General features: G+C 41.1%; 41 protein-coding genes and 3 pseudogenes. 38 read left to right on the forward strand and 6 right to left on the reverse strand.

The features are described from left to right. Positions 1–293: 293 nt before the first annotated feature. Entirely contained in the window at positions 294–716 is a 423-nt protein-coding gene (locus tag THINI_RS22700) for a hypothetical protein (protein ID WP_002710825.1), read from the reverse strand. A 207-nt stretch (positions 717–923) separates the two neighbouring features. Between THINI_RS22700 and THINI_RS22705 the strand changes: the two genes are divergently transcribed. The 8 genes from THINI_RS22705 (at position 924) to THINI_RS22735 (ending at position 5915) form a co-directional block, all read left to right on the forward strand. Beyond that, the gene (locus THINI_RS22705; protein WP_002710826.1) at positions 924–1526 is read left to right on the forward strand and encodes a hypothetical protein; all 603 of its coding nucleotides are present in this window, start codon (positions 924–926) and stop codon (positions 1524–1526) included. Positions 1527–1669: 143 nt separating this feature from the next. Then, positions 1670–2584 carry a hypothetical protein gene (locus THINI_RS22710; RefSeq protein ID WP_040839750.1) on the forward strand — a complete coding sequence of 305 codons (915 nt, stop codon included), beginning with the start codon at positions 1670–1672 and terminating at the stop codon, positions 2582–2584. Then, entirely contained in the window at positions 2565–3038 is a 474-nt protein-coding gene (locus tag THINI_RS22715) for a hypothetical protein (RefSeq protein ID WP_002710828.1), read from the forward strand. Before THINI_RS22710 ends, THINI_RS22715 begins: the two co-directional genes overlap by 20 nt. 65 nt (positions 3039–3103) lie before the next feature. Then, the gene (locus THINI_RS22720; RefSeq protein WP_002710829.1) at positions 3104–3802 is read left to right on the forward strand and encodes a hypothetical protein; all 699 of its coding nucleotides are present in this window, start codon (positions 3104–3106) and stop codon (positions 3800–3802) included. Positions 3803–3847: 45 nt separating this feature from the next. Next, positions 3848–4021, forward strand: coding sequence for a hypothetical protein (locus THINI_RS25470; RefSeq protein WP_154724490.1), 174 nt, complete (start codon positions 3848–3850; stop codon positions 4019–4021). Between the two features lie 107 nt (positions 4022–4128). Continuing rightward, positions 4129–4911, forward strand: a complete 783-nt coding sequence (locus tag THINI_RS22725) for a hypothetical protein (RefSeq protein ID WP_002710830.1) — start codon at positions 4129–4131, stop codon at positions 4909–4911. 136 nt (positions 4912–5047) lie between these two features. Further along, entirely contained in the window at positions 5048–5497 is a 450-nt protein-coding gene (locus THINI_RS22730) for a hypothetical protein (RefSeq protein ID WP_040839752.1), read from the forward strand. A 22-nt stretch (positions 5498–5519) separates the two neighbouring features. Continuing rightward, entirely contained in the window at positions 5520–5915 is a 396-nt protein-coding gene (locus tag THINI_RS22735; RefSeq protein ID WP_002710831.1) for a hypothetical protein, read from the forward strand. Positions 5916–6393: 478 nt separating this feature from the next. On the opposite strand, the gene THINI_RS22740 is transcribed toward THINI_RS22735, so the two are convergent. Continuing rightward, on the reverse strand, positions 6394–7425 hold the full coding sequence (locus tag THINI_RS22740; protein ID WP_002706572.1) for an IS110 family RNA-guided transposase: 1032 nt from the start codon (positions 7423–7425) through the stop codon (positions 6394–6396). Between the two features lie 359 nt (positions 7426–7784). Continuing rightward, a complete protein-coding gene (locus THINI_RS22745) occupies positions 7785–8132 on the reverse strand; it encodes a hypothetical protein (RefSeq protein ID WP_040839755.1) in 348 nt (115 codons plus the stop codon). A gap of 1339 nt (positions 8133–9471) precedes the next feature. Here THINI_RS22745 and THINI_RS24665 point away from each other — a divergent pair. The 4 genes from THINI_RS24665 to THINI_RS22760 all read left to right on the forward strand — a co-directional run bounded on the left by THINI_RS24665 (position 9472) and on the right by THINI_RS22760 (position 13300). Further along, the gene (locus THINI_RS24665) at positions 9472–10197 is read left to right on the forward strand and encodes a macro domain-containing protein (protein ID WP_002710832.1); all 726 of its coding nucleotides are present in this window, start codon (positions 9472–9474) and stop codon (positions 10195–10197) included. An 11-nt stretch (positions 10198–10208) separates the two neighbouring features. Further along, the gene (locus tag THINI_RS24670) at positions 10209–10850 is read left to right on the forward strand and encodes a DUF4433 domain-containing protein (RefSeq protein ID WP_002710833.1); all 642 of its coding nucleotides are present in this window, start codon (positions 10209–10211) and stop codon (positions 10848–10850) included. Between the two features lie 121 nt (positions 10851–10971). Further along, positions 10972–11688, forward strand: coding sequence for a hypothetical protein (locus THINI_RS22755; protein ID WP_002710834.1), 717 nt, complete (start codon positions 10972–10974; stop codon positions 11686–11688). A gap of 778 nt (positions 11689–12466) precedes the next feature. Continuing rightward, on the forward strand, positions 12467–13300 hold the full coding sequence (locus THINI_RS22760) for a hypothetical protein (protein WP_002710835.1): 834 nt from the start codon (positions 12467–12469) through the stop codon (positions 13298–13300). A 477-nt stretch (positions 13301–13777) separates the two neighbouring features. Here the strand turns inward: THINI_RS22760 and THINI_RS22765 are convergent, their stop codons facing one another. Further along, a complete protein-coding gene (locus THINI_RS22765) occupies positions 13778–14809 on the reverse strand; it encodes an IS110 family RNA-guided transposase (RefSeq protein WP_002706572.1) in 1032 nt (343 codons plus the stop codon). A 241-nt stretch (positions 14810–15050) separates the two neighbouring features. Here THINI_RS22765 and THINI_RS22770 point away from each other — a divergent pair, with 241 nt between their 5' ends. The 11 genes from THINI_RS22770 to THINI_RS24675 all read left to right on the forward strand — a co-directional run bounded on the left by THINI_RS22770 (position 15051) and on the right by THINI_RS24675 (position 24475). Continuing rightward, positions 15051–15461: a hypothetical protein gene (locus THINI_RS22770; protein ID WP_002710836.1), complete on the forward strand. Its 411-nt coding sequence runs from the start codon at positions 15051–15053 to the stop codon at positions 15459–15461. A gap of 1422 nt (positions 15462–16883) precedes the next feature. Further along, on the forward strand, positions 16884–17192 hold the full coding sequence (locus THINI_RS22775; protein WP_002710837.1) for a hypothetical protein: 309 nt from the start codon (positions 16884–16886) through the stop codon (positions 17190–17192). Positions 17193–17196: 4 nt separating this feature from the next. Continuing rightward, a complete protein-coding gene (locus THINI_RS25475; RefSeq protein ID WP_154724491.1) occupies positions 17197–17712 on the forward strand; it encodes a hypothetical protein in 516 nt (171 codons plus the stop codon). A gap of 241 nt (positions 17713–17953) precedes the next feature. Continuing rightward, positions 17954–18343 carry a zinc ribbon domain-containing protein gene (locus THINI_RS25480; RefSeq protein WP_002710838.1) on the forward strand — a complete coding sequence of 130 codons (390 nt, stop codon included), beginning with the start codon at positions 17954–17956 and terminating at the stop codon, positions 18341–18343. 88 nt (positions 18344–18431) lie between these two features. Beyond that, a complete protein-coding gene (locus THINI_RS22785) occupies positions 18432–19061 on the forward strand; it encodes a hypothetical protein (RefSeq protein ID WP_154724492.1) in 630 nt (209 codons plus the stop codon). A 30-nt stretch (positions 19062–19091) separates the two neighbouring features. Continuing rightward, positions 19092–20132, forward strand: a complete 1041-nt coding sequence (locus tag THINI_RS22790) for an IS5 family transposase (RefSeq protein ID WP_002710256.1) — start codon at positions 19092–19094, stop codon at positions 20130–20132. Between the two features lie 298 nt (positions 20133–20430). After that, on the forward strand, positions 20431–21801 hold the full coding sequence (locus THINI_RS23910) for a toll/interleukin-1 receptor domain-containing protein (RefSeq protein ID WP_002710840.1): 1371 nt from the start codon (positions 20431–20433) through the stop codon (positions 21799–21801). Beyond that, positions 21794–22519 carry a class I SAM-dependent methyltransferase gene (locus tag THINI_RS22800; protein WP_002710841.1) on the forward strand — a complete coding sequence of 242 codons (726 nt, stop codon included), beginning with the start codon at positions 21794–21796 and terminating at the stop codon, positions 22517–22519. Before THINI_RS23910 ends, THINI_RS22800 begins: the two co-directional genes overlap by 8 nt. Positions 22520–22534: 15 nt before the next feature. After that, on the forward strand, positions 22535–23641 hold the full coding sequence (locus tag THINI_RS22805) for a Fe(II)-2OG oxygenase family protein (protein WP_002710842.1): 1107 nt from the start codon (positions 22535–22537) through the stop codon (positions 23639–23641). A gap of 14 nt (positions 23642–23655) precedes the next feature. Further along, entirely contained in the window at positions 23656–24066 is a 411-nt protein-coding gene (locus tag THINI_RS22810) for a hypothetical protein (RefSeq protein ID WP_002710843.1), read from the forward strand. Beyond that, entirely contained in the window at positions 24041–24475 is a 435-nt protein-coding gene (locus THINI_RS24675; RefSeq protein WP_081485936.1) for a pyridoxamine 5'-phosphate oxidase family protein, read from the forward strand. The genes THINI_RS22810 and THINI_RS24675 overlap by 26 nt, the downstream gene beginning before the upstream one ends. A gap of 122 nt (positions 24476–24597) precedes the next feature. Here THINI_RS24675 and THINI_RS22815 read toward each other — a convergent pair whose 3' ends face one another. Then, positions 24598–24831, reverse strand: coding sequence for a hypothetical protein (locus THINI_RS22815; RefSeq protein WP_002710844.1), 234 nt, complete (start codon positions 24829–24831; stop codon positions 24598–24600). Between the two features lie 1869 nt (positions 24832–26700). Between THINI_RS22815 and THINI_RS26890 the strand changes: the two are divergent. After that, positions 26701–27515 (forward strand): annotated as a pseudogene (locus THINI_RS26890) (ISAzo13-like element transposase-related protein). Positions 27516–27581: 66 nt separating this feature from the next. Here the strand turns inward: THINI_RS26890 and THINI_RS27450 are convergent. Further along, positions 27582–28518, reverse strand: a pseudogene (locus THINI_RS27450) (IS1595 family transposase). A 24-nt stretch (positions 28519–28542) separates the two neighbouring features. Here THINI_RS27450 and THINI_RS22840 point away from each other — a divergent pair. The 14 genes and pseudogenes from THINI_RS22840 to THINI_RS25860 form a co-directional block, all read left to right on the forward strand. Then, complete coding sequence (locus THINI_RS22840) at positions 28543–29289, forward strand: putative phage abortive infection protein (RefSeq protein WP_002710845.1); 747 nt, start codon at positions 28543–28545, stop codon at positions 29287–29289. Between the two features lie 63 nt (positions 29290–29352). Then, positions 29353–30459, forward strand: a complete 1107-nt coding sequence (locus THINI_RS22845) for a DUF262 domain-containing protein (RefSeq protein WP_002710846.1) — start codon at positions 29353–29355, stop codon at positions 30457–30459. A gap of 3 nt (positions 30460–30462) precedes the next feature. Beyond that, positions 30463–30948 (forward strand): MAE_28990/MAE_18760 family HEPN-like nuclease, encoded by a 486-nt coding sequence (locus THINI_RS24690; protein ID WP_002710847.1) that lies wholly within the window; start codon positions 30463–30465, stop codon positions 30946–30948. Positions 30949–31470: 522 nt separating this feature from the next. After that, positions 31471–31671 carry a DUF4258 domain-containing protein gene (locus THINI_RS24695; RefSeq protein WP_002710849.1) on the forward strand — a complete coding sequence of 67 codons (201 nt, stop codon included), beginning with the start codon at positions 31471–31473 and terminating at the stop codon, positions 31669–31671. 50 nt (positions 31672–31721) lie between these two features. Beyond that, complete coding sequence (locus THINI_RS22850) at positions 31722–31916, forward strand: DUF2283 domain-containing protein (protein ID WP_002710819.1); 195 nt, start codon at positions 31722–31724, stop codon at positions 31914–31916. Between the two features lie 963 nt (positions 31917–32879). Beyond that, positions 32880–33785 carry a hypothetical protein gene (locus THINI_RS22855; RefSeq protein ID WP_002710850.1) on the forward strand — a complete coding sequence of 302 codons (906 nt, stop codon included), beginning with the start codon at positions 32880–32882 and terminating at the stop codon, positions 33783–33785. Positions 33786–33893: 108 nt separating this feature from the next. Beyond that, entirely contained in the window at positions 33894–34433 is a 540-nt protein-coding gene (locus tag THINI_RS22860) for a hypothetical protein (protein WP_002710852.1), read from the forward strand. A 121-nt stretch (positions 34434–34554) separates the two neighbouring features. Then, the gene (locus THINI_RS22865) at positions 34555–35991 is read left to right on the forward strand and encodes a hypothetical protein (protein WP_002710853.1); all 1437 of its coding nucleotides are present in this window, start codon (positions 34555–34557) and stop codon (positions 35989–35991) included. Between the two features lie 106 nt (positions 35992–36097). Continuing rightward, entirely contained in the window at positions 36098–36604 is a 507-nt protein-coding gene (locus THINI_RS22870) for a hypothetical protein (protein WP_002710854.1), read from the forward strand. Positions 36605–37108: 504 nt separating this feature from the next. Further along, positions 37109–38890, forward strand: coding sequence for an ATP-dependent nuclease (locus THINI_RS22875; protein ID WP_040839759.1), 1782 nt, complete (start codon positions 37109–37111; stop codon positions 38888–38890). A 103-nt stretch (positions 38891–38993) separates the two neighbouring features. After that, a complete protein-coding gene (locus THINI_RS22880) occupies positions 38994–39800 on the forward strand; it encodes an Abi-alpha family protein (RefSeq protein ID WP_002710856.1) in 807 nt (268 codons plus the stop codon). Between the two features lie 358 nt (positions 39801–40158). Continuing rightward, a complete protein-coding gene (locus THINI_RS26905; protein WP_154724495.1) occupies positions 40159–40377 on the forward strand; it encodes a hypothetical protein in 219 nt (72 codons plus the stop codon). A gap of 124 nt (positions 40378–40501) precedes the next feature. Continuing rightward, the gene (locus THINI_RS26910; RefSeq protein WP_050988109.1) at positions 40502–40696 is read left to right on the forward strand and encodes a transposase; all 195 of its coding nucleotides are present in this window, start codon (positions 40502–40504) and stop codon (positions 40694–40696) included. Between the two features lie 100 nt (positions 40697–40796). Next, positions 40797–41062: pseudogene (locus tag THINI_RS25860) on the forward strand (IS1595 family transposase); the annotation flags it as partial.

Below are 41062 nucleotides of genomic sequence, written 5' to 3' on the forward strand. Positions count from 1 at the left end.
CAACTCGAAAACAGAAGTGGCAAGGTCGATGGTGATAATGGTATTTTTCATGCTTGGTCTCCATGGTTTTCAGCGTTTAACAGTGGCACTATGATGCCGTGCTGGGGCTGTGGAGACCATTCCATCAATCGACGACGGACGCGGTGACAGCCCGCGACTTCGCACAGTTTACCCCCAGCCGCGCCCGTCATGCATGACGTTGGCCTCGCTATAAACCGATAAGTTTTACCAAACTGAGGGCGTGAAAGAAGATGGGTTTGTCATGCGCTAACGCGGGAAATAGTGTGCCAGGTTCAAAAGCCGAAAAGATTGGTTTCGGTGGCCGCTCTGATGAGCGGGAAAGGCTGTGCATGATTCATCCGTGCCAATTCAAAGCTTATCGGGTTCGCTATGCTCAAAACCAGAGTGCCAACGTCAAAGCCTGCAAATAAAGAATGGGTGCGCCGCGTTGATACGCGGGTAACTGCCGTGCCGGGTTCATCCTTGCCATCCCAAGTTTCATCGAGTTCGCTGATGCTCAAAAGCAGAACGCCAGCGTTAAAGCCTGACAATGAAGAATGGGTGTGCCGCGTTGATACGCGGGTAACTGCTGTGCCGGGTTCATTCGTGCCATCCCAAGTTTCATCGAGTTCGCTGATGCTCAAAAGCAGAGTGCCAACGTCAAAGCCTGACAATAAAGAACTGGGTGCGCCGCGCTGATGCGCGGGAACTGCCATGCCAATCCCGTGAATTGAAGATATTGAGGCTATCCCGTTAACAAAAAGCCGTTGATCCGTCAAAGTCTCCAAATAAATGGCCAACAAGGCTCTCGACGACGGACGCGGTGACAGCCCGCGACTCCGAACGATTTACTCCCAGCCGCGCCCGTCAGCTATGACGTTAGCTTCTTAACCACTCTCCACTCAAATCAATAAAGGCACAAAATGATCAGTTTCGATTTAAAATATAGAGACTATTCAAATGCTTATGATCTCGCGGCTATTGGCTTTCTTTTATATTTCTTATATATGTACTTCACGGGTGATTATCGAGTTAATGTCATCAACTACTATTTAAATCAGGTTTTCAATATCCAATTATCATTTGAGACACAAAAGACAGTATATATGACCTCTTCAATGATATTATTAGCATATCTCGTTAATAGTAGAACTTTTTGGGTTTTGATGCTAGCCGTGATTGATTTATATATTTTAACGCGACATAATGTTGACATAAATAATTATTTCTCCTCACTAAGTGATAATTACATCAAAATACTTCAGTCATTTATACCATTATTAGTGGCTTCCCCTTTTGCTTTTATTATTTGGATGTTCAGAAATAATGATAAAACAAAAGAACTTCAACAAAAAGAGAGAGAATACCACGCCAAACTACAAGAATTAGATCTAAGAAAAGAAGAACTAAAAAATAAAGTGAAGAGTTTAAATCAAGATTACAACCTTAAGTCAATAGATCAAGAACTCAAAGAAAGGGAGATTTCCCTTAAAGAGAGAGAGCTTGAATTAAAAAATAATTATTAAAAAGCTAACAACTCATTCGACGACGGACGGCGTGACAGCCCGCGATTCTTACTTTCTACTCCCCGCGCCGCCCGTCAATTCAGACGTTAGGTTCAAAAACTAGCACCGCATTCTTAACTAAATAAATTATTTAGACATATCATATGGTAAAAAATCACTCTTTATGCCTTAAGGTTGACTTTGAGAAAAGGTCTAAAAATCCAGAAAGAGTTTTCAAAGCCATGACTCGACTAATAGAGAGTATAGAGGAAATTCAAGATAAGTTAACCTTTAGCTTATCAGTCGATATAAGAACTGAATTATTACTAGAAGAAATAAAAACAGGCTCTTTATTAACTTGGCTTAGTGCCGAAACCACATACCCAGAAAATAAACCAGAAATCAAGATAGATAAAAACAATAATAAAAAAATCAATAACTATCTTCAAAGAGGAATAGAAAAGATAGTCGACTTTACATCACGAAGAGATAAAATAAATTCAATCAAAGAGATTAACGACTTACAAGATGATCTCTATAATATGGCATCAGATACAGACATAAAAAACATCCCAGCCTATTCGAAAATAGCAGAAAAAGATATAATGGAGTTTCTATTAAAGACAAACGAGGCATCTAAAACTCTATCAAAAGATGATGAGATATTTTTCATTTTTGATAATGGCGCTAAGAAATACAATAAAGAGTTCTCGATCACAAAAGAGAGCATTGAGGAGTTATTAATTCAGAGTCAAAAAGAAGACCTAGAGTTCTTGGAATTAAAAATAAAGAAGCCAGATTATATTGGCGACTCAAAATGGGAGTTTATGTATGATGATAAAATCATTGATGTTAAAGTGGACGACCACAACTGGCTTAAGAAATTCAGAAATCAAGAATTTGCATTAAGACCAGGAGATTCCCTTCTTGCACTTGTGATGGTTAAGAAGTTTTATAATCATAACTCAGAACTAATAAAAACCACATATCGCCTAGATGAGGTCAGAAAAATAATTAGACAACCGTCTCCACTTAAAAACATGGAATTAAACTTAAATAATGAGCAGGAAAGATATTAATACATTCTCGCTTCTTTTATCTGAAGTTTTATTTACAATGTTCCCATTCATTGTTATTGCCATAACCATATTTTACAAACAAGGAACTACCACAAGTATTTTTCAATATCCTGATTGGGCTGTTGCAGCTTCTGTTCTAAATGGTCAGTCTGTTATCAAACTTATATCAGGAGCGATAGCATCAGATATAAAGACCCATTGGCAACGAGTTGCATTAATAGTCACATTACTTATTGTAGTATGCTTTGCACCATCACTTATCATACTGACATTATTGCTGATTTCAGATAAACCTAGCGACTTTCTTATATCTGCACAATTAATATTGTTTCTACTATCTTTCATCGGTTTTTTCTGGATAGGCAAAACTGGCCATGATCTTGCAGAACATATAGAGACAAAAAAACCTAACGATTATGTCGACGACGGACGCGGTGACAGCCCGCGACTTTGACCAACTTACTCCCCGCCGCGCCCGTCACATGAGACGTTGGCGTAGATATAAAAAGAGTCACCAATATGAATGATGATCAATTAAGCATTTTTGATGAAAGACTGTGGAAAATAAAAATATATGATACATATAATGCCTACAAGTCAATTGAGACTTTTCTTGCGCTTCACTCAGATAGTGAAGCATTAGAAGAAGAAGTTGAATCACTGGAAAAATTATTTGATTTACAATCAAATCAAATGGTTGTTCTTTTCTGTACATACACAGAAGTGATGATAAAAGATTTTTTATACACTATTTACCATGAAAACCCCAACGAAATAGAAAAGCACTTATCAGATGAGTTTTTACATGAATTCAAAGAAGCACGATCAAAAAAATCATTAGATCAAGAATTAATTGAGAAGTTTGCAAATATTGCGGCAAAAAAATCATTTAAATCTTCGAACATAGAAAAAACATTTAATATAATTTGCAATCTAGTCTACAAAAAAGACCCCATGACATGTAAAAAAGATTTTGAGAAAACAAAAGAAAACTTAATAAAAATATTCAAAATCAGAAATCTTTTAGTCCACCAAGATAAAGAATCAAAGACGAGTGCAAAAAATATTATAGATATTTTATATTTAAAAATCGCTCTTAATTTTATAGATAAATTAAATGAGTTCTGTGATGTCTTGAACCTCAATTCTGTTAAAGAGACTAAGCAAAAAAGACAAGAAGAAGCCGAACGACTTTTAACTAATATTTTTTTATTATAAATAATTAATACACTTATTTGTATTTTCAAAAATTGAGGCATATGTATGAATCGTGAGGCAATGTTAATTATTTGGGGGATGGCAATTCTTGTTGGGGTTTCTTATCTTATACGAACAAATATTAATGGAGAAGTTATAAATCTTGCAGTCGTGCAGGTTGTTTTGGGAGTACTCGGACTTTGGAGAGAATCAACTATTCAAAAAGGGAAAAATTCATAAGCCAACAAGATTCTCGACGACGGACGCGGTGACAGCCCGCGACTCCGAACCGTTCTACTCCCCGCCGCGCCCGTCAGATTTGACGTTATGCACCCAAAAGGTAAACGATGACACCAACCATAAATTCAGTATGGAATGCAGTCAGTGCAATTCTTAAAGATCACTTTAGTTTTTATGATATTAAACAAGTCATTGGCTTAGCTGGATTTGACCTAGAAAGCATTGCAGATTTAGAACAAGAAAGAGGTGTATCCAAGGGAAAGTTAATAACTGGAATAACACAGGGATACTCAAATTTTTCTGAACATGATAAAAAACACTTTATTAATATAATTGTTGAAGAGATATTAGATCAAAGACCTCACCTTTTTGAAAAATTAGAAAAATACTTATCCCGACTAGGTTGGGAGTTTAGCAATGGCTCTGTTATCCCAATAGAAATATTTGATATTTCAGATCTGCCAGAGCTTCATGAAAAATCAAAAGAAGATTTAATAAAAGCTTCATTAAGATTTAGGGATGGTGATCTTAGCGGAGCAATATCGTCTGCGTGCGCAGCAGTAGATAATGTTACTGCTCACATATATAGTAAGTATAATTTGGGTGATGTAGGAAAAGCATCATTCCAAGAAAAATGTAAAGTGGCAATAAAAAATATTAAACTATTTGAAGAAGTAGATAATCAACTAAAATCTATTGGATGGACAGACAGTTCAACATCTCCATTTAATAAAAACTTTGAAGGTTCTTTAAATCAAGCCGCTTACGTAATGCAAACATTAAGAGCTAATATGTCAGACGTTCATGGCACAAAACCTGTATTAAGACCTTTGGTTTTTGACAGCATTAAATGGGCAGAGATATTAGTCAGAGTATTGAGTGACAAATAAAAGCATAACGAGTGCTTCGACGACGGACGCGGTGACAGCCCGCGACTCCGATTTATCTACTCCCCGCCGCGCCCGTCAAGCGGGACGTTAGCAATTTACTACCCACATCGTTTCAAACTTTAAAAAGGTTAATTGAGTGGATATACAAATAGATCCTATAGCTGCCCTGATTAGTTCAATGGCTGCAATTATATCAGTAATATTTTATTTAAAATCAAAAGCATTAACATTGGAACTTAAAGAAAGTGAAGAAAGACTTAATAAGTCTATTTTTTATTTTGAGAGAAATAATTCTTTTGAAGGAAGAATAGATGATTGTCCTGAATGTTTAAGATTTTATGGTATAGATTTGGAGGAAATAAAGAAAGATGGGATTTCACATAAAGAAATTTCTTATTTGGTTCAGGGGTTAAATTTAACAAAATCTGTTTGTAATAGTGAAAACATTAGCGCCGAAGATTTTTTCAAAGATAATGAGTATTGGCAAAACCTTCTTGCTCAACCCAAAACAAAAATAGTTTGGAAGTATGCAAAGAAATTAATGACTGGAGATATAAAAATAGCATTAGATAAGATATTGGGCTAGATAAATTAAAAAGGCATAACTTATGAGCTTAGGACAAAACCAAAACAGTGATCTGTTAATTAAACAATATGAGCAGGCTTGGCAACAAGTCAGACATCTTGACTCTAGCTATATACAGATCACACTTTTATATATGGCTTTAATTGGTGCTTATATAGGTAGCTTTGACAAGTTAACTACAAATTTAACAATAGTATCCATTGGCATTAGTGCGGTAAGTCTATGTATTACAGGAATTATATTTCGTACTCGATATTTAATTGATAAGCAAATGGAAATAATACTGAAAATTGAAGAGTCATTAGAAATGATGCCTTCATATTCTGTTTCGGGATTAAAGAATATAAGGACATCATCCTATTTAATTCTCGCTATTATTTTCATGACCACTATCGCCATAATCTTAGGTTTAAAATAAGATGCTAACAAACATATATGGTCTCCACAGTCAACCCTTTCCAGCAAAGATCCAATAAAAACCCTCAAGGCGCAGTTCCTGTGCCTTTTGGTGCAACAGCCCATGCTGGCTTCTTTGCCTGAAACGCCGGTATTGTCAAGGAGGAGTCCCGCAGGGAAGCTCCTTGACAATGCCGGTGTGTAAGGCATCCTGTTGGCGGGCTGTTGTCTTCGTCATGTGTGTTTTCCCCCTGTGTTGCGGGTGACGGTTTTGCTCAAGGACAGGCATTGGACAGACCAAACTGCATTCGTATATCCGGCTTCTTTACGCGGGGCGCATTGCCCCTGAGCCATCATGGAAACCGCGTAGCAGGTGCCTATCGTTCGACCGGGCTTGGATTGCGCCACTCTCGTTACCGGCTTTTCCTGCTACTGGTTTAACCTGTCAAACCATGAACGTACTGTCGTCTACGCAAGGTCAGGGAGGGGAAAACGGGGTATCAGGCTGGGCAGTACCCCGCTTGGTAAGGTTTGCCGCTTTTCCAGCACGCCCACACGGTCCGCGCCAGTTTGTTGGCAAGGGCGACAGCGGCTTTGTTATGCCCGCTGCGCTGTTCCAGCTTCACCGCCCATTCCTGCAAGCGGGCAAGGGGTTTGCCGGATTTCGCCTGCCGCTTGGCAGCCACCAAAGCCGACCGCGCCCCGTGGACCAGCAAGGTACGCAAGTAGGTGTTGCCTTGTTTGGTGATGCTGCCCAGGAAACGGCGGTTGCCACTGCTGCTTTCGCGTGGGGTGATCCCCAGCCATGAGGCAAATTGGCGGGCGGACTGGAACTGTTCGGCTTTGCCGACCGCCGCGACCAGGGCAGTGCTGGTCAGCAACCCAATGCCGGGGATGGTTTGCAGGTTGGCAACCGTTTCATTCTGGCGGGTGGCATGGATGAGCTGCTGTTCCAGTCCTGCCATATGGGTTTCCAGCGTTTCCAGTTCCTGCATCAACGGGCGCAGCATGTACAAGGTGAGTGAGGACAACTGCCCCACATGAAGGTTGGCTTCCCGCAAGGCTTCGCGGTCACTGGCAGGCAACGGGATGCCCTGTTCGCGGAACACGCCGCGCAGGAAATTCATCCGTGCCACCTTGGTGCGTTTCCATTGTTCACGCAAGCGGTGCATCTGTTGCAGTTCCTGCTGCCCGATGCTTTTGATGGCCACCGGCTTGATCCCTTCACAGCGGTACGCTTCCAGCAGGGCTTCGCAATCGGTACGGTCGGTCTTGTTGCGGCGGCGGTAGGGGCGGACATATTGTGCGGGCAGCAACAGGGCTTCGTGTCCCCATTCACGGAATAACCTGCCCCAATGGTGGGCGCTGCCGCAGGCTTCCATCACCAGCAGGGCTGGCTCTTGTTCATGGATAAACTGACGGAAAGCGTCGCGGTCAAGCCGCCGCCGCTGGGTGATGCGGTATTGTGGGGTGGCAATCGCCAACTCGAAAACAGAAGTGGCAAGGTCGATGGTGATAATGGTATTTTTCATGCTTGGTCTCCATGGTTTTCAGCGTTTAACAGTGGCACTATGATGCCGTGCTGGGGCTGTGGAGACCATTCCATCATTCGACGACGGACGCGGTGACAGCCCGCGACTCCGATTCACTGACTCCCCGCCGCGCCCGTCATGCTGGACGTTGGCGGGGGTTATTACCAAAACACATCGCCAGATTGAGAGAGCGGCAAAAAGTTGGTTTTTCCCTTGATGACAAAGTGCGGTGGTTACGTTCATTTACCGTGATTGGTTGTTGCCCAGCTTTCACAGTGCGCTGATGCGTGATAAACAACACAAAACTGAACCACCGAAAATAAAGCGATTGCCCTTCGCTACAACAAAAGTGCTTCGATTCATGCCAAGGGTGCCAGATCAAAGACAACACCGCGCTGATGCGTGACAGGCCAAACCAAACTGAACCACCGAAAATAGAACGCTTGTCCTTCGCCACAACAAAAGTACTTCGGTTCATGCCAAGGGCACCAGATCAAAGACAACACCGCGCTGATGCGTGGCAGGCCAAACCAGCCTGAACCACCGCAAAAGAACGATTGCCCTTTGCTGACAAAAAAGTGCTTCGGTTCAGTTGCCGGGTGCCAACCCAAAGACAACTCCGCGCTGATGCGGGCGAGATAGTACAAAACTGAACCACTGAAAATAGAACGCTTATCCTTCGCTACAACAAAAGTGCTTCGGTTCATGCCAGGGGTGCCAAATCAAAGACAACACCGCGCTGATGCGTGACAGGTCAAACCAAACTGAACCACCGAAAATAGAACAATTGCCCTCCGCTACAACAAAAGTGCTCATGTTCATCTGCCAAAAACGGGGACTTGCCCTACTTTCACGGTGCGCTGATGCGTGACAGATTACGCCAGATTGATGCCTCGTTTTTTTGGTCGTGCTTCACTCAAAAGCCGTGCCACAAAGTATTCACTGATAATAAATCGCCAACAAGCCATTCGACGACGGACGCGGGGACAGCCCGCGACTTCGCCCAGCTTACTCCCAGCCGCGCCCGTCAATTACGACGTTGGCAGCAGGTAAAGCGGTGGTTAACCACAAATCAAAGAGAAGAGATTTTTCCCGTGCGATAAAGTGCGGTGGCCATGTTCATTTACCTGAATAGGTGGTTGCCCAAAGTTCACGGTGCGCTATCGCGTGACAGATTACGCCAGATTGAACGACCGAAAATAGGGTGCTTGTTTGTTGCTGATAAAATACGGTGGCCATGCCAATTTTTCATGATTGGTGGCTACCCAAAGTTCACAGTGCGCTATCGCGAGAGAGACAACACCCACTTGAACGACGAAGAACAGGGGTTCGTCCGTTGCTGATAAAATACGGTGGCCGTGCCGATTTTTCATGATGGGTGGCTGCCCAATTGTTCACGGTGCGCTATCGCGGGAAAGACAACGCCAACTTGAACGACAAAGAATAGGGTGCTTGTCCGTTGCTGATAAAATGCGGTGGCTGTGCCGATCTTTCATGATGGGTGCCTGACCAATTGTTCACGGTGCGCTATCGCGAGCGAGACAACACCAACCTGAACCACCGAAAATAGGGTGCTTTCCGTTGCCGATCAATACGGTGCTTCTGTTCATTTACCGAGATTGGCGGTTGCCCAAAGTTCACAGTGCGCTGATGCGTGAGCTAGTGTGTCAACTGATCCAGTTTTAATGCAGTGAGAGAGAGATTTATCAATGACAGGTTGTCGGTTATTTGAGGTTCATCCAAGTGCCAACAAGAGTGTCGACGACGGACGCGGTGACAGCCCGCGAGTCCCAACAATTTACTCCCCGCCGCGCCCGTCACACATGACGTTGGCTTTATAAAAATGGCATCACAAAATTAATTACCTTAAAGCATTGCAATAGTTTTACAGATTCTTTAAGTAAACAAAACTTTTAGCTACATACAAACCTTCCTTTATTTTCAATTGAAAAATTTCATTAAATATGTTAGCTTTATCAAATCACAATCAACTATGCAATAAAAATCAATAGGTTAACGTTTGATTTTGCTTTGAGAGCTTAGAACATGGCGAAAATTGTAGAAATACGTGGTAATATTTTTGACTCATCATGTCAAACCATTGTTAATACAGTTAACTGCGTAGGAGTTATGGGAAAAGGAATAGCATTTGAATATAGACACCGTTTTCCTGAAATGTTTAAATCATACGCAAGATTATGTGAAAATAAGCAGTTACATCCTGGATTATTACAGCTTTGGACAAAAAGTACACCTTGGATTCTAAATTTTCCTACCAAAAATCATTGGAAATACCCCTCTAAAATTCAATATATAGAGTCAGGGTTGTCTAAGTTTGCTGAGACTTACTATGCTAGAGGAATTACATCTATTGCTTTTCCTGAACTTGGAACCAGTTCTGGTGGGCTTAAGTGGGCAGAAGTTAGTAACTTAATGTATAAATACCTAGAACCTCTAAATAATTTAGACATAGAAATATACCATTTCGACCCGAATGCAAAAGATACTTTTTTTGATACTCTTTTTCAAAAAGTACATAGATTTGACCTTTCTGACTATAAAAACTATTTAAACATCCCATCACAACAAAGTCGGATAATTAGAGATGCAATTGAATCTAATAAAATTAATACCATGCTTGAACTTCAAAATCTTCCTGGCGTAGGGGATAAAACATTTGATAAAATATATACATTTGTGAATGCAGAAAAAGTTAGTCAGAGCAATCGTTTAGTAACAAATTCCGAAAGACAACCAAGTTTAAATTTTTAGGAAAATAAAACATGTCTCTATCAGAGTGGAGAAAACAAAAACTATCAAGCCACCCTCTTCAATCATTATATTACTTCTCAAAGATAAATAATTTAAGCTCAATCTTAAAAAATGGTATTTTACCAAAAAATACAGTAACCAACTCTGTATTTTCTTCTGAATCATTTGCCGAAGAATCAGTACAAGAAAAGAGACACCGAAAAATTATAGAGCTATCTAATAATTCTGAAATACCATTACATGATCTTGTGCCACTATATATGACACCGAAGACTCCTACTTTATCAGCAAGAAGAAATATACAATCGGAAATATTTTTTGTTGAAGTATCCTTATCTGTAATTTGGGATGGGTCTAAAGAGTTTGCATTTACTGATGGCAATGCTGGTGCAAATGAAACAAGATTTTTCCATAGTCTCTATAAATTAGCTGAAATTCCTTGGAACGTTATCGCTGCTCCATATTGGAATGAGCATGAAGATGGTAGAAGAAAACGCTGTTCGGAATTTTTAATTTATCCATCTATTGAGCCATCATATTTCAAACGTTTGGTAGTGGTAAATGACATCGCTAGAAACAATTGCGAGTCTATAGCAAAACGGGCTGGATTTAAGATAGCTATTGATACTGTCCCACAGTTTTTCTTCACTTAAAAGCCAACAAGTTGCTCGACGACGGACGCGGTGACAGCCCGCGACTCCGACCATTCTACTCCCAGCCGCGCCCGTCAACCGAGACGTTAGCAACATAACCAGCCCAAGGGTATTTTTTAAAATGTCAGAGAATTTTAATAAAAGTGATATTAGTACCATTATCGCAAAAGGGACTTTAGGCGTTATACCTATAGTAGGCCCAATAATTGCCGAAATAGTTGGAGCAACCATTCCCAACCAAAGGATTGATAGAATTGAGTCGCTTTTAAAAAAATTAGAATTAAAATTAAATGGTTTTGATAAAGATAAAATTGAAAACAAAATCAAAGAACCTGAAAGTATAGATTTGATCGAAGATAGTTTTATTCAGGCATCCAGAGCTTTATCAGAAGAAAGAAAAGAATATATAGCAGCATTATTAAAAAATAGTCTTACTAACGATGACTTAAACCACATAGAATATAAACGATTATTTTCCTTGCTTGGTGAGATGAATGATATTGAGATTTTAATATTAATATCGCATAGATTCACATTATATCGCGATGATCCCGAAGCTCAATTATTCTGGGAGAAGCACAGAGAAATATTAGAAGAACCACTTCTTTTTTCTGGCGCATCACAAGAAGAAGTTGACAAATACACACTATATCAAACGCATAGAACACATTTGGTTAGTTTAGGCTTATTCAAGCCAAGATTTAAAAAACCTAAAAATGGCGAGTTACCCGAATTTGATGATAAAACCGGAATGATTAAAGCATCTGGATATGATTCCACAAGTTTAGGTCGTTTACTGTTAAGAATGATTGATCAACAGGGTAAAGAAGATTTCTAGATAAATCACATGCTAACAATTATGTCGACGACGGACGCGGTGACAGCCCGCGATTCTTACTTTCTACTCCCTGCCGCGCCCGTCACACATGACGTTGGCGGGGGTTATTACCAAAACACATCGCCAGATTGAGAGAGTGGCAAAAAGTTGGTTTTTCCTTTGGTGACAAAGTGCGGTGTCTATGTTTATTTGCCGCAATTGGTGCTTTCCCAGCCTTCACAGTGCGCTGATGCGTGACAGACAACACCAAATTGAACCACCGAAAATAGAACGGTCGACCTTCGCTACAACAAAAGTGCTTCGATTCATGCCAAGGGTGCCAGATCAAAGACAACACCGCGCTGATGCGGGCGAGACAATACAAAACTGAACCACCGAAAATAGAACGTTCGTCCTTCGCTACAACAAAAGTGCTTCGGTTCATGCCAAGGGTGCTGAGTCAAAGACAACACCGCGCTGATGCGTGACAGGCCAAACCAAACTGAACCACCGCAAAAAGAACGATTCCCCTTTGCTGATAAAAAAGTGCTTCGGTTCATCTGCCAAAAACTGGTGCCAAACCCACTTTCACAATGCGCTGATGCGTGACAGTTTGTGCCAGGTTGATGGTTTGCATTTTTGGCCGTGCTTCAATCAAAGGCCGTGCCACAGTTCATTTGTTGATAATATAGCGCCAACAAACCATTCGACGACGGACGCGGGGACAGCCCGCGACTTCGCCCAGCTTACTCCCAGCCGCGCCCGTCAATTACGACGTTAGATCATAAATGGAGATATAGTGCTAGCTGATATAATTCAAAATCAATTTGTGCAACTTATTTTAGCTATCTCGACAATTCTGGGTGGTATCGTTGCATATAAGGAATTATTTTCAAAGAATAACAAGATTATTGATAAAAGAGTTTCATACAATGTTACAAGAACCAGCACACGAAACAACAATAACTCAGACTCAGATAAAAAACCTCCTTATAAAGGTAAAATAGTTAGCGATATTACAAATGGTGACTTAGGAGAATATTCTATTGCTTTTGATTTCTTTCAAAAACATAAGAATGCAGAGATAATTAATCGAGACATTATCAGAGAAAAACTTTGCCCAATCTTAAACAACACCGCTGTAGGAAAAGATGAATTTGAAAAAGAAAAAGTAAGAAAAAATATAATTAAAATAATACAAGACATTAAAACAAACAAATATATAGCCGAATCAAAGACATACTTAACGATTAGTGAATATGATTTCTCAAAAAAAGGTTTTTTTATTATTTTTCGTTGTGATGATTTTAACAACCAAGGTTTAACTTTCGATGTCGACACTAAAAAAAGCACCTTGATTGATAGATTTTTCATAAAAATTGAAGATCAAGATAAAGCAAAAAAATGGCGTGATGATTTTTATCATTTAAATGATAATTTATTACTAAGAGGATTTCAAACATATGCGCCTGGCGGAATGGATTCAAAAAAAATTCAAGATATTTGCCAGCTCCTTATAAGCATAAAGAATTGTAGATTTGACAGTGGGCCTTGGGATGCAACTACAATGCTAGATGTTACTATTTTTGGTATGTCTCTTAAATATACAAGATTTCCAGAAATACCAGAATAAAATCTAACGATTGTATATGGTCTCCACAGTCAACCCTTTCCAGCAAAGATCCAATAAAAACCCTCAAGGCGCAGTTCCTGTGCCTTTTGGTGCAACAGCCCATGCTGGCTTCTTTGCCTGAAACGCCGGTATTGTCAAGGAGGAGTCCCGCAGGGAAGCTCCTTGACAATGCCGGTGTGTAAGGCATCCTGTTGGCGGGCTGTTGTCTTCGTCATGTGTGTTTTCCCCCTGTGTTGCGGGTGACGGTTTTGCTCAAGGACAGGCATTGGACAGACCAAACTGCATTCGTATATCCGGCTTCTTTACGCGGGGCGCATTGCCCCTGAGCCATCATGGAAACCGCGTAGCAGGTGCCTATCGTTCGACCGGGCTTGGATTGCGCCACTCTCGTTACCGGCTTTTCCTGCTACTGGTTTAACCTGTCAAACCATGAACGTACTGTCGTCTACGCAAGGTCAGGGAGGGGAAAACGGGGTATCAGGCTGGGCAGTACCCCGCTTGGTAAGGTTTGCCGCTTTTCCAGCACGCCCACACGGTCCGCGCCAGTTTGTTGGCAAGGGCGACAGCGGCTTTGTTATGCCCGCTGCGCTGTTCCAGCTTCACCGCCCATTCCTGCAAGCGGGCAAGGGGTTTGCCGGATTTCGCCTGCCGCTTGGCAGCCACCAAAGCCGACCGCGCCCCGTGGACCAGCAAGGTACGCAAGTAGGTGTTGCCTTGTTTGGTGATGCTGCCCAGGAAACGGCGGTTGCCACTGCTGCTTTCGCGTGGGGTGATCCCCAGCCATGAGGCAAATTGGCGGGCGGACTGGAACTGTTCGGCTTTGCCGACCGCCGCGACCAGGGCAGTGCTGGTCAGCAACCCAATGCCGGGGATGGTTTGCAGGTTGGCAACCGTTTCATTCTGGCGGGTGGCATGGATGAGCTGCTGTTCCAGTCCTGCCATATGGGTTTCCAGCGTTTCCAGTTCCTGCATCAACGGGCGCAGCATGTACAAGGTGAGTGAGGACAACTGCCCCACATGAAGGTTGGCTTCCCGCAAGGCTTCGCGGTCACTGGCAGGCAACGGGATGCCCTGTTCGCGGAACACGCCGCGCAGGAAATTCATCCGTGCCACCTTGGTGCGTTTCCATTGTTCACGCAAGCGGTGCATCTGTTGCAGTTCCTGCTGCCCGATGCTTTTGATGGCCACCGGCTTGATCCCTTCACAGCGGTACGCTTCCAGCAGGGCTTCGCAATCGGTACGGTCGGTCTTGTTGCGGCGGCGGTAGGGGCGGACATATTGTGCGGGCAGCAACAGGGCTTCGTGCCCCCATTCACGGAATAACCTGCCCCAATGGTGGGCACTGCCGCAGGCTTCCATCACCAGCAGGGCTGGCTCTTGTTCATGGATAAACTGACGGAAAGCGTCGCGGTCAAGCCGCCGCCGCTGGGTGATGCGGTATTGTGGGGTGGCAATCGCCAACTCGAAAACAGAAGTGGCAAGGTCGATGGTGATAATGGTATTTTTCATGCTTGGTCTCCATGGTTTTCAGCGTTTAACAGTGGCACTATGATGCCGTGCTGGGGCTGTGGAGACCATTCCATCATTCGACGACGGACGCGGTGACAGCCCGCGACTCCGTTTTGATTACTCCCCGCCGCGCCCGTCAACCGAGACGTTGGCGGCAGAGAGTTTGGTGATTTTTGCCAAGTTGGGTAAATAAAGACATTAGGTTTTCCCTTGCTGAAAAATTACGGTGGTTATATTCATCATGAATAAGAGTTTTTATATCGCTTTTTCTATTTTTGCATTGCTCCTGTCAAGTGCAACATTTGCTGAATCATTACAAGATGAGCTATTCGCCAAAGTCATCGCTGGGGCTAACTGCAAACAAAGTATAAATAATGGCTTGATTTGTGATTATAAAGTTGGCGACCAACTAAGTTTCTCCATCAAAGATGCGGGAGATTCAGATACCGTTATTGGGTTCAATCAATCTGATATTGATAATGAGTTTTATGCTGTGTTTTATGCCAATTGTATTGTCGTAGTTCCCGGGCACGCACATCCACGGAATTATGATAAAGACTATGGGATATATGTTTCACCCAATAATGGGCAGGTTTATCAAACAAAAACTGAATGTCAAGCAGCCAACAAAAGCATTGGTACGCCGCGCTGATGCGTGACAGACAACACTAATTTGAACGACCGAAAATAGAGAGATTACCCGTTGCTGATAAAATACAGTGGTTACGTTCATCTACTCAGATTGGTGGTTGCCCGATCGTTCACGGTGCGCTGATGCGTGACAGACAACGCCAACTTGAACGACCGAAAACAGAGAGATTATCCGTTGCCGACAAAGTGTGGTGGTTACGTTCATCTACTCAGATTGGTGGTTGCCCGATCGTTCACGGTACGCTGATGCATGAGAGACAACACCAGCTTGAGCGAGCAAAACAGAAAGATTATCCGTTGCCGACAAAGCACGGTGGTTACGTTCATTTACCGAGATTGGTGGTTGTCCAGCGTTCACAGTGCGCTGATGCGTGTGATACCGTGCCAACTTGAGCCGTTTTTATAGTGTGGGTTAGCTTCATTAATAAAGAGAGTTCATCTTGTTATTGAGATCAATCCAAGTGCCAACGAGTGGTTCGACGACGGACGCGGTGACAGCCCGCGACTCCGACCAGCCTACTCCCCGCCGCGCCCGTCAACCGAGACGTTGGCAGCAGATAAAGCGGTGGTTAACGGCAAATTAAAGAGAAGAGGGTGTTTTTCAGTGCGATAAAGTGCGGCGGCCATGTTCATTTGCCTGAACAGGTGGTTGCCCAAAGTTCACGGTGCGCTATCGCGTGACAGATTACGCTAACTTGAGCGCCCGGAAACAGGACACTCACCCGTTGCTGAGAAAATGCGGTAATTCTGCTGATTTTTCATGATGGGTGGTTTCCCAAAGTTCACGGTGCGCTATCGCGTGAGAGACAACGCCAACCTGGACCACGAAGAACAGGGCTTTATCCGTTGCTGACAAAATACGATGGCTATGCCGATTTTCCGTGATTGGTGGCTGACCAATTGTTCACGGTGCGCTAACGCGGGAAAAGACAACACAAACCTGAACGACTGAAAATAGGGTGCTTTCCGTTTTCGATAAGGTGCGGTGGTCATGTCAATCTTTCATGATTGGTGGTTGGCCAATTGTTCACGGCGCGCTATCGCGTGAGAGACAACACAGACCTGAACGACTGAAAATAGGGTGCTTCCGGTTGTTGATAAAGTGTGATGGTCATGCCAATCTTTCATGATGGGTGGCTGCCGAACGTTCACAGTGCGCTGAAGCGGGAAGCTGTGTGCCAACTGATCCAGTTTTAATACGGTGAGTGAGAGATTTATCAAAGACAGCTTGTCGGCTATTTGAGGTTAATCCAAGTGCCAACAAGAGTGTCGACGACGGACGCGGTGACAGCCCGCGACTTCGCACAATTGACTCCCTGCCGCGCCCGTCACACATGACGTTGGGCGAGTTAAAAAAAAGTGCATCGCCAGATTCAAAGACCGAATAAAAATGTTTTCATCATGTGCTAACGCGGGAAATACCGTGCCAAATTCAAAAGCCGAAAATACTGATTCCGGTGGCCGCGCTGATGCGCGGGAAAGTTTGTACCCTGTCCCATTCGTGCCAGCCCAAAAAAATCGTGCGCTGATGCGTGACAGACAGTGCCAACCTGACCGCCTGAAAATAGAGCGTTCATCCTTCGCCGACAAGAAAGGTGCTTACGTTCATTTGCCCAAAATGGTGCCAAACCAACAAAACCCTGCGCTGATGCGTGATAGACCGTGCCAACCTAACGACTTGAAAAAAGAACGCTTGTCCTTCGCTGATAACAAAAGTACTTCGGTTCATTAGTACAGTGAAGAAAATATTTTTCCATCTTTACGGCTCCATTCCGGTTTCCTTTCATTCGCCGCTATCCATTGATGAGGCTGTCTCCAGGTTGCGATCAACAACGACTCGTTCAGTTTTTCAGAGTATCACCTATGAATCTGCCTGTGGTTTTGTCTTTTCTCGATACGTTTCTCTTCGAAGAACTGCGCCATTTGTCACCAACGCTTTCAGTTTGCAACTTCGTGGCAGATTTAAAAATATAGATAACGCTACAGTTTTTCAGGGTTCATTTTCAGTGGCATGGTTCCCTAAAATTTTTATATCAGTAGTGATTGTCTTCCTTTCCATACTGACAGTTAACTCTCTTATACAAGTTCTTAACAACCAGATTGATATGTGGTTCGCTCCTATAGTCCCTCTTTTCATGATGGGCTTTGCTATATTCATGGTACAGTTTGGAGCGTGGTCTTCTGAATATGATCAAGCGTTTATTTCAAAAATTGTCAGAGAAGCACTCAAAAATGATAGTGCTACATCATGAGCCAATATATTTAAAGGCTACACTAATAAAGCCCAACAAGTGTGTCGACGACGGACGCGGTGACAGCCCGCGATTTTTAACGGCTTACTCCCCGCCGCGCCCGTCACACGAGACGTTAGCCGCCTATCTCCAACAGTGGCGTGATATACATCGCATGGTGTAAACTTCCCGAAGTGATAGTAGCGAGACATCATAAAAGAATAAGCTATTAATTTTAAGGTTTTTAATAAGGAAAAGAAAAATGGCCTTGACTAAATGTAAAAAATGCGGCACTGAAATCAGCACAAAAGCAAAAGAATGTCCTAAATGTGCTGCTCCTCAAGGACCTAAACAATACAATGTAGCAATATTAATTTTCCCGCTTATTATTGGCTGGTTACTTTATTCGTTTTTTACTACGGATCATACATCATCAAGTACCAATTCATCAGGATTTAGAGGTGCCGAGTTTAGCACTTTAGAGCAATGTATGACTGGACTACAAAAAGAGCTTGGCGCAAAACTCAGGGTAATAATAGATGAACCTGAAGAAGTAACAGGTTCGCAAGCAGATGGTACATTTTGGGCGTGCGAAAAGAAATCAACAGGAACCAAAGGAATATATTGGGAGGGATATTATAAAGCAAAATAAATTTACACTAATTTTCCTTCTAAAAATTAAAAAGGATAATCGCTTGATATATTGTTCAATAAAAGATAATTGGATAAGAGTGAGAATAATGCATTCTGTTGCCCACAGTTATTATGAATTGGCTCACAGTTCAGGCTTCAGACAGAAGATGATGAGTAATGATGATTTTTTTCCATTTGACTTAGCACAATATGATCTAATTGAAAAAGAATCATCTATTATTGGTATGGTTATGGCGTGGAGTGTTATTACATTGGAGTCCATAATTAATCAAGCCTTGGCAGAATCACTAAATGATAGATCAGTCGTTATAGAAGCGATTGAGCATCCCAATAGTGTCATCAAAAAATTTAGAATAGATACATCCGTAAAATCCGATCTAGCTAAAAAGATAATAATCCTGAATGATCAGAAAGAGAATATTGGTGAGTATATTGATGCGGCAACTAGTCTTAGCCATATTCGCAATTTAATTGTTCATGACAAGCCATTTAATCTTATTTATCATGGAGATGGTGATGTCAAAATTGAGCATTTTAGATCGCGTGGTGAAGCTTTTAATAAACAATTAAGATACGAATATCTTCGTGATTTTTACGCTAAATGTGACAAAGTATTGAACTTCATCTTACCTAAAATAAGTCCAAGCATAATTAATACTCATGAAATAAGGGAACCTCTAAAAACCCCCGTTCCCGCGCCGACTATGCGAAAATAGCCACTTGACCGACAAACAGCCCCGATCACGATGAGTAAGAAAAGCGCCATCAAAACCAGTCTATTTGCCGCTGAAGAGCGGGAACAGAAACTCGACCGTAAGGGGGACCTGTTGTCCACGCTGGAAAAACACGTCAAATTTTCCGATCTGGCTGCTGAAATCGACCGGATTGCCCCGCGCCCCAACCGAAAACAGGGAGGCCGTCCGCCCTACCCGACCGAACTGATGGTGCGGGTGTTGGTACTGCAGCATCTGTATAACCTGTCGGACGAAGCGCTGGAATACCAACTGCTTGACCGGCTGTCCTTCCAGCGCTTCTGCGGTCTGCGGCATTCCAGCAGCATCCCGGATGCCAACACCCTGTGGGTCTTCCGTGAACGGATCAGCGCGGCAGGAGGTGCTGATGCCTTATTTGATGCCGTGCAGCGTCAGTTGCAGCAACACGGGTTCATTGCCCGTGGCGGGCAAATCGTTGACGCCACGCTGGTGGAGGCTCCCCGGCAACATTTCCGCAAAGCGGAGAAAGAAAAGCTGGTACAGGGTGAAACACCACCGGAGTGGACGGACGCGCAACGCCGCCAGAAAGACACCGAAGCCAGTTGGACAAAGAAGCATGGCAAAAGCCACCACGGTTACAAGCTCAGCATCAGTGCCGACCGGAAATATAAACTGATCCGCAAACGCCACGTCAGCACCGCCAAAGAACACGACACCAACCACTTTGAAGACGTACTTGATCCCGCTAACACCAGCCGTGACGTGTGGGCGGACAAGGGGTATGAGGACAGGGCGCGAGAACAACGCCTCCAGCAAAACGGTTGGCGGTTGCACATCCAGCACAAAGCCAAACGTGGCAAGCCGCCATCCGAATGCCAGAAACGCCGCAATACCCGTATCGCCAAACCACGTGCACGGGTCGAGCATGTGTTTGGGGCGATGTTGGCGATGGGCGGAAAACGGATCCGCAGCATTGGGTTGGCGCGAGCAGAATTTGGCCTAAGCATCAAGGCGGCTGTTTACAACCTGCGGCGGCTTTGTTCGCTCAAAGAAAGCGGAGTTGCGCCCATTTGAGGGGAAATCCCCCCAGAATCCGCAAGAAGGCGGGAAAATAGGCATAAAGTAGGCTTGATACACCCCAAAAATGGGTTGGCTTGATTATTTTTAACAAAATACCGGAAGGGTAAAGCTAAGTGCTGCGCTACTCCGGCTTTTTAGAGGTTCCCATAAGTTTTAGTTCGTTATTAAAAGGCTAACAAGATTCTCGACGACGGACGCGGTGACAGCCCGCGAGTTCCAACAATTTACTCCCTGCCGCGCCCGTCAGATTTGACGTTGGGCACAATAAAACCGCTATCCTTGGAAACTAACTATGAAAAAACATGAATTTGATGTTGCACTTTCATTTGCGGGGGAAGATAGAGAATATGTTTCTTCTGTAGCAGAAATCCTAGCAAAAAATGGATTAAAGGTTTTTTACGACAAATTTGAAGAAGTAGAATTGTGGGGTAAAAATCTATATGAATATTTAAATGAAATTTATGAGAAAAAATCAGCATATACCGTAATTTTTATATCAAAGCATTATAAAGAAAAATTATGGACAAATCATGAGCGGCAATCAATGCAGGCTAGAGCATTTGAAGAAAATAAAGAATATATTCTTCCTGCTAGATTCGATGACACTGAAATACTAGGAATACTAAAAACAACAGCATACATTTCACTAAAAGATAAATCTCCACAAGAATTTAGCGAGCTATTATTTAAAAAAATAAAAAAAGAAAATAACATAGAGTTTCATAAGCAAGCAGAACAACAGGAAACAATATTTTTACATCAGGCAGATCATGAAATGCTTGATTCATCAGGAACTTTCCAGAAGTTTTCTTTGAGAAGAATTCATAAGGAACTTAACTATGAAATGAGAATATTGTTCTTGACATTAAATATAGATGGAAGAATAGTAATCCCGCAGTCATATTTTTTTGAATTCCCTACAATAAGAAATATACTTAATAGACACTCTTGTCTACTGGAACTAGGTTACTTTCAATTCATATCTGATTATGCAGATCCATGGGATTTTATTGAATATAAAAAATACACTTATGAAAAAGCCATTTGGGTTCCAAAATATAACGATGCTTACTTCAAAAATAATTTATATGGATTTGACAAACTTCCCACACAGATAGCTTGCCAAGCTGGAAATATAGGAGGAAAAATGATTACTCCATGGACAAAGATAATAGAAAACGAAGCAAAAGAAATAGGCTATCCTACAGATCGGATTAAAGAGCTCTCCAAAAGAGTCAATGAAACTGAAAGCAAAGCTTTTTTATATGATAATTTATTAGAACATATAATAGCCGCCAACATCACTAAAAGTGAAGCTAAAATTTTAAAGATAAGAAGTCACTATAATGGAGAATATCTAAGAACATATAGGGAAAAAGGAATGGAAATACCAACAAATTCCAGTTTAGTTTCCAATGCTTTATTACCAAACAGCAATAATAATAAGTACAATATAAATCTATGGAAAAGAATCTTCACCTTGACGAAATTTAACAATTATGTTAATAACGCCAGTTGCAAACAAATACTTGAACTAAAATTAAATGCAAGCTTTTCCATAATAATAGAGAAAATAAAAAATAAAAGTTTTTTATCTGTAAATCCAAGTTTTTCGCCAGAAATAAAAGAATTGGAAACATTAAAACTAAACTCTTATGAATAACATTATATGTAACAATTATTCAGCATTATCAAAATATTATGATGCTATAACAAACACTAAGAGAAGAAAGTTTTTAGCGAAAGAAATTAATCTAATTGCAAGTTCCATTGATTCATCAAACAAAAATATTCTTGATATTGCTTGCGGCACTGGAAATTTATCAATAGAACTTTCTAAATACAGTTATAATATTATAGCTTTCGATAACTCTGATTCCATGATAAGTATATTTAAAGAAAAAGCCATCAATATTCCAAATATTACCATAACTAACATGGCAATGGAAAAATTCCATTCAGATGTTAAAATAAAGCTAGCTGTATGCACATCCTTTTCGCTAACATATTTAAAAAATCCAGAAAAAGAAAAATTCTTACGCTCATTATATAACTCCCTAATTGATGGAGGAGTATTTGTCATGGATATGCTTCACCCAACAGCTATATTCAGATATTTCTCAAATCAAAAAACAAGAATTATAGAAAAATCAAGTATCGAAACAAAATTGGAAAGTTACAATGAAAATTCAGGGGTTTATTCTGTAAGTTATATCGTGAGAAAAAATAACGACAGCTTTACTGAAACTCATGATGGTTTCGTTATTAGCTCTCAAGAAGCAATTAATTTATTAAAAAGCATTGGATTTAGAAAAATCGCTTACAGGGAAAGAGAGTCAAACTCAGACTCTAGTGCTTACGAACTTTTTTGCTACAAATAAATTATGAGGCTAATTATGAAAAGCGAGAATAAATATCAAGACTTTGCAAAGGAAACTTCAGAAAAGTTCCTTGAAAAAATAATAGAGGAAAGAGGCAGTGAGATAGTAAACAGCAATTTTGACAACATGGATAATACAACGCCATTAAAGCCTGTATTAATTAACAATCATGAAAATCTTTCTTTATCTGAAAAAAATAAAATTCTTGATAGTTACTCTAAAAATGGAGCAGCATATATTATCTCATTAACCCCTCCAGAACATAAAGAAAGTCATCCAATTTTCAAATTAACTGAGCAACTCAAGGACGAGTTAAATTTACACTATCCATTAAGGCATCCATTAGAAGGACATCCTGAAGCCGTAAAAAGATTTGGTGAAAATGATGGAACATTTAAAATTTATGATCTTCCAGATAACTATACTAAAAACTCTTATAGAGAAGTGGCTGAAACTCATGAAGCATTTCACGTACACCAAGATGGATTAGGAAGTGGCGGTACTGTTCAAACAGCCATTTTATACGCAGACTCAATTCCTATTTTCGGTGGATATACTTTTCTATATGACTTATTTAGTATTGCATTTGCAGTTTACAATAAAGACCCAAAGGCTTTTCAAAGTCTTTTTTTACCAAATGCGATAACAGCAATAAGACCTCGTGGAAAAGGAGCAATAAAAGTAACAAGTCCTGTATTCTATATTGACTACTTCAATTTGCCTCATGCTTTTTACAGAAAAGATAGTGGTGAATATAAAATGCTTTGGGAGGATAGCGCAGACTTAATGAGAGCAAAAGAATTAATGAGTCAGTATACTGAGCCTTTCTGTCCACTCTCAAAATTTGTATCATATACCCCAAATAGTTTTCTGATAATTAGGAATAGAGATATGGCTCATGGAAGAACTGCATTTATTGATGGAATTGATAATTGCAATAAGCGACTATTATCAAGAAAGTGGTATATGATTAGCAAAGATCACCAAAAATACAAACACATACCGGGTACAATTGCGGCCAAAAAATATGCAGATTCTATTGGTGGTTTATTTCTAGACAAATACCATTATGGAGAATGGTTATATGATATAGAAAAAGATGTAAACAACAGAATCAAGTAAGAGGAAATTATTTTATGCTTACTATTTGTGGTTCGCTATCTTTTTTTGAAGAAATTAGAGAGCTTAAAAAAAAGTTAACTACTCTTGGTATAAGTTCAGAAATACCCGATAACTACGATGAGGGAAATGATAAAGTCGATGGCGAAGTAATGATTGAATCCATCTTGTACAATAGATTTATTAATTCACATTTGGAAAAAATAAGCAATACAAATGGAATTCTTATTGCTAACTATAAAAAAAATGGAATAGATGGTTATGTTGGTCCAAACACACTCGTTGAAGCTGCATTTGCTTATGCTCTGAATAAAAAAATATTTATTCTAAACAATCTAGGCAAACAGGGTTCGCGTGACGTTTTGCTTGGTATGCTACCAACTTTATTGAAGGGTGACATTAATGCAATTAAAAACCATAGAACATGATGTTTTTAAGTTAGCTAAAAATTTATTAGAAAGAAATAGATTAGGCGTTTTATCAACCATAGCTAAAGATTTAAGTGTTCAATCAGCAGTGGTAGGCTACGCAGAATGCTCAGATTTTTCAATTATATTTGGTAGTGATATATCATCAAGAAAATACAATAATCTTACAAAAGTGCCACGAGTGTCATTTGTTATTTGGGAAGGAAATGAAACATTACAATATGAAGGAAATGCGTCAATAATTGATAGGGAAACAGATGAGGTTAATATACATGCTCAAAAACATATCTCGTTCGAGAAATATAAGCATATTAAGACAAACATTTATTATAAAATAACACCCTTATGGATGAGATATTCTGATTTTTCCACTAAACCAGAACTTGTTCTATCTTATTCTTTTAAATAAGCCCAACAAGTGTGTCGACGACGGACGCGGTGACAGCCCGCGATTCTTAACGGCTTACTCCCCGCCGCGCCCGTCACACGAGACGTTAGCGGCAGACCGTGCCATCGTCAGCTTGTGCAAACCTACATAAATTTCCTGAATCTAAATGGTGGGTTTGCTGGTTTATGGTATTTAACCTCAATTTCTAATTTTTCAATCAATTTAAAAATAGCAGGATGTGTCATTTCAATGTCTGTATTATAGCGCATTTCGTTAACCAGCGCTTTCATCAGCTCGTGCAAATTACCGTCCTCGTTTTGCTCTAAGCACTCATAATCAACGGACATCACATTGTCTTTATGCGTTAACTTTCTCATGTCAATAATCTATCCAAAAACAATTAAGAAAATATTAGGCTAACAAATCGGCTCGACGACGGACGCGGCGTTCATTCGCCGATCTCCGTCCAGTTGCCGTGCCGCCGCGACCGTCAGCCGCGAGGTTGGCAGCAGATAAAGCGGTGGTTAACGGCAAATTAAAGAGAAGAGGGTGTTTTTCAGTGCGATAAAGTGCGGCGGCCATATTCACTTGCCTGAACGGGTAGTTTCCCAAACTTCACGGTGCGCTATCGCGTGAGAGACAACGCCAACTTGGACCACTAAGAACAGGGCTTTATCCGTTGCTGACAAAATACGGTGGCTATGCCGATTTTCCGTGATTGGTGGCTGACCAATTGTTCACGGTGCGCTAACGCGGGAAAGACAACGCCAACTTGAACCACGAAGAACAGGGTTTTATCCGTTGCTGACAAAATACGGTGGCTGGGCTGATTTTCCGTGATTGGTGGCTGCCCAATTGTTCACAGTGCGCTATCGCGTGAGAGACAACACAGACCTGAACGACTGAAAATAGGGTGCTTCCGGTTGTTGATAAAGTGTGATGGTCATGCCAATCTTTCATGATGGGTGGCTGCCGAACGTTCACAGTGCGCTGAAGCGGGAAGCTGTGTGCCAACTGATCCAGTTTTAATACGGTGAGTGAGAGATTTATCAAAGACAGCTTGTCGGCTATTTGAGGTTAATCCAAGTGCCAACAAGAGTGTCGACGACGGACGCGGTGACAGCCCGCGAGTCCCAACAATTGACTCCCCGCCGCGCCCGTCACACATGACGATAGCGCAGAACCGCTCGCGCGGTCCTGCACTATCGCGTCGGAGTTGAGCTTCGCTCGCCCGGTTTGATAACCGCCGCGCTCCGCGCTCTGGCTATCAACCCGTTCGAGTGGACGCATTTGCGCCCGCGAGCGACTCCCCCCGGGAGTCACTTCGCAGCCACAAACGCGCCACTCAACTCCGACGCGTTATGCCCACAAGTAAATGACTTACCCTTACCAAATGTATATCAACAAAACATCAAAAATTCTTAACAAACTACTCATTAAGGTTTATAGGAGATACTTAAAAACGTTAGGGTACTCAAAGTATTTATCCAAATATTTATTTCGCTTCAGTTCGGGATTTATATATCTTTATGTTTAATATTAATAGATATAATAGGTCTTTTTCTAGGACAAACCGACAACCTAGGGCCTTTTGGAGATTTTCTTGGCGGGACTCTAAATCCAATTTTCACTTTTCTAATGCTGATAGGTCTTGTCATTACGATAGTCCTACAAAAAATAGAATTATCGTTGGCTAGAAAAGAATTTCAAAGATCATCTAATGCATTAGAATCCCAAGGGGATTTCCCTGAAAGATTCCCCCGCAATGGCTACACTTGTCTTATCGACAAGCGGAGTCCCTATCCCCATGCCCCCCGAACCCCAAACAGCTAACCCGATCCTGAGTGAATCCCAGATAGCCGACCTGAAACTGGCGGCCTCGAAAATGTCTGGCAGCACCCGCCGTGCGTTCCAGGCGGACATGAGCCGGAAATATTGTGCAGGCAACGCCCGCCAGACTGAAAGGTGTTTTGGCTGGGGTCGGGAGGGGGTGCAGTTGGGTTTGGAGGAACAGCGCAGCGGCATGGTTTGCGTGGGTGCGCAGGCGGCGTATTGTGGCCAGAAGCGCTGGGAGGAAACCCAGCCGGAAGCGGCAGCCGCCTTGCTGGCGCTGGCGGAAGCACATAGCCAGCAAGACCCGACATTCCGCAGCAGCATCGCCTACACCCGCCTGACGGCGGCGGAAGCCATCCGGCAGTTACAGGCCATGGGTTTCAGCGGTGGACAAGTGCCCGCCCCCCAGCACCATGGCGCGGATACTCAACCGGAATGGCTACCGCCTGCGCAAGGTGGAGAAAAGCCAAGCCGCAAAAAAAATTCCAGAAACCGACGCCATCTTCGCCAATATCCAGGCCAACGATGGGCAGTTTGCCGATGGGGCGGTCAAACGCCTGAGCATGGACTGCAAGGCGACCGTCAACATCGGTGACTACTCACGGGGCGGGAAAACACGGGGTGACAATAAAGCCGCTGACCATGAGATGGGCTGCAAAGAGAAATACATCCCTTTTGGCGTACTGGATGAGGACAGTGGGCAGGTTTACCTGACCTTCGGCAGTTCCAGCAAAACCAGTGACTTCATCGTGGATTCCCTGTGCCGGGTATGGGAACAGATGCCTTCTGCTGACAAGGACGCCTGCCAGTGCATCCAGATCAAAGCGGACAATGGCCCGGAAAGCAGCGGGATCAGGACGCAATTCCTCAAGCGCATGGTGGAATTCGCAACCATACCGGTAAGACAGTCCACCTGCTGTACTACCCGCCTTACCACAGCAAGTACAACCCGATTGAACGCTGCTGGGGGATTCTGGAACAACACTGGAACGGCACCCAGCTCAAGGATGCCGAAACCCTGCTGGAATGGGCAAAAACCATGACCTGGAAAGGCATCAACCCCATGGTCGAATTCAGTCGCAAGGTTTATGAGAAGGGTGTGACCCTCAGCAAAAAAGCTATGGAGGCTGTTGAGGCGAGGCTGGAAAGAAATGCTGCTTTACCAAAATGGGACATTCTGATTCGCCCTGTTTTGGGTAATGTCTTTGAGGTAAATCACCCAAGGTAAAAACCTAGAGTATCAGAGGTTTGAAAATACTTTTTTTAAACTTGGCTCAATATGCGTTTCAGGGTCTTATCCCAACAGCAGCGAAAGCAAGGACTGTAAGGCAGCTTGCCCCCGTTTCCTGATGTTGTGAAGAGACTCGAAGAATGCAAGGTAACACGGTAGCTTTTCTTGTGAGATCCCCCGATGAGGTCGTAACCATGAGCGTAACAGTGACCAAAAACCTTCCATCGTATTGACGTGGACTTCATGGAAACCGTCACCATCTTCGTCACGGGCATATTCGCCTGCGCCATGGTTGACGGTTTTGTGGGCATAGCCCCATTCTTCCAATCGGCTGTAAATGTTGTACTCATCGGTGTAGACCAGCGTGCCTGCTGCCACCGTTTCCACAATCAACGGCTTGATCGTCGTCTGTTTCACATTCGCCAGCATACGGATCACGACCTCCCCGGAACGCTGGATCATGCCGAAAATGGGTGGTTTGTCCTTTTTCCAGTGTCCCACGCCCCGGCGCACCTTTCAGGGCGCGGCGGCGACCTTCACGCCCAGCATCCGCGACGGCTTCGGGGTTTCCCTGTGTCCAGCCTTGACATAAACCTCATCAAATTCAACATTCCCAAACAGGTTTACTGGCGTTTTTTTTCTCGACACCACGCCGTAACTGTTCCGTCATCGCCTGAACATCATCCTTGTTCAACCCCAATTCGCGGGCGATTTGTTGGTTGGACAGGTTCAACGACATCAGGTACAGGCACAACACCCACACCTTCAGCGGCTGGTGGTGGCCTTCAAACACCGTTCCCGTCAGGTCATCAAAACGCTTTTGGCAATCCTTACACTGGTAACGCTGGCGTTCCTGCTGGGTGTCATCCTTGCCTCGACGGATAGTGTCCTGTGAACCGCAGTGCGGACAAATCACCCCATTAGGCCAACGCACGGAACGGACTTGCTCGAAACAGGCGGCATCACTGGTCAGGCTGGAAATACTGATGAGCGAGGTCATAAAGCCTCTCCTTGGCTATCGGAAATGACTAACTTTACCGCTATCCATCACGTTTGCAATGCCGGGGAAAACAAGACCCTGAAACGCATATTGAGCCTTAAACTTTTAGAGCTTCTTGAGGCATCTCGTAATGACGTATATTATGTACGTCGTATTTCATCAGACGAATACTCAGGCAGAGATGCAATACATAAAATCTACAAACAATTTACTCAAGATTTCTTACATGACACTCAACTTTTGAACATGCCTGAGCCTTATGCTACAGTTCTTGGAGATGGTAAAAAATATTTTAGAGACGACTGTAAAAAAGTCGCAGGAATAAAGAAGAGATATGGCAATTTTTATTTGGGCAAGAATGGAGAAGACTTAGGTCAATATTTCAGGACACTATACAATATATTAAAATTTATTGACAATAATAAAGAGATCGACAATAAAAAACTATACACAAACCTTCTTAGAGCACAATTATCTAGATATGAACTTGCTTTACTTTTTTATAATTGTTTAAGTGACTTTGGCGAGCAAAAAATGGCTCCATTAGTCAAAAAATACGAAATACTTAAACATTTAGAAGAAAGAACAATACCCCCTGAAAATATAGGTATTTGGCGTGAGTTTATGCATAACGAGTGTGTCGACGACGGACGCGGTGACAGCCCGCGACTTTTAACAGCTTACTCCCCGCCGCGCCCGTCACACGAGACGTTATGCAACCAATACACCCCCAATATCTACATAAAATCCATGTATTTTAAAAAGAGATAACTACAATTACACAGTAATCGAGTATTATGTCCCTAGGGCATAGCTTAACCTTTAAGGATAGTCATGAAAAATATAGATGAACTTAAAAGAATCATTGAACAAGAAGAAAACATTGAAGACGAATCTGAAAATGAAGATGGAGAAGAATACTCTCGTTATGACATAACGAGTTATGGTATAGACTTTGATGTTGACGGTCTGGTAAGAAGATTAAAGAAAAACGATATATTTATACCAGAATTTCAAAGAAATTATGTCTGGAAGCTTACTGAAGCATCAAGATTTATAGAGTCTTTACTTCTGGGTCTTCCGGTACCAGGAATTTTTCTGGCACAAGATCAAGCAACTGGTCGCATGTTGGTCATAGATGGTCAGCAACGTCTTTTATCATTGAAGTATTTTTTCTTAGGTGAATTTAATCCGATTTCAGGAGCTAAAAGTAAAAGAGTATTTCGTCTTACTAAAGTTAAGAGAGATTTTGAAGGAAAGACTTACGAAGAACTAGACTCCAGAGATAGAATAAATCTAGAAAATGCAGTTATACATGCAACTGTAGTTAAACAAGAGTCACCATCTAATGATGATACTAGCATTTATCATATATTCGAAAGATTAAATAGCGGCGGAAGAAAACTAACAGCTCAAGAAATTAGAGTTGCTGTTTATCATGGTAAATTCATTGATCTATTAAAAGAAATAAATACCTTTGAACCTTGGAGGAATATTTTTGGCCCTGTCAATGATCGAATGAAAGATTTAGAATTGATACTTCGATTCCTGGCCATGAATGAAAAATATAATGATTACACAAAACCCATGACCGAGTTTTTAACAAAGTTTTGCTCTCAAAATAGAGACTTATCAGGTGAAAAGTATGAATATTATAAAGAGATTTTCAAACAAACTATAGAAAAATTCAGCACTTCAATTGATGATAAATTATTTAGACCATCAAGAGCATTGAACGTCGCATTATTTGAGTCATGTATGGTTGGTCTAGCAAAATGTCTAACTAGCAAAAGAAACATTACGAATGATGAAATCAAAAATTCATACAACTCATTGCTAGAGTCAATTGAGTTTCAGGAACTAATTTCTCAATCTACTTCTGATGTTAAAAATTTAAAGCGCCGGATGGAATTAGCAATCAATGCTTTCGCTGGGGAATAGCAGGTGAAAAGTAGACAGCTGAACAGCCAATATCAAAAAATAACTCAATTAATCAAAAATACTGGAATATCATGTGGTGACAATATTGAACTACAAGGCCATTGGGGTAAATATATTTGTATATTAGCAGCAGGCTTTTTAGAAAATGCAATAAGTGAGGTCTACATACCGTTAGTTAATTCATCATCTTCGCCGACTGTTTCTAATTTCACACAAAAAATTCTTGAGAAAATACAAAACCCAAAATCTTCAAAATTTATTGAGATTGCTCAATCGTTTAAAAAAGAATGGGGAGAAGAATTAGAATTATTTCTCTCAGATGAAAACAATAGAAAAGATGCCATAGACTCAATAATGCGAAACAGACATCTTATTGCTCATGGTAAAAACACATCTATTTCCGTAGTACAAGTTAAAGAGTTTCTTGATAAATCTGTAGAAGTGATTGATTATATTGAAACTCAATGCGGATATAACAATTCAAGTTAAAAACTTAGAGTTAAAATAGCATAACAAGCACATCGACGACGGACGCGGTGACAGCCCGCGACTCTTAACTACTGACTCCCCGCCGCGCCCGTCATGCATGACGTTGGCGTCATCAAAAACAAACCAATAAGTATCGCCAGATTGAGAAAGCGACAAAAGTTGGTTTTCCCTTAGCGGCAAAGTTCGGTGGTTACATTCATTTACCGTGATTGGTGGTTTCTCAATCTTCACAGTGCGCTGATGCGTGACAGACAACTCTAATCTGAACCACCGGAAAAGAACGTTTTCCCTTCGCTGACAACAAAAGTGCTTCTGTTCATCTGCCAAAATGGGAGCTGTTGTGGGTTTATCGTGCCGCGTAGACACGCGGTGAACCAAAACCACCAGCTTAACCACCGAAAAATAAGAATCAGTTTTAACTGAACAAAAATCCCGCCGCGCTGATGCGCGGGAAAGTTTGATCTTGACCATCGCTACTTGTCAGGGGGACACTAAACAGGTAACAAAACAGAAGTTTCCTACATGATCAGTAAGCGTTTTAACAAACCTGTCGTACTCACCTATCATGCAGCAGAGCAAATGGCAGAACGACAAATAGATGAAGAGACGCTTGCTGACCTAATAGAATCGGGTGATGTTAAATATAAAGACGAGCAGCATCTATGGATTTACAAATCATACCCCTGTCCGTCAAGACAACATGATATGCGCAGCCGCGATTGAGCGTAACAACCTGATTATTAAGACAGTTATGATCAACTGGGAGTTGAGCGATGAACATTAAGTACTACGAAGATGATGACATCCTGGTTCAACGGTTCAGTGATAACCAGATTGTCCGCGAGGTTTCACAGGGCTGGAACATCAACGTCAGCTACGACAAAGACGGCAATATCGTTCAAATTGTCATACTCGAAGCTAAAGAGAAGGGACTGTATCCTGTCATTCCTATGAAGATGGCTGCTTGATTTTTATGACGACCAATAGCTTGCACAAAAGTCATTGATTTATATAATTTAAATTCAAGAGCCAACAATTCTGTCGACGACGGACGCGGTGACAGCCCGCGATTCTTAACGACTTACTCCCCGCCGCGCCCGTCACACAAGACGTTGGCAGCAGATAAAGCGGTGGTTAACGGCAAATTAAAGAGAAGAGGGTGTTTTTCAATGCGATAAAGTGCGGCGGCCATATTCACTTGCCTGAACAGGTGGTTGCCCAAACTTCACGGTTTGCTATCGCGTGACAGATTACGCCAAATTGAACGACCGGAAACAGGACGCCCGCCCGTTGCTGAGAAAATGCAGTAATTCTGCTGATTTTTCATGGTTGGTGGTTTCCCAAAGTTCACGGTGCGCTATCGCGTGAGAGACAACGCCAACTTGAACCACGAAGAACAGGGTTTTATCTGTTGCTGACAAAATACGGTGGCTATGCCGATTTTCCGTGATTGGTGGCTGCCCAATTGTTCACGGTGCGCTCTCGCGTGAGGGACAACGCCAACTTGAACCACGAAGAACAGGGTTTTATCCGTTGCTGAGAAAATGCGGTGGCTGTGCCGATTTTTCATGATGGGTGGCTGCCCAATTGTTCACGGTGTGCTATCGCGTGAGAGACAACACTAACCTGGACGACCTTTCTGTCGCTGATAAAATGCGGTGGTCATGTCAACCTTTCATGATGGGTGGTTGTCGAACGTTCACAGTGCGCTGTAGCGGGAAGCTGTGTGCCAACTGATCCGGTTTTAATACGGTGAGCATTTATTAAAGGACAGCTTGTCGGCTATTTGAGGTTAATCCAAGTGCCAACAAGAGTGTCGACGACGGACGCGGTGACAGCCCGCGACTTCGCCCATTCTACTCCCCGCCGCGCCCGTCACACATGACGTTAGGCTAAAAAGCACAGAACAATAACCCTCAAAGTAACAACAAATGTCAAAAGATTTAAATCTAAAAAATATTCTTTTAACGAAACTTAATAATCTGCTGAATCCAAATCTACACAAAAAGATAATTTGGGGGTTATTTAGCACTGGAGCTTTATTGGTAGCAACGCCAATACTAAAATCCCTTTTTGCCAAAGTTGATTATACAGATACCGACCGCTCTGTAACTTTTGAAATAGCTCAATCAGATAATGAATTTTGGATTTGGATTGGGGTATTTTTTATTATCATGGCAGTTGCCTTATTTATAAAAGATAAATATTTTAGTAAAGAGCAGCCTTCGGAGTTTTTGGGAATAAGTTACTATATATGTAAAAATTACGAGCTTTTACTAGAAATATCAAAAAACGATTTATCGAAATTCCCCATAGATGATCCAATATTTTTTGAAACTACTGTTTTCGACTCTCTAAAAGAAATAATTAATCAACATCCTTATCCATATAGACGGTGCGGGGTCGACGGCGATAAATTTCCAAGCGTGGAAGAGTATATTAAAGCTCATAGCGATGCGCTCCCACCAAATAAAAATGATGGGCAATATTCTTACTTTGAGATAGTAAGAAAGCCTAAAATAAACGAGTTAGAAAAAATTAAGCATGAAGATGGTGTTCTACAGTTGATGTTAAATGGGTTAAATACAGATTTAGATGGAATTTCCTTGGTCGGCTGTTATCAAGATGGTTGCGGTGGAGAAGATGGTTTATACGAAGAGTATATTTTTAGAGAATTATGGTGTGTATTTTTGGCTATAGAAAACACGCATGATAAGCCCTTGAAATTAAATAACATAACATCAGAAATCATACAAAATCCTAGTTTTTCCTCATTTAAAAATAATGGAAAAGAAAATAATTTAATTTTGCCAGAAGCAATAATTAAACCTGGATGAACCATAATAATTCCTTTATCATTAATATTTCCACCATTATATGCATTAAAAACAGAATCATTATCAAAACAAGAAAAAAGCTGGGGACATGAGGTACAAACAGTTACTATGGAAAACATTATTTCTAAAAATCTTGATGACTTCTTTACATATAAAACTCAAATAATTCCAAAAGACATTAAATATTCGATTCAAGGTGTTAATTACTATCAAAGCATACATAAATTCAACTTAAATAATATATATGCTATTGATAGATTCTGGGCAATTGGTTCTTGTCCGCATTTATTCTTTCAGGTTGATGATAAGTTACATTATAAGAAAGAAATACTTGCACACTGCGAAAATAAAACTGGAAGAGAAATATTCCACATAGCCAAAAATGTTACATCATTTATTATTGCCGAAATAGAAGATGAAATAACCGAGATTGAACATATACTTATAAATGATAAAATTTATCAAGAACACATTGTGATAAAAAAGTCAGAACTTATTAGAGTGTCGGTATCCGAGGGGGATACAATTGAAATTAAAGGTCGATACGTTCCGCACTATAGCACATCGGCTCTGAAAGTATCGGCTAATAAAAGAAACCAATTGGTCGGAAATTTTTTACAAACAACGAATGCCAATTTATCTTTATAATATGAATAGCCTAACAATTATGTCGACGACGGACGCGGTGACAGCCCGCGACTTCGCCCAATTTACTCCCCGCCGCGCCCGTCACACGAGACGTTAGATTTACAAACAAATAGAGGCACTTATGGATTTATCTAAAATAATAGAAGATAAAGTCAGATACTTTAAAGGGGCAACAAGTGAGAGTGCCTTAAAAAATATCATACTGCATATAAAAATTGCAGAAAAACATTATGCAAATGCAAAAGAAGAACCAGACCATATATATTTATATACAGATGCAATCTATAGAACAAATCAAGCATTTGAAGGGGCTTTGAAAGAAGCATATAAAATCATTTCAAAAAAAGATGGAGAAAAACTAAAAGCTCATCAGTTAGAAGAATATTTTTTAACGAATGATATTGTGACAAAAAGAATTTCTAAACTATTAAAGAATTATCGTGAAGAATGGAGAAACTTATCAACTCACGATTATAACTTGTCTTTTGCCGAAGAAGAAGCATTTTTAGCCATAGTTAATATTTCTGCTTTTTTTGCAATTCTCCTTGATAAGATGATAAAAGATACTGCATATGAAGAAGAAAAGAAAACATTAGATTCTCTAGAAAATGTTGAAATAATAGATATTGAAAATGGACTTTTAGAAGCAATTGAAGAAAAAATTGGCTTATTCTTTGATTTGTACTGTGACAAATTCGAGCATCACAATTCTAATTATTTTGCAAGTGAATTGGCAGGTATTTTCCTAGCAAATATTGAAGACAACACTAAATTTGAAGTTTCAAGTGAAGTCAATCTTTCTTCTGATACTAATTGCAATGTTGACTTCCTTGTTACCGATAAAAATAACGAAGAAGATAAACTTATCATTGAAATAAAAATCTCTAAAAGTATTGTTGATGATGATATTGATAGTTGGCGAGAAAAGATACTGAATTGCTTAACTGACAACAACATAAAAAGTGGCATAATATTTATACCGCCACATAATAAAGATTCAGTCATGGAAGTAAAAAAATATGAGCACAATATAAAAGATGAACACTATAACATATCCATCATTTATCCAAGCACAAAATCAAATACAAATAACCTCACACTCCAACAGAGTGGCATTTACAAATCAAACTATTATTGGCTGAACTCTAATAAAACATTTGCAGTTGATGATTCTTGGCAAAAAATGATTGATAATAAAATTGGATGCACATATGGGCCGTTGTCCTATGGACAAAAACTCTATCATATCAGTAAAGGTGATAGAGTCTTTTTGTATGTTAACTCTCGTGGAATAGTTGCCAGTGGAGAAGTAACCTCACTATTTTCAGGTGAAGAAAACAATCCTCCATTAACTATTCCAGAAGATTTAGAAATGTCAGAATATTCAATTGGTGTTAATTGGGATGTCAAGTTAAATATAAACAACGCATTGACACCACCTGAGATTAGAGAAGTGGGACATCATATGTTTAGACCTACATTTTTCAAATTGAATTCTGATACAGGAAAATCAATACAAGAAATGTTAGTTAAACGAATTGATGGTGATAAAATCTAACGAGCGTGTCGACGACGGACGCGGTGACAACCCGCGACTCCGCCCAATCGACTCCCCGCCGCGCCCGTCACACATGACGTTGGCAATATACAGAGAGGCATAGACAATGAAACAAAAAACAAGAAAATATGGAAAGAAGAAAGGAGGTATCTCCCCTTCTGAGAAAAAATATGCCTTAAAAAACTCAACGGTACGCTGCCCTTTTTGCAATATAACATACCCTGCTTTATTAATTAGAGATCACATCAGTAAAGATCATCCTAACGAAAATATATCCAAGGTAGACATCAGGCCAAAAACAATCATTACCGCCTCTTATTTCAAAACTAGCAAAATAGACACTCAAGAAGTAAAAATTAAAGGCAAAAACATTAAAAAAGCAGTTGATAAAATCTCTGAAAACCCAATAAAAATACTACACAAAGAAAAACCAATACAGCAAACAAAAGAGCCAATCATTCAAAATAAAGAAATTCTCGACTACCTAGAAAAAAATCCAACTAAAGAAGGAATTGGAAAATTTGGAGTTCCTCAAGATAAATATAGATATGATTTTTACGGAAGCAATTCAATGGAATATGATATTTGGAGAAAAGGAGATAAAGACAAATAGCTGTCATACCGATCTTTTATAATTGGTGTCTAACCAATTGTTCACAGTGCGCTATCGCGAGAGAGACAACGCCAACTTGAACGACCAAAGAACAGAGAGTCCGTCCGTTGCTGACAAAATCCGGTGGCCATGTTCATCTTTCATGATTGGTGCCTGACCAACTGTTCACAGTGCGCTATCGCGAGCGAGACAACACCAACTTGAACGACCGAAAATAGGGCGTTTTCCCATTGCTGATAAAATCCGGTGGCCATTTTCATCTTTCATGATTGGCGGTTGCCCAACGCTCACAGTGTGCTGATGCGTGAGCCAATGTGCCAACTGACTCAGTTTTAATGCAGTGAGAGAAATTTTATAAATGATAGGTTGTCGGCTATTTGAGGCCAATCCAAGCGCCAACGAGAGTGTCGACGACGGACGCGGTGACAGCCCGCGAGTCCCAACAATTTACTCCCAGCCGCGCCCGTCACACATGACGTTATGATATTATAGACAGGTGATACCTTGAAAATAATTGACATATCAATAAAAAACTTCATGGGAGTAGAGAGCTTAGAAAAACTCAAGCTCGGCGACATGAATATATTTGTCGGGAAGAACGACAATGGCAAATCAACGATACTTAAAGCCTTAAATGCCTTCTTTAACGACAAGTTTATATTTCATGATGTCTATAAAAACACTCCAGATGGAGAGGTTACAGAAATAACAGTTAGATTCAAAAGCGACAATAATATAAATAGCCTTGCACTAGATAATGAAGGATATATTTGCCTTACCAAAAAATTCTCCATAAATAATACGGGAAAATTAAAAAAAGATAAATTCTATACTTGCTTAGATTTTGAATATGAAACAATAAGAAATTCTTGGGGCGTTAAAGAAGCCGATCTTAATAATATTTTGACATCTTTGTCTATTGAATTTTCTCGGTCAGGTCGTGGTGTTACTAACCTTTCAAAAATTGAAAAATTACAAGAACATACTGGCGAATATCCTAAGCTCCTAGTTCAACATATAGATGATGAATACAGCAAAAACCTAGCAAAACAATATCCCGGCTTAACATTCCCTGGATATTATTTATTTGATGCCGAGCAAAATCTAAATATTGGCGCTACAGAGTTCCAGAACCAATTTAAACCAATAGTCACCAACTCATTACAATCAAACACAGAGCTAACAAGTCAAATTGAAGCAAATGTTCAAAATGATTTAGAACTAGAATTTGATATTATTGCCAATCTAATGAAAAAGAACGTCCCAAATTTAGAAAAAATAAAACCGGATATTAGTTACAAATGGGATGGACTGGTTAAATTTGGATTAAATCTAAAGTTCAGCGGAGAAGATCATGAGATACCAATCACTCATAAGGGAACTGGTTTTAAACGTCTTTTGATGGTTGCATACTTTGAGTATTTATCTCAAAAAGAAACAGCCGGACTACAAATATTTGGCATAGAAGAACCGGAAACATATTTACACCCTGAATTACAATATGAGTTGTTAAACTCAATATTAGAAATATCAGATTATTCTCAGTTTTTGGTCACAACACATTCCCCCGTATTTGCTGGCGCAACACAGAAAAACAACATAGTCGTCGTCAAAAAAGAAGAAGGAAAATCAACATATAATACATATAACAATAACAACGACATCTTAGACGAAGTGATCAATGAATTAGGCATTAGGCCGAATTTCAACTTAATAAATGAAAATTATAGAAAAATAATATTTGTAGAAGGCAAGGGAGATTGCCTTTTTTGGGAGTGTGCGATTAGCAAATTAACAGATTATGTAAATAATGATATATTGTTTATCCCCTGCGGGGGGGAGCAAGTAGAGTTTTTTGTTAATGCGAGTTTATGTCAAAAACTACATCGTCGTTTTATATTCATATTGGATAGTGATAAAGGTGCTGTTGATTTTGCAGCAAAACTTGAAAATAAAAGAGAACTCAAAACAAAAATTGAAGATATGGGTGGGGAATTCGAGATTTTGCGCAAACGCGAGATAGAGAATTATTACCATCGAGACGCGATTATAAGAATAATAGGAGAGTCAATAACTATTCCCGACGATTTCATAATCGAGGATTATAGTGACATAAAAGAAGAAATAAAGTCAAAAATCTTATCTCAGAATCGAACTAACTTTAAGGCCAAAAATAACATGAGTATATTTAATGAAATGACAAGAGAGGAATGGTGCAGCGTTGGTTTCCAATTAGAAGATGGTGATACAGATTTGATTAGTATCGTTAATAATATAATCTCATAACGAGTGTGTCGACGACGGACGCGGTGACAGCCCGCGACTCCGACCATTCGACTCCCCGCCGCGCCCGTCACACGAGACGTTATGCAACCAAACTGGATTAAACATGAGCGATGATAAAAAGATTGATGTCTCATCCACAACAATAGAAAAAGGAATAGATGTCGCAAAAAGTTTTGTTGACAAATTAGTTTCCCCCTCAATTGAAGAGCTTGGTCTTTTAGTGAAAGATCAAATTTCCCTTTGGAGATTCAATAATCAAATTAAAATATTAAACAAAGCAAAATCAATATGCGAGAAGAATCAAATAAATGTAACAGCAATACCAGCAAAATTACTTTGTCCATATTTAGAAAATGCTTCATTAGAAGATGATAACGAGCTTCAGGATAAATGGGCCATTTTATTGGTAAATATGGTTGACTCCAAGCAAAATATTCAAAATCATGTTTTTCCATATATTTTAAGTCAGTTATCTAAAGATGAATTTAATTTATTAGAGTCCGTACTAATTGAGAAAAAGCGAAGAACCTCAGAACTTGAAAAAGAATTAGCCAGTTTTTGTAAAGATAAAGAAAATATTGAAAATAATCTTAAGTCTGAACTGCTCGACTTAGAAAAAAATCTAAAAGAATTATCGCCTAATGGAAAATATGCATATTCAAAAGAATCTATGGAATTAAGATCTTCAATACGTTCAATTTCAGGAGAACTTCAATCCATAAAATTTAAAGAGTCTAGGCTAAAAAGAAAAATAGCTACTCCCGAAGTTATACCGGAACAAAATCTAAAAGAATTTGAAATGGCTAATATTATACGTTTGGGTCTAGCCAAAGTTGTTTATGAATCTAATGCAGGTACACATAGCATAGATATACCTGCTGGTGATCGTGATTCATATACATCTGTATAGTCTTTTCATTTTAGTCAGCTACAATAGAACGGATGATCAACTTCCCCATCCTTCATCATGCCGACTTACTACTCTAAGGATCTCCGTGAACGTGTTGTTGCTGCCTATGACAAGAGCAAACATAAATCCCACGTTTGTGGGACGTTTTCCATAGCCCGCAGCACCCTGGACAAATGGTTGGCCCTGAGGGAAGAAACCGGCAGCCTCCAACCCCGGACACATCCCCGCCCTGGGCACAGCCATAAGGTGAAAGACGTTGAAGCTTTTCGGCAATGGGTGGAGAGCGAAACCCCGTTTGAACGCATCGAGGATTTGCTGCCACGCTTTGAAGCGCATTATGGCAAGGCCATTTCTTATCGTGGCCTGCATAAATGGCTGCAACGGATCGGTTGGAGCCATAAAAAAACGTTCTTTCTACCAGCAAGCCAAACCGCTAGACCGCTGGGTTTTCCTGTGGCTACTTGGGCATCTGGAGAAAAAATACGGTCAGGATCATATCCTGTTTGCGGACGAGGCAGGATTCTACAGTACCGAACGCTATGAGTGGGGCTGGGGCAAAAAAAGGGGAGCCTTGTGACATCCCCCGCCCTGGAGGCCGGGGACATAAACGCAACTGGATCAGCGCTATCCGCGCCTCTGATCAAAAGCTGGCAAATGCCGTGGGTAGTGACCGGCAACATTAACCGGATGATTGTTGAACAATGGTTGGAAGCCTTGGGAAAATCGTTGCAGCAAGGTCAGGAAAACCCAAACCTTATGTGCTTGTCTGGGACAACGCGAGCTTCCATTTAGGCGGTGACCTGGAGGCGATTGCCATGAAATACCAGATTCGTATCATTCAGTTACCCGCTTATTCGCCTGATCTCAACCCCATCGGCAATGCTGGGCAACCTTGAAACATTATGCGCGTCTGGCCATGGGAAAAGGTAGCACCCTGGACGACGCGATTGATTACGCATTCAACAGACAAAAGTGTAGCCGACTAAAATGAAAAGACTATACCTGATGTCGTTGAACCTGTCCAACCAACAAATCGCCCGCGAATTGGGGTTGAACAAGGATGATGTTCAGGCGATGACGGAACAGTTACGGCGTGGTGTCGAGAAAAAAACGCCAGTAAACCTGTTTGGGAATGTTGAATTTGATGAGGTTTATGTCAAGGCTGGACACAAGGGAAACCCCGAAGCCGTCGCGGATGCTGGGCGTGAAGGTCGCCGCCGCGCCCTGAAAGGTGCGCCGGGGCGTGGGACACTGGAAAGGAC

Origin of the sequence: Thiothrix nivea DSM 5205 (assembly GCF_000260135.1) — a bacterium.
GTDB lineage: Bacteria > Pseudomonadota > Gammaproteobacteria > Thiotrichales > Thiotrichaceae > Thiothrix > Thiothrix nivea.

Coding starts and splice junctions, on each gene's coding strand:
- THINI_RS25480 (WP_002710838.1), top strand. CDS start 17,954: ATGGCCTTGACTAAATGTAAAAAATGCGGCACTGAAATCAGCACAAAA.
- THINI_RS22855 (WP_002710850.1), top strand. CDS start 32,880: ATGTCAAAAGATTTAAATCTAAAAAATATTCTTTTAACGAAACTTAAT.
- THINI_RS22845 (WP_002710846.1), top strand. CDS start 29,353: ATGAAAAATATAGATGAACTTAAAAGAATCATTGAACAAGAAGAAAAC.
- THINI_RS22805 (WP_002710842.1), top strand. CDS start 22,535: ATGAAAAGCGAGAATAAATATCAAGACTTTGCAAAGGAAACTTCAGAA.
- THINI_RS22710 (WP_040839750.1), top strand. CDS start 1,670: ATGGTAAAAAATCACTCTTTATGCCTTAAGGTTGACTTTGAGAAAAGG.
- THINI_RS22770 (WP_002710836.1), top strand. CDS start 15,051: ATGAATAAGAGTTTTTATATCGCTTTTTCTATTTTTGCATTGCTCCTG.
- THINI_RS22725 (WP_002710830.1), top strand. CDS start 4,129: ATGACACCAACCATAAATTCAGTATGGAATGCAGTCAGTGCAATTCTT.
- THINI_RS22810 (WP_002710843.1), top strand. CDS start 23,656: ATGCTTACTATTTGTGGTTCGCTATCTTTTTTTGAAGAAATTAGAGAG.
- THINI_RS22720 (WP_002710829.1), top strand. CDS start 3,104: ATGAATGATGATCAATTAAGCATTTTTGATGAAAGACTGTGGAAAATA.
- THINI_RS22790 (WP_002710256.1), top strand. CDS start 19,092: ATGAGTAAGAAAAGCGCCATCAAAACCAGTCTATTTGCCGCTGAAGAG.
- THINI_RS22870 (WP_002710854.1), top strand. CDS start 36,098: ATGAAACAAAAAACAAGAAAATATGGAAAGAAGAAAGGAGGTATCTCC.
- THINI_RS22715 (WP_002710828.1), top strand. CDS start 2,565: ATGAGCAGGAAAGATATTAATACATTCTCGCTTCTTTTATCTGAAGTT.
- THINI_RS22800 (WP_002710841.1), top strand. CDS start 21,794: ATGAATAACATTATATGTAACAATTATTCAGCATTATCAAAATATTAT.
- THINI_RS22755 (WP_002710834.1), top strand. CDS start 10,972: ATGTCAGAGAATTTTAATAAAAGTGATATTAGTACCATTATCGCAAAA.
- THINI_RS22765 (WP_002706572.1), bottom strand. CDS start 14,809: ATGAAAAATACCATTATCACCATCGACCTTGCCACTTCTGTTTTCGAG.
- THINI_RS22860 (WP_002710852.1), top strand. CDS start 33,894: ATGGAAAACATTATTTCTAAAAATCTTGATGACTTCTTTACATATAAA.
- THINI_RS24695 (WP_002710849.1), top strand. CDS start 31,471: ATGATCAGTAAGCGTTTTAACAAACCTGTCGTACTCACCTATCATGCA.
- THINI_RS22840 (WP_002710845.1), top strand. CDS start 28,543: ATGACTAACTTTACCGCTATCCATCACGTTTGCAATGCCGGGGAAAAC.
- THINI_RS24675 (WP_081485936.1), top strand. CDS start 24,041: ATGCAATTAAAAACCATAGAACATGATGTTTTTAAGTTAGCTAAAAAT.
- THINI_RS22735 (WP_002710831.1), top strand. CDS start 5,520: ATGAGCTTAGGACAAAACCAAAACAGTGATCTGTTAATTAAACAATAT.
- THINI_RS22785 (WP_154724492.1), top strand. CDS start 18,432: ATGCATTCTGTTGCCCACAGTTATTATGAATTGGCTCACAGTTCAGGC.
- THINI_RS23910 (WP_002710840.1), top strand. CDS start 20,431: ATGAAAAAACATGAATTTGATGTTGCACTTTCATTTGCGGGGGAAGAT.
- THINI_RS24665 (WP_002710832.1), top strand. CDS start 9,472: ATGGCGAAAATTGTAGAAATACGTGGTAATATTTTTGACTCATCATGT.
- THINI_RS22705 (WP_002710826.1), top strand. CDS start 924: ATGATCAGTTTCGATTTAAAATATAGAGACTATTCAAATGCTTATGAT.
- THINI_RS24670 (WP_002710833.1), top strand. CDS start 10,209: ATGTCTCTATCAGAGTGGAGAAAACAAAAACTATCAAGCCACCCTCTT.
- THINI_RS26910 (WP_050988109.1), top strand. CDS start 40,502: ATGGTTGGAAGCCTTGGGAAAATCGTTGCAGCAAGGTCAGGAAAACCC.
- THINI_RS22865 (WP_002710853.1), top strand. CDS start 34,555: ATGGATTTATCTAAAATAATAGAAGATAAAGTCAGATACTTTAAAGGG.
- THINI_RS22745 (WP_040839755.1), bottom strand. CDS start 8,132: ATGAACCGAAGCACTTTTGTTGTAGCGAAGGATAAGCGTTCTATTTTC.
- THINI_RS22880 (WP_002710856.1), top strand. CDS start 38,994: ATGAGCGATGATAAAAAGATTGATGTCTCATCCACAACAATAGAAAAA.
- THINI_RS25470 (WP_154724490.1), top strand. CDS start 3,848: ATGAATCGTGAGGCAATGTTAATTATTTGGGGGATGGCAATTCTTGTT.
- THINI_RS22850 (WP_002710819.1), top strand. CDS start 31,722: ATGAACATTAAGTACTACGAAGATGATGACATCCTGGTTCAACGGTTC.
- THINI_RS22740 (WP_002706572.1), bottom strand. CDS start 7,425: ATGAAAAATACCATTATCACCATCGACCTTGCCACTTCTGTTTTCGAG.
- THINI_RS22815 (WP_002710844.1), bottom strand. CDS start 24,831: ATGAGAAAGTTAACGCATAAAGACAATGTGATGTCCGTTGATTATGAG.
- THINI_RS22700 (WP_002710825.1), bottom strand. CDS start 716: ATGGCAGTTCCCGCGCATCAGCGCGGCGCACCCAGTTCTTTATTGTCA.